General features: G+C 69.1%; 47 protein-coding genes and 3 pseudogenes (1 of these 50 only partly in view). 26 read left to right on the top strand and 24 right to left on the bottom strand.

Going from position 1 to position 56,610, the window contains the following annotated elements; all coding sequences use genetic code 11:
• Both ACRAS8_RS00250 and ACRAS8_RS00245 read right to left on the bottom strand, forming a co-directional pair.
• Positions 1-838 carry the 5' portion of an MFS transporter gene (locus tag ACRAS8_RS00250; RefSeq protein WP_438483632.1) on the bottom strand. It extends 305 nt beyond the left edge of the window, so the window shows 838 of its 1,143 coding nt (coding positions 1-838); its start codon is at positions 836-838; the stop codon falls past the left edge of the window.
• A gap of 325 nt (positions 839-1,163) precedes the next feature.
• Positions 1,164-2,273 (bottom strand): Gfo/Idh/MocA family protein, encoded by a 1,110-nt coding sequence (locus tag ACRAS8_RS00245; protein ID WP_438483630.1) that lies wholly within the window; start codon positions 2,271-2,273, stop codon positions 1,164-1,166.
• A 137-nt stretch (positions 2,274-2,410) separates the two neighbouring features.
• Between ACRAS8_RS00245 and ACRAS8_RS00240 the strand changes: the two genes are divergently transcribed.
• On the top strand, positions 2,411-2,758 hold the full coding sequence (locus ACRAS8_RS00240) for an ArsR/SmtB family transcription factor (protein ID WP_438483628.1): 348 nt from the start codon (positions 2,411-2,413) through the stop codon (positions 2,756-2,758).
• A gap of 66 nt (positions 2,759-2,824) precedes the next feature.
• On the opposite strand, the gene ACRAS8_RS00235 is transcribed toward ACRAS8_RS00240, so the two are convergent.
• The 3 genes from ACRAS8_RS00235 to ACRAS8_RS00225 all read right to left on the bottom strand — a co-directional run bounded on the left by ACRAS8_RS00235 (position 2,825) and on the right by ACRAS8_RS00225 (position 5,508).
• The gene (locus ACRAS8_RS00235) at positions 2,825-3,547 is read right to left on the bottom strand and encodes a leucine-rich repeat domain-containing protein (RefSeq protein WP_438483626.1); all 723 of its coding nucleotides are present in this window, start codon (positions 3,545-3,547) and stop codon (positions 2,825-2,827) included.
• A 98-nt stretch (positions 3,548-3,645) separates the two neighbouring features.
• Positions 3,646-5,031 (bottom strand): alpha/beta hydrolase family protein, encoded by a 1,386-nt coding sequence (locus ACRAS8_RS00230; RefSeq protein ID WP_438483624.1) that lies wholly within the window; start codon positions 5,029-5,031, stop codon positions 3,646-3,648.
• A 24-nt stretch (positions 5,032-5,055) separates the two neighbouring features.
• A complete protein-coding gene (locus ACRAS8_RS00225) occupies positions 5,056-5,508 on the bottom strand; it encodes a MarR family winged helix-turn-helix transcriptional regulator (RefSeq protein ID WP_438483622.1) in 453 nt (150 codons plus the stop codon).
• A gap of 136 nt (positions 5,509-5,644) precedes the next feature.
• Here ACRAS8_RS00225 and ACRAS8_RS00220 point away from each other — a divergent pair, with 136 nt between their 5' ends.
• The 3 genes from ACRAS8_RS00220 (at position 5,645) to ACRAS8_RS00210 (ending at position 11,247) form a co-directional block, all read left to right on the top strand.
• Entirely contained in the window at positions 5,645-7,825 is a 2,181-nt protein-coding gene (locus ACRAS8_RS00220; protein ID WP_438483620.1) for an MFS transporter, read from the top strand.
• A 182-nt stretch (positions 7,826-8,007) separates the two neighbouring features.
• The gene (locus ACRAS8_RS00215) at positions 8,008-9,147 is read left to right on the top strand and encodes an NADH:flavin oxidoreductase (RefSeq protein ID WP_438483618.1); all 1,140 of its coding nucleotides are present in this window, start codon (positions 8,008-8,010) and stop codon (positions 9,145-9,147) included.
• 246 nt (positions 9,148-9,393) lie between these two features.
• Entirely contained in the window at positions 9,394-11,247 is a 1,854-nt protein-coding gene (locus tag ACRAS8_RS00210) for a glycoside hydrolase family 35 protein (RefSeq protein WP_438483616.1), read from the top strand.
• 429 nt (positions 11,248-11,676) lie between these two features.
• On the opposite strand, the gene ACRAS8_RS00205 is transcribed toward ACRAS8_RS00210, so the two are convergent.
• Positions 11,677-11,811 carry a hypothetical protein gene (locus ACRAS8_RS00205; protein WP_438483614.1) on the bottom strand — a complete coding sequence of 45 codons (135 nt, stop codon included), beginning with the start codon at positions 11,809-11,811 and terminating at the stop codon, positions 11,677-11,679.
• 108 nt (positions 11,812-11,919) lie between these two features.
• On the opposite strand from ACRAS8_RS00205, the gene ACRAS8_RS00200 reads away from it, so the two are divergent.
• Together ACRAS8_RS00200 and ACRAS8_RS00195 are read left to right on the top strand one after the other, a co-directional pair.
• Complete coding sequence (locus ACRAS8_RS00200; RefSeq protein ID WP_438483612.1) at positions 11,920-12,369, top strand: DUF523 domain-containing protein; 450 nt, start codon at positions 11,920-11,922, stop codon at positions 12,367-12,369.
• Positions 12,370-12,626: 257 nt separating this feature from the next.
• Positions 12,627-13,868 (top strand): cytochrome P450 family protein, encoded by a 1,242-nt coding sequence (locus tag ACRAS8_RS00195; protein WP_438483610.1) that lies wholly within the window; start codon positions 12,627-12,629, stop codon positions 13,866-13,868.
• Positions 13,869-13,906: 38 nt separating this feature from the next.
• Here ACRAS8_RS00195 and ACRAS8_RS00190 read toward each other — a convergent pair whose 3' ends face one another.
• Both ACRAS8_RS00190 and ACRAS8_RS00185 read right to left on the bottom strand, forming a co-directional pair.
• A complete protein-coding gene (locus ACRAS8_RS00190) occupies positions 13,907-14,350 on the bottom strand; it encodes a hypothetical protein (RefSeq protein ID WP_438483608.1) in 444 nt (147 codons plus the stop codon).
• Between the two features lie 208 nt (positions 14,351-14,558).
• Complete coding sequence (locus tag ACRAS8_RS00185; protein ID WP_438483606.1) at positions 14,559-15,857, bottom strand: PLP-dependent cysteine synthase family protein; 1,299 nt, start codon at positions 15,855-15,857, stop codon at positions 14,559-14,561.
• A gap of 653 nt (positions 15,858-16,510) precedes the next feature.
• On the opposite strand from ACRAS8_RS00185, the gene ACRAS8_RS00180 reads away from it, so the two are divergent.
• Entirely contained in the window at positions 16,511-17,713 is a 1,203-nt protein-coding gene (locus tag ACRAS8_RS00180; protein ID WP_438483604.1) for an erythromycin esterase family protein, read from the top strand.
• A 357-nt stretch (positions 17,714-18,070) separates the two neighbouring features.
• Positions 18,071-18,382, top strand: a complete 312-nt coding sequence (locus tag ACRAS8_RS00175) for a cupin domain-containing protein (protein ID WP_438483602.1) — start codon at positions 18,071-18,073, stop codon at positions 18,380-18,382.
• A 109-nt stretch (positions 18,383-18,491) separates the two neighbouring features.
• Here ACRAS8_RS00175 and ACRAS8_RS00170 read toward each other — a convergent pair whose 3' ends face one another.
• A complete protein-coding gene (locus tag ACRAS8_RS00170; RefSeq protein WP_438483600.1) occupies positions 18,492-20,645 on the bottom strand; it encodes an alpha/beta hydrolase in 2,154 nt (717 codons plus the stop codon).
• A gap of 411 nt (positions 20,646-21,056) precedes the next feature.
• On the opposite strand from ACRAS8_RS00170, the gene ACRAS8_RS00165 reads away from it, so the two are divergent.
• A complete protein-coding gene (locus ACRAS8_RS00165) occupies positions 21,057-21,866 on the top strand; it encodes an alpha/beta fold hydrolase (RefSeq protein WP_438490298.1) in 810 nt (269 codons plus the stop codon).
• Between the two features lie 253 nt (positions 21,867-22,119).
• Here ACRAS8_RS00165 and ACRAS8_RS00160 read toward each other — a convergent pair whose 3' ends face one another.
• A complete protein-coding gene (locus ACRAS8_RS00160) occupies positions 22,120-22,938 on the bottom strand; it encodes a TSUP family transporter (RefSeq protein WP_438483598.1) in 819 nt (272 codons plus the stop codon).
• Positions 22,935-23,996 (bottom strand): threonine aldolase family protein, encoded by a 1,062-nt coding sequence (locus ACRAS8_RS00155; protein WP_438483596.1) that lies wholly within the window; start codon positions 23,994-23,996, stop codon positions 22,935-22,937. The genes ACRAS8_RS00160 and ACRAS8_RS00155 overlap by 4 nt, the downstream gene beginning before the upstream one ends.
• Positions 23,997-24,321: 325 nt before the next feature.
• On the opposite strand from ACRAS8_RS00155, the gene ACRAS8_RS00150 reads away from it, so the two are divergent.
• Positions 24,322-25,278 (top strand): alcohol dehydrogenase catalytic domain-containing protein, encoded by a 957-nt coding sequence (locus tag ACRAS8_RS00150; protein WP_438483594.1) that lies wholly within the window; start codon positions 24,322-24,324, stop codon positions 25,276-25,278.
• Between the two features lie 911 nt (positions 25,279-26,189).
• Here the strand turns inward: ACRAS8_RS00150 and ACRAS8_RS00145 are convergent.
• On the bottom strand, positions 26,190-27,068 hold the full coding sequence (locus ACRAS8_RS00145) for an aldo/keto reductase (protein WP_438490297.1): 879 nt from the start codon (positions 27,066-27,068) through the stop codon (positions 26,190-26,192).
• Positions 27,069-27,922: 854 nt separating this feature from the next.
• On the opposite strand from ACRAS8_RS00145, the gene ACRAS8_RS00140 reads away from it, so the two are divergent.
• Positions 27,923-28,192, top strand: a complete 270-nt coding sequence (locus tag ACRAS8_RS00140; protein ID WP_438483592.1) for a hypothetical protein — start codon at positions 27,923-27,925, stop codon at positions 28,190-28,192.
• Between the two features lie 214 nt (positions 28,193-28,406).
• Here the strand turns inward: ACRAS8_RS00140 and ACRAS8_RS00135 are convergent, their stop codons facing one another.
• On the bottom strand, positions 28,407-29,843 hold the full coding sequence (locus ACRAS8_RS00135; protein ID WP_438483590.1) for an MFS transporter: 1,437 nt from the start codon (positions 29,841-29,843) through the stop codon (positions 28,407-28,409).
• Between the two features lie 357 nt (positions 29,844-30,200).
• Complete coding sequence (locus ACRAS8_RS00130) at positions 30,201-31,046, bottom strand: oxidoreductase (protein WP_438483588.1); 846 nt, start codon at positions 31,044-31,046, stop codon at positions 30,201-30,203.
• A 116-nt stretch (positions 31,047-31,162) separates the two neighbouring features.
• Here ACRAS8_RS00130 and ACRAS8_RS00125 point away from each other — a divergent pair, with 116 nt between their 5' ends.
• Positions 31,163-32,077: a LysR family transcriptional regulator gene (locus tag ACRAS8_RS00125; RefSeq protein WP_438483586.1), complete on the top strand. Its 915-nt coding sequence runs from the start codon at positions 31,163-31,165 to the stop codon at positions 32,075-32,077.
• 177 nt (positions 32,078-32,254) lie between these two features.
• Here the strand turns inward: ACRAS8_RS00125 and ACRAS8_RS00120 are convergent, their stop codons facing one another.
• Together ACRAS8_RS00120 and ACRAS8_RS00115 are read right to left on the bottom strand one after the other, a co-directional pair.
• A complete protein-coding gene (locus tag ACRAS8_RS00120; RefSeq protein ID WP_438483584.1) occupies positions 32,255-32,653 on the bottom strand; it encodes a DUF6234 family protein in 399 nt (132 codons plus the stop codon).
• A gap of 765 nt (positions 32,654-33,418) precedes the next feature.
• Positions 33,419-33,763, bottom strand: a complete 345-nt coding sequence (locus tag ACRAS8_RS00115) for a hypothetical protein (protein ID WP_438483582.1) — start codon at positions 33,761-33,763, stop codon at positions 33,419-33,421.
• A gap of 73 nt (positions 33,764-33,836) precedes the next feature.
• Here ACRAS8_RS00115 and ACRAS8_RS00110 point away from each other — a divergent pair, with 73 nt between their 5' ends.
• The gene (locus tag ACRAS8_RS00110; protein ID WP_438483580.1) at positions 33,837-34,007 is read left to right on the top strand and encodes a hypothetical protein; all 171 of its coding nucleotides are present in this window, start codon (positions 33,837-33,839) and stop codon (positions 34,005-34,007) included.
• Positions 34,008-34,088: 81 nt separating this feature from the next.
• On the opposite strand, the gene ACRAS8_RS00105 is transcribed toward ACRAS8_RS00110, so the two are convergent.
• The gene (locus ACRAS8_RS00105; RefSeq protein WP_438483578.1) at positions 34,089-34,298 is read right to left on the bottom strand and encodes a hypothetical protein; all 210 of its coding nucleotides are present in this window, start codon (positions 34,296-34,298) and stop codon (positions 34,089-34,091) included.
• A gap of 26 nt (positions 34,299-34,324) precedes the next feature.
• Here ACRAS8_RS00105 and ACRAS8_RS00100 point away from each other — a divergent pair, with 26 nt between their 5' ends.
• The 4 genes from ACRAS8_RS00100 to ACRAS8_RS00085 all read left to right on the top strand — a co-directional run bounded on the left by ACRAS8_RS00100 (position 34,325) and on the right by ACRAS8_RS00085 (position 38,092).
• A complete protein-coding gene (locus ACRAS8_RS00100) occupies positions 34,325-34,708 on the top strand; it encodes a hypothetical protein (RefSeq protein WP_438483576.1) in 384 nt (127 codons plus the stop codon).
• Between the two features lie 410 nt (positions 34,709-35,118).
• The gene (locus tag ACRAS8_RS00095) at positions 35,119-36,132 is read left to right on the top strand and encodes a hypothetical protein (protein WP_438483574.1); all 1,014 of its coding nucleotides are present in this window, start codon (positions 35,119-35,121) and stop codon (positions 36,130-36,132) included.
• On the top strand, positions 36,129-37,439 hold the full coding sequence (locus ACRAS8_RS00090) for a sensor histidine kinase (protein ID WP_438490296.1): 1,311 nt from the start codon (positions 36,129-36,131) through the stop codon (positions 37,437-37,439). The genes ACRAS8_RS00095 and ACRAS8_RS00090 overlap by 4 nt, the downstream gene beginning before the upstream one ends.
• A complete protein-coding gene (locus ACRAS8_RS00085; RefSeq protein ID WP_438483572.1) occupies positions 37,436-38,092 on the top strand; it encodes a response regulator transcription factor in 657 nt (218 codons plus the stop codon). The genes ACRAS8_RS00090 and ACRAS8_RS00085 overlap by 4 nt, the downstream gene beginning before the upstream one ends.
• Positions 38,093-38,320: 228 nt before the next feature.
• Here the strand turns inward: ACRAS8_RS00085 and ACRAS8_RS00080 are convergent, their stop codons facing one another.
• The gene (locus ACRAS8_RS00080; protein WP_438483570.1) at positions 38,321-38,947 is read right to left on the bottom strand and encodes a LysE/ArgO family amino acid transporter; all 627 of its coding nucleotides are present in this window, start codon (positions 38,945-38,947) and stop codon (positions 38,321-38,323) included.
• 69 nt (positions 38,948-39,016) lie between these two features.
• On the opposite strand from ACRAS8_RS00080, the gene ACRAS8_RS00075 reads away from it, so the two are divergent.
• The 6 genes and pseudogenes from ACRAS8_RS00075 to ACRAS8_RS00050 all read left to right on the top strand — a co-directional run bounded on the left by ACRAS8_RS00075 (position 39,017) and on the right by ACRAS8_RS00050 (position 43,621).
• Positions 39,017-39,931 (top strand): LysR family transcriptional regulator ArgP, encoded by a 915-nt coding sequence (locus ACRAS8_RS00075; RefSeq protein ID WP_438490295.1) that lies wholly within the window; start codon positions 39,017-39,019, stop codon positions 39,929-39,931.
• Positions 39,932-40,175: 244 nt separating this feature from the next.
• Positions 40,176-40,397: a hypothetical protein gene (locus tag ACRAS8_RS00070; protein ID WP_438483568.1), complete on the top strand. Its 222-nt coding sequence runs from the start codon at positions 40,176-40,178 to the stop codon at positions 40,395-40,397.
• 812 nt (positions 40,398-41,209) lie between these two features.
• On the top strand, positions 41,210-41,509 hold the full coding sequence (locus tag ACRAS8_RS00065) for a hypothetical protein (protein WP_438483566.1): 300 nt from the start codon (positions 41,210-41,212) through the stop codon (positions 41,507-41,509).
• A gap of 123 nt (positions 41,510-41,632) precedes the next feature.
• A pseudogene (locus tag ACRAS8_RS00060) lies at positions 41,633-41,865 on the top strand (hypothetical protein).
• A pseudogene (locus tag ACRAS8_RS00055) lies at positions 41,865-42,168 on the top strand (hypothetical protein). Before ACRAS8_RS00060 ends, ACRAS8_RS00055 begins: the two co-directional pseudogenes overlap by 1 nt.
• A gap of 597 nt (positions 42,169-42,765) precedes the next feature.
• A protein-coding gene (locus tag ACRAS8_RS00050; RefSeq protein ID WP_438483564.1) for an IS5 family transposase occupies positions 42,766-43,621 on the top strand; the annotation gives its coding sequence in 2 pieces (ribosomal slippage) (positions 42,766-43,127 and positions 43,126-43,621; 858 coding nt in all).
• Between the two features lie 26 nt (positions 43,622-43,647).
• Here the strand turns inward: ACRAS8_RS00050 and ACRAS8_RS00045 are convergent.
• Positions 43,648-44,616, bottom strand: coding sequence for a hypothetical protein (locus ACRAS8_RS00045; protein WP_438483562.1), 969 nt, complete (start codon positions 44,614-44,616; stop codon positions 43,648-43,650).
• Between the two features lie 319 nt (positions 44,617-44,935).
• Positions 44,936-45,139: pseudogene (locus ACRAS8_RS00040) on the bottom strand (transposase); the annotation flags it as partial.
• Between the two features lie 122 nt (positions 45,140-45,261).
• On the opposite strand from ACRAS8_RS00040, the gene ACRAS8_RS00035 reads away from it, so the two are divergent.
• Entirely contained in the window at positions 45,262-46,515 is a 1,254-nt protein-coding gene (locus ACRAS8_RS00035; RefSeq protein WP_438483560.1) for a GNAT family N-acetyltransferase, read from the top strand.
• Between the two features lie 1,603 nt (positions 46,516-48,118).
• Here ACRAS8_RS00035 and ACRAS8_RS00030 read toward each other — a convergent pair.
• Both ACRAS8_RS00030 and ACRAS8_RS00025 read right to left on the bottom strand, forming a co-directional pair.
• Positions 48,119-48,907, bottom strand: coding sequence for an alpha/beta fold hydrolase (locus ACRAS8_RS00030; RefSeq protein ID WP_438483558.1), 789 nt, complete (start codon positions 48,905-48,907; stop codon positions 48,119-48,121).
• 68 nt (positions 48,908-48,975) lie between these two features.
• The gene (locus tag ACRAS8_RS00025; protein WP_438483556.1) at positions 48,976-49,680 is read right to left on the bottom strand and encodes a hypothetical protein; all 705 of its coding nucleotides are present in this window, start codon (positions 49,678-49,680) and stop codon (positions 48,976-48,978) included.
• Between the two features lie 450 nt (positions 49,681-50,130).
• Between ACRAS8_RS00025 and ACRAS8_RS00020 the strand changes: the two genes are divergently transcribed.
• On the top strand, positions 50,131-51,213 hold the full coding sequence (locus tag ACRAS8_RS00020) for a cytochrome P450 (RefSeq protein ID WP_438490294.1): 1,083 nt from the start codon (positions 50,131-50,133) through the stop codon (positions 51,211-51,213).
• A 130-nt stretch (positions 51,214-51,343) separates the two neighbouring features.
• Here ACRAS8_RS00020 and ACRAS8_RS00015 read toward each other — a convergent pair whose 3' ends face one another.
• Positions 51,344-51,775, bottom strand: a complete 432-nt coding sequence (locus tag ACRAS8_RS00015; RefSeq protein ID WP_438483554.1) for a hypothetical protein — start codon at positions 51,773-51,775, stop codon at positions 51,344-51,346.
• Positions 51,776-51,842: 67 nt separating this feature from the next.
• On the opposite strand from ACRAS8_RS00015, the gene ACRAS8_RS00010 reads away from it, so the two are divergent.
• Complete coding sequence (locus tag ACRAS8_RS00010) at positions 51,843-52,112, top strand: hypothetical protein (RefSeq protein ID WP_438483552.1); 270 nt, start codon at positions 51,843-51,845, stop codon at positions 52,110-52,112.
• A gap of 1,371 nt (positions 52,113-53,483) precedes the next feature.
• Here the strand turns inward: ACRAS8_RS00010 and ACRAS8_RS00005 are convergent.
• On the bottom strand, positions 53,484-56,093 hold the full coding sequence (locus tag ACRAS8_RS00005) for a DEAD/DEAH box helicase family protein (RefSeq protein WP_438483550.1): 2,610 nt from the start codon (positions 56,091-56,093) through the stop codon (positions 53,484-53,486).
• Between the last annotated feature and the right edge of the window lie 517 nt (positions 56,094-56,610).

Raw genomic sequence — 56,610 nt, 5'->3', positions numbered from 1 at the left:
GGACCCGCAGCGCGGCGACCAGCAACAGCCCGGCAACCACCGCACCACCCGCCAGCATCGCGGGCAGCACCACCGCCCGCCCCGGCCGTCCGGCCGCCCTCGACCAGCCCATCCGCCCGGCGATCCCCGCCAGTCCCAACACCGCCACCAGAACACCGGCCGAGGTCGGAGCCAACCCGAGCCGCTGCGCCCCGAACAGGGCCAGATACGTGTTCACCGAAGCTATCCCCGCCCCGAGCAGCAGCGAGAACACCAGCAACCACCCCACCTCGGACCCCACCGACGACACCCCGCCGCCCGACTTCCGCACCGCAGGCCGAGACGGACCGCCAGGCACCCCATCGGCGGGTAGCCCACGGACCGCCCACAGCGCCGCGACCACGGCCAGGGACGCGGCCACCCACACCGCACCCCGCCAACCGACCCCGCCCGCCAACGCGGCCAACGGCAGACCGGCGGCAAAGGCCCCCAACTGCACACCCGACTGCTTGGCACCGGTCACCGCACCACGCCGTGCCTCCGGCACGACAGCCCGTATCACCTTGTTCGTCGCCGGGTTGGCCAGCGCCTGCGGAACCCCGCCCACCGCGACCGCCGCCAGCAACACCCCGTACCCCGGGGCCGAAGCGATCAAGGCAAGAGCCACACCGACGAGCCACAACAGCACGATTAGACAGCGCCGCGGCCCCACCCGGTCCACCACCCGCCCCGCCACGGGCGACAGCACGGCGGCGGCCCCGAACCCGGCCGTCGTCGTCAGCCCCAACAAGGCCCGGCTCATCCGCAGTTCGTCCACCAACAGCGGACCGAGCGCCCCGAGCAGGAACAACTGCAGCATGGAAAACGCCATCGCCGACGTCAGCAACAGGGTCAGCCCCGCCCCTGTACGCCGCTCGGCGCCCGCGTCACCACCCCTCCGGGAGTCCGCTGGTATCGAGGACGGCGGGAACGACCGATCTGCGTGCACACGCACTCTCCCTCCATGCCCGGACCACGCACCGCACGTGGCCCACGGCAGAGAGTCGTACGCATCCACCCGCCGGTTCCCGGATGCTGCCGTGAAGCGGCGCCGCGCCGCATCGTTGGCATCCGCCGTCATGGCGTCGGACCCTCTCCGATGGCCCGCCGAGTCGCCGGGTGGATCGACCGAGTGGCCGGGTGGATCAACCGTGCGTTGCTGCGCGCTCGATGCGGTCCAGGAGGCGGTGGCGGCGTACCGCGTGGGCGAAGTCCGGTGCGTGGTGGGTGCCGTGCGTGAGGTCGGCGTGGATCTGCTCGTAGGAGTGGGCGACGGTGTACGCCATCTCGGTACGGCGGCCGGCGAGTTGGGGAAGCGTCTCGTAGGAGGTGGGGACCGGCAGTTCCTTGAGGGTTGTTTCCTTGCCCCGGGCGCCGTGCACGGTTACCTGGCCGAACTGGAGATGGCCGGAGGCGCCGGTGAGCAGCAGATCGCCTTCGGTTCCATTGATCTCCCAGTGGAAGTCGGTCGCGCGGGACAGGCCGCCGCGGAAGTGGACGGACGCCACCGCGCCGCCCTCCAACATGCCGTTGAGGGCGAGTTGGTCCGGCGCGTTCATCGGCAGGATCTCGCCGGTTGTCTCATCGCGCACGGAAGTGCGGCGGGTGGCGAGGGTTGCGCCGAGGTCGGTGAACTCTCCCAGGGCCATGGTGAGCGCGTCGATGGTGTGGCCGAACGGGATGGTCAGCATGGTGGCGCCGTTGGCCGGGTCGAGGGTGTAGGCGTTGCGGCCGGGGATGTCGCCGCCCCAGCCGCGTCCCGAGGCGATGATGCTGGTGGAGAGCACCTCCCCGACGTACCCCGACGCGATCAGATCGCGCACGTAGCGGACCGGGGGAGCGGAGCGGGCCTGCAGTCCGACGAAGGTGCGCAGTCCCCTGGATTCGGCGAGGGCCGCCAGCTCTTCGGCCTCGGCGAGCCCGTTGCCCAGCGGCCACTCGCTCAGCACCATCTTTCCGGCGTGCAGCGCGGCCAGTGCCAACTCCCGGTGCTGGGGTACCTTCACGGTGATGACGACCAGGTCGACCTCATCGCGCCGGACCAGCTCCTCGTGGGTGCCGAAGGCGAGCGGGATGCCGTATTTCTCGCCTGCCGCCTTGGCGGAGGCGGCGCTGGAGGCGGACAGCGCGCGGACCTCGAAGCCGTCCAACGCGCGCAGTGCGGGTAGATGGGCGGTGGCGGCCCAGCCGCCGGAGGCGCTGAGGCCGATGATGCCGACGCCGATGGGGGTGCGGGGCGAAGGGGTGCCAGGCATGACTGTCTCCTTGATGTTGCAGAGCAGAGCGGGACGGGACCGCCGGCGGACCGGGGCCTCCGGAGGTCGATGATCACGACCGTAGCTCATGTTCGCAATATTGTGAACATGTGGCGGTGGTCATGGATACTGGAGCCATGGCCAGCCGTACTTCTTCGCCCTTGGTCCACCCCGACGAACGGGACCTGGACCTCTTTGTGATCATGAGCGCCCTCGCCGACCCCATCCGGTTGAGCATCGTCGTCACGCTCGGCCGTCACGCCGAGGTCGCCTGCGGGACCTTCCAGTTGCCGGTCGCCAAGTCCGCGCTCAGCCGCCACTTCAAGATCCTTCGCGAGTCAGGACTGATCCGGCAGCGGGACGCGGGCACCCGACGCGTGAACACTCTGCGCCGCGAGGAGCTGGACCGCCGCTTCCCCGGGCTGCTCGACCTCGTACTGAAGGAGGGGGCCGGGCGAGAGGTGGCGGTCGGCGACACGAACTGAAGCGTTGTTGATTGAGTTGATGGAAGGGCCTTGACCGGTGTGTGTTCCGGGTGCTCCGTCGACGCTTCACATGAGGACAACGCAGCCGCGTTCCTCCAGGCTGCGCAGCAAGCGGTGGGGGAGCGTGCAGGCGTTCCACCGAAGATCGAGCTTTTCCAGGGAGGGCAGCTGCGTGACCCAGTCGGGAATTCGGGCCAGGCGGTTGCTGCGCAGGTCGATCTGCCGAAGCAGGGGGAGCCCCGCCAACGACTCGGGCAGTTCGGTGAGGGCGTTCTCACGCAGGTCCAGGTGCCGGAGTTCATGCAGGTCGGCCACGGTGGACGGCAGATCGGTGAGGGCGTTTCCGCGCAGCCAGAGCTCGCGCAACTTATGAAGGCGACCGATGCCGCCAGGCAATGCGGTCAGCCGGGTGTGCTGGGCCCGTAGCTCGGTCAGTTCCGCGATCCGGCCGATGGTTTCGGGCAGGGCGGTCAGCGGGTTCTCGCCGACGTTGAGGTAACGCAGCCGTGTCAGGTTTCCCAATGTGTCCGGAAGCCTGGTCACGTGGTTGTCGTGGAGGTAGAGGCAGCCACTGAGTTCGACCAGGTCGCCCAGGGTGTCGGGAAGCGACGTGAGCTTGTTGTGGCCGAGGTCCAACATGGTCAGGCGGCCCAGGCGTCCGATCTTCGGCGAGAGCGCCGTGAGGCCGGTCTCGGCCAGGATCAGTGCGCGTAGCTCGGTGCGCTGCCAGACCCACTCGGGCACTTCACCGAGTTGCCGGCGCCAGAGGTTGAGTGTGGTGGGCTGCACGGCCGGGCCCCTTCCGTTGACGGTCCTGAGGGAGATTCTGGCGGGTGGCCGCGGCGGCCCCGCCACTGGAGGTGGGGGCCGTGCAGCAACGGAGGGGATCAGCCGACTGTCGGTGTCGGGAAGCCACGGGCTATCGGGATCACCGCGTGCTGGAACGCCCCGGTGTGGTCGACGGATCCGTGATCGACGACCCGCGCCGTTCTTCCGTGCTCGGCCAACTGGCGAGCACAGCTGAGGGTGTTGTCGCGGGGTGCCTCCCGGTCGCCGGCCGACGTGTGGAGCGTCACGGGTACGCGGGGAGTCCATGCGCAGCTCGTACTGTTTCGCCGCAAGGCGTCGAGCAGCGGGCCGGTGGGATGGCGCAGGTAGTCGTACCACCGCTCGGTGACCAGTTCGTTCAGCGTGCCCGGCAGCTTCTTCACCACCTCCTCCTGGGAGTGCTCACCGTCGAAGAGGTCCTCCACGTAGGCCGCGTAGGGAGGGCGGAACACCGCGGCGGGATCGGTGCAGAGAGGGGGCGTGGAGAGGTGCCTTTGTGCCGTGAGGAAGTACGCCGCCGCGATCACGCCCGCCGTGGCGTTGATGCGCCCGTCGAACAGTGCCGGGATCTCGACGTGTTCGAGGTCGTACTCACCGCCGACCGCTGCCAGGCCGCGCAGGCGGAACGAGCGCACCGCGCCGCCGGAAAGGGCCTGCCCCACTCCCATCGCGGCCTGCCCTCCTTGGGAGAAGCCCGTGACGTACACGCCTCCGTCCGGTGCGATGCCGGGGCGGGAATCGTAGCCGGCGGCTATCTGCCGGAGAGCGATGGGGGAGGCGCACAGCAGGTCGAGGCTGGCCGAGACGGTCGAGGCGACGTCCATGAACGGGTGCCGTCCCGGTCCCAGACCCAGTCCGAGGTAGTCGGGTGCGAGCGCGATCCGTCCGCCGGCGGCGTACACCGTGGACGCGACGTGGTCCGGGCCCTCGGGATTGACCGACGGGGCGCGATCCCGGGCGGTCATGGAGCCGTGTGTGTGGATGACGGTCGGCAGCGGGGCGTTGTGCGTCACGGTCAGCCGGGGGAGAACGAGCAGGCCGGAGGCGGTGGTCGGCCGGTTGTCCGGCGTGCGGGTGCGGTATACGACGCGGTAGCGGGCGACGCCGTGACGCACGACCTTGTCCAGCTCGGCGTCGGTGCCGGTGAAACCCTGCGCGCGGGCGGCGGCGACGACCTGACTCCGGCTCTGCTCGCCGATCGGCGCGACGGATACCAGTCCGCCCAGCCGTGTGCCCCTGCCGCAGGTTGATTGCGAGGGCGCGGTGGTCGCTCCGGCCGCGGTAGCGCCGTGCCGTCCCGCAGCGACTGCGGCTGCCGCCGACCCGGGCGGGGTGGTGGCCACAGCGAGCAGCGCCAGCACCGCCGTGGCCGCACCGACATCGCCGGCGCGCGAACGCCACCAATTCCTGGGGCCGCTACTCTTCTCGGCTCTGTCTCTCCCCATGGGCCAACTCTAGGTAAAGCCATCCTAGTTGGGCGGTGGGGCTTCCTTCTTCCTCGCCGGTCGCAGCCGCTCCAGGAGGGCGTGGAGCGTCACGCTCTCGACTTCGGTGAGGGCATCGAGGGCGCCGTGTGTCTCCTGCATCTCCTCACGCACGCGACGGATGATCTCGCGGCCCGCGTCGGTCGCGACGACGTTCTTCACCCGGCGGTCCGCGGGGTCGGCTTCCCGGCGGACCAGCTCGCGGGCCTCCAGTCGGTCCACGATCCCCGTGACGTTCGACGCGTCGCACACCAGCAAGGTGGCCAGGCCGCGCATCGGCAGCGGGCCGTCGAGCTGGGCGAGGACCTTCGCCTGTGTGGCGGTGAGGCCATGGTGGGCGGCGGCGGCCGCGAAGTCGCGCCACTGGGCGGCGCCCACGGCGGCCAGCAGTTCCAGCAGCTGGAGCTTGGTGGGTGCCGGGGCGGGTGTGGTCCTCATGGCCGGAGCGTACCCAAAGTGCTTCACTTCATCAATTGTTTACTTGACGATCTGAAGTATTGAGGTCTACCGTCTAGAGAAATACTTGATGCCATGAAACATCTATGGCCTGAAGCACCGAAGGTCCCCGCCAGTCATGAGCCACGCCGCATCCGCATCCGCCCCCGCCGCAGGGCGACGGCACGAGACGCTCGTCATCCTCGCCCTGAGTCTTGCCGCGATGGTCGTGTCGATGATGCAGACCCTGCCCGTCCCGATCCTGGGCCTGATGCGGAACGACCTCGGCAGCTCGGCCGCCGACGTCAGCTGGGTGACCACCGCCACTCTGCTGTCCGCCGCGGTCTTCACCCCGCTGCTCGGCCGCTTCGGCGACCAGCACGGCAAGAAGCCCACCCTGGTGGCCGTGCTCGTCGTCATGGTCGCGGGCTCCGTCATAGCCGCGGTCGCCGGCTCGCTGCCACTGCTGATCCTGGGCCGGGTGCTCCAGGGGGCGGCCACCGCGATCTTCCCGCTGGCCCTCTCCGTCCTGCGTGAAGAGGTCCGGCCGCAGCGGCTGCCCGGCGCCATGGCCCTGGTCAGCGGCACGCTTGCGTTCGGCAGCGGGCTGGCGCTCGTCGCCACCGGCCTGCTCACCTCCGGTGCCGACGCCGACTACCGCAACGCCTTCTGGATGGCCACCGGCTTCGCGGTCCTCGCCCTGCTCGCGGTTGTCTTCCTCGTCCCGGCGACCCGGCACAAGACCGGCGGGCGCACCGACTTCCTCGGCGCCCTCACCCTCGGCATCACCCTGCTGCTGCTCCTGCTGCCGATCTCTCAGGGGCACGAGTGGGGCTGGACCTCCGGCCGTACGCTCGGCACGTTCGCCGGTGCGGCCGTCATGCTCGTGGTCTGGGTCCTGACGGAGCTCAAGGTTCGCGAGCCCCTCGTCGACATGCGGATGTTCGTCCACCGCCCGGTCCTCATGGCCAACCTCTCCGGCGTTCTGGTCGGCTTCGGCATGTTCGCCAACTTCCTCGGCGTCTCCTACCTCGTACAGATGCCCAAGGCGCTCACCGGCTACGGCTTCGACGCGTCCATCCTGCGGGCATCCGTCCAGTTCCTGCTGCCCGGCGCGCTCGTCTCCCTGCTCGCCTCGCCCCTCGGCGGCCAGCTCGTCCGCCACCGCGGCCCCCGGTACGCGCTGGGCGTGGCCGCGGCATGCGGAGCCGTCGGCTTCGGCTGGCTGGCCCTTGACCAAGGCCACACCGCCTCCGTGATCGGAGCCGGCCTCCTGACCGGCGCGGCCGTCAGTTTCGGCTACGCCGCCATGCCCGCCGTCATCATGGCGAGCGTCCCGCACCACCAGAGCGGCATAGCCAACGGCATCAACTCGATCTCCCGCTCCACCGGCAGCGCGATCGGCAGTGCCATCGTCACGACCATCCTGGCGTCCAAGACCATCGAGCACCTGCCGGCGGGCGTGGCGCCGCTGCCCGCCGAATCCGGGTTCACCCTCACCTTCGGCATCGGAGCCGTCGCCTTCGCGCTGGTCGCGGTGATCGGCTGGCTCGGCCTGCGCGAACAGCAGGGGCAGCAGCCACAGCACGGACCGAACGGCCCCCGGTCCGCCACGGCAGGCGCGGCAAGTGCTGATGTGTCGTCAACGCGCCTTACGGAAGCGGCCGTTGTCGAACCCGTTGCGAATCTCGCGTCCCAGGCTCACGCCGCTCCGACGGATGCTGCTCCGACAGACGCCGCCCCGGCCGGCGCCATCCCGGCCGATGCCGTCGTTGCCGGTGCCGTCCGGGCCGGGGCCGGGTTTCACGGCCTGGTGCGGAACGCCGACGGCGAGGCGCTGGGCGGTGCCGCCCTCACCCTCATATCGCCGGACGGACGGCAGGTCGCCCGCACGCTCTCCCACCCCGACGGCCGCTACGCGCTGCACGCCCCGGCCAGCGGTCCGTACGTGCTGATCACCGCCGCCGACGGCCATGAGCCACAGGCCGCCACGGTCATGGCAGCAGCGACCCCGGTCGCGTACGGCGTGCGGCTCCCGCGCGCCGCAGAAACGGCAGGTGCGCAGGTGCGAGGCACCGTACGCGCCGGGAAGGCCGGCCATCCGCTGCCCAACGCTCGGCTCACGCTGGTCGACGACGCCGGGAACGTAGTGCGCACCACCCTCTCGGACGCCGACGGCGTGTACGTCTTCACCGACCTGACCGCGGGCGAGTACTCGCTCATAGCCAGCGGCTACCCACCCGTGGCATCGGCGCTGGCCGTCGAGGGCCACGGCACGGACGACTTCCATCTGGAACTGGCACACCCCGCGCCCCAATAAGCCACGGAGTCCGGGAATGCCCAGGCAGCCCCCCGGATCGCCGGAATCCCGCGCCCCGAACGGTCCTCCTACGCCACTCCAACACGCCCACTCACTCCAACACGCACAGTGCTCACACCTACTGATCGCACAGCTACTGATCGCACAGGCTCATACCCACTGATACCGACAAGGAGCACCCCATGACCGTCTCTGCGTCCCCCTCCACGTCCCCCGCCTCCCGCGCGGCCGAGATCCTGTCCCGGCCCGTCGCGCTGAACGGCCTGACCGTCCCGAACCGCATCGTGATGGCGCCTATGACGCGCATGTTCTCCCCCGGGGGCGTCCCCGGTGAGGACGTGCGGTCGTACTACGCCCGTCGTGCCGCCGCGGGCGTCGGCCTGATCGTCACCGAGGGGACCTACGTCGGCCACGACTCGGCGGGGCAGAGCGACCGCGTTCCGCGCTTCCACGGCGAGGAGCAGCTGGCCGGCTGGGCGAAGGTCGCCGAGGACGTGCACGCGGCAGGGGGCACGATAGTGCCGCAGCTGTGGCACATCGGCATGGTCCGCAAGCAGGGCGAGCCGCCCTTCGCCGACGCCCCCGCCGTCGGCCCCTCCGGCATCCGCATCGACGGAACCGAGGGCACCGGCAGGGCGATGACCCGAGGCGACCTGGACGACGTCATCGGTGCCTTCGCCGAGGCCGCCGCGGCCGCCGAGCGGATCGGCTTCGACGGCGTCGAACTGCACGGCGCCCACGGCTACCTCCTCGACCAGTTCCTGTGGGAGGGCACCAACCGCCGTACCGACGCCTACGGCGGCGACCCGGTGGCCCGGACGAAGTTCGCGGCGGAGATCGTGGCCGCCGTCCGGGAAACCGTCTCGCCCGACTTCCCGGTGATCTTCCGCTACTCGCAGTGGAAGCAGGAGGCATACGACGCACGGCTCGCCCAGACCCCGCAGGAGCTGGAGGCGATCCTGGCTCCGCTCGCCGCGGCCGGCGTCGACGCTTTCCATGCTTCCACCCGCCGCTACTGGCTCCCGGAGTTCGAGGACTCGGACCTCAACCTGGCGGGCTGGACCAAGAAGCTCACCGGCCGGCCCACCATCACCGTCGGCTCGGTCGGCCTCGACGGCGACTTCCTCCGTGCGTTCGCGGGCGAGGGCGCTGCGGTCGGCAGCATCGACAACCTCCTCGAGCGCCTGGAGCGCGACGAGTTCGACCTCGTCGCTGTCGGCCGCGCCCTGCTCCAGGACCCGCAGTGGGCGGCCAAGGTCCTGGAGGGCCGGTTCGAGGAGCTCAAGCCGTACGACGCGGCGGCGCTGAAGTCCCTGAGCTAGCCGCACCGTAGTTGCCAGTAGTTGCCAGCCCCAGCTGTGCCGTCCTGCCTACCGGACGGCGCATGGCGGGAGGGCACCGATTCCCACCGGTGCTCTCCCGCCATCGTTTCAGATCAGATTCATCGTGTGCGGCTACGAGCTCTTGTGTTCATTGCCGTTCTGCATAACACTCTCGATGCACAGAAACGCTCACCATTGAACATGTCCGAGCTTGGGCGGCGACCGGTCGAGTCGAGGAGAGCACTCATGACGCACTTCAGCCGACGTAGATTCATGAGCGCGGCCATGGTGGGAGCCGCGTCCCTGGGCGTCCCCCTGGCCAACTGCCGTACGGCCCTCGCCCAGGCCGGCAACCCGCGGGGACTCACCCTCCGCGGTAATGAATTCCTGCTGGACGGCAAGCCGTTCCGCATCCTCTCGGGCGCTTTCCACTACTTCAGAACGCACCCCAAGGACTGGCGTGACCGGCTGATACGGATGCGGGCCATGGGCCTGAACACGGTGGAGACCTACGTCGCCTGGAATTTCCACCAACCGTACGAGAAGCAGGCGGACTTCACCGGCTGGCGCGATGTCGCCGCATTTGTACGGACCGCGGACGAGGTCGGACTGAAGGTGATCGTGCGACCGGGACCGTACATCTGCGCCGAATGGGACTTCGGTGGTCTGCCCGCCTGGCTCCTGAAGGACAAGGACGCGCCGCTGCGCCGTTCCGACCCCGCATACGAGCCAGCGGTCGACGCCTGGTTCGCTGAACTGCTGCCCCGACTCGTCGATCTGCAGGCCACGCGCGGCGGGCCCATCATCGCCATGCAGGTCGAGAACGAGTACGGCAGCTACGGCAACGACCACGCGTACCTGGAACACCTGAGGGACACCATGCGGGCGCAGGGCATAGACAGCCTGCTGTTCTGTTCCAACGGTGCCACTCCACAAGCGTTGAAGGACGGCAGTCTCCCCGACCTCCTGTCCACCGTCAACTTCGCCGGGGACCCCACCGACTCCTTCGCCGAGCTGCGCAAATTCCAGCCGGACAAGCCGCTGTTCTGCACCGAGTTCTGGGACGGCTGGTTCGACCACTGGGGAGAGCGCCACCACACCACCGACCCGGCGCAGACCGCCGCCGACGTGGAGAAGATCCTCGAAGCAGGCGCTTCGATCAACCTCTATATGGCGGTGGGCGGAACGAACTTCGGCTGGTCCGCCGGCGCCAATCTCAGTGGCAACGCTTATCAGCCCACCGTCACCAGCTACGACTACGACGCTCCGATCAGCGAATCCGGCGAACTCACCGAGAAGTTCCACAAGGTGCGCGAGGTGCTCGCCAAATACACCACACTGCCGAACATTCCACCGCCGGCCACGCCACGCCGAATGCCGCCCCAGAGGGTCGTTGTCCGTGAGTCGGTGCCGTTGATGGATGCCCTCGACGTGCTGAGCGACACCCCGGTGCGGCGCACCAGCCCCGTCCCCATGGAAGCCCTCGGGCAGCCGCACGGACTGATTCACTACCGCACTCGGATGCGCGGGCCGCACGGGACCAGGGACCTGCGGATCACCGGACTGGGCGACCGTGCGCTGGTGTTCGCCGACGGCAAGCGGATCGGTACCTTCGACCGCAACCAGCCAGACCACTCGGTCGCCCTCACCGTCGCCGGCGCGTCCAGCATCCTCGACCTCCTGGTGGATCCCGCCGGGCGGGTCAACTTCGGCCAGGGCCTCAACGACCCCAAGGGAATCAGCGGAACGGTACTCCTCGACAACGAAGAACTGCATGACTGGGAGATCCGCCGACTGCCCCTGGGCGATCTCTCGGCTCTGAAATTCACCAGCGGAGACACCCCGACCGGCCCCGCGTTCCACCGGGCCCGGCTTCACGTCGACGTCCCCGCAGACGGCTTCCTGGCCTTCCCGGGCTGGGACAAGGGAATGGTCTGGCTCAACGGATTCGCGCTCGGCCGCTACTGGTCCCTGGGGCCCCAGGTGACGCTGTACGCGCCGAGCCACCTGTGGCGCAAGGGACGGAACGAGCTCGTCGTACTGGAGATGGAGCGTGCGGGGGAGCAGATCGAAGTACGCTCCGCACCCGACGTCGGCTAGCAGACACCCCCACTCGCATACGGCCATGGAATCCCGACCGGGGGAAATGGCGGGGCGCTGGCGTGATGGGCCTACGGGGCGCACGTCGCGCACACTGCACCGGCGGGAACGGTCCGTCCCATTGCCGTCCGCCTACGTTACCGAACGTTAATCTCGTCGTTGATCAACACATGACGAAACCTCGCACTGTTCTTGCAGCTGTTGCCCTCGCCGTGTCCGCCACAGCACTTATCACGCCGATTGCCAACGCTGCCCCTGCGCCCGGGGCGGGTGCAGCAGCCGACGCAGAACCGCAGATGTGCCCCTCCTGGTCGCAGGCGGGATGCACCGTGGCGACAACTTTCGGCAATGCGCTGCACACCATCCGGGACCTCTACGATGGCTCAAGCTATTCCGAGACGGACGACTCGGCCTGAACGACTGGAAGCCTCAGAGCCCACATAGGGCGCCGTTCGTCATGCCGTAACAGTCGACGTCGAGGGTGCAATCCCCGGCGGCGGCGCCCTGGTCGTGGGTGCCGTAGCTGGTGTCGTCACCTGCGGCAACCTCATCGAGATCGTGCACAGCGAGTAGGACGTGGCCCGGACGTCCATGTCTGGCGGCTTGGCCGATGCACGCGCGACCAGGTCGACGCAGGCGCCACCAGCCTGCCATCGCGGCTAGCCTGGCGGTATGGAAGCAATCCTGGTCAGCGCGTGCCTGCGTGGGGTGCCGTGCCGGTTCGACGGGCGTCACAAGGCGTCGCCGGAGATGGCGGCGGCGGTGGCTGGTCGCGAAGTCGTCTCCTTCTGCCCGGAGGTCGCCGGCGGACTCACGACACCGCGACGGCCTGCTGAACTGGTGGGCGGCGACGGACACGACGTCCTCGACGGGACGGCGCAGGTCGTTGAGGACACCGGGCGTGACGTGACGGCACAGTTCGTGGACGGAGCGCAACGCGCACTGGCGGCGGCGCGGAACGCCGGCTGCACCGAGGCCCTGCTGATGCCACGCAGCCCCTCGTGCGGACGCGGCGCGGTCTACGACGGCTCGTTCGCCGGCGAGCTGGTGCCGGGAGACGGGGTGACCGCGGCGCTGCTCGAGCGGAACGGCATCGCCGTGCGGCCCGCACCCGGAGTATGAGGATGCGCTGCGGACGCCACTGCGGCATCCCGCGCCCGTGACCCGGTGACCGCCGAGTACGTGCGGAGTACGTGACGAGTACGACGTGCGGGCGAAGCGTCCCCGATGGTCGACGGCCCGCTGGAGCAGCGCCGGCCAGGCACGGGGGAGGGGCTGCGGCGAGCGGGCCGGGTGTTGTGGGGTTCGCACAGTTGCGCCTTGCCAGGTCTGACGGTGGCCTCACCGCCGTGGCCATGTGCCTGCGCAACCATGAGCGGGTGCGACTTGATCCTGCGGACCCCGCCTTCTCCTACGACCCCTATCCGTACTACGGGCGACTTCGCGGCCAGGGGCCGGCTGCTCGGGTCGAGTTGGCGAACGGCACGCACGCCTGGCTGGTCACCGGCTACGAGCACAGCCGCGCGGTGCTCGCCGACCCGCGCTTCTCGAACGTGCCGCCGCAACGCGCCGGCCGCCCCAAGCCAAGCTCCCCGGCACAACGCGCCCGAGCCTGCCTGGCGCAGCACATGCTCAACACCGACGCTCCCGACCACACCCGGCTGCGCCGCCTGACGGCCGCCGCCTTCGCACCACCTCGCGTCAACGCCCTGCGGCCGAGGATTGAGCAGCTGGCAGCCGGACTGGTGACGGAGCTGACCGGTCGGCTGGCTGCCGGCGAGACTGTCGACCTGGTCGACGGCTTCGCCTTTCCGCTGCCGATCCTGGTGATCAGCGAGGTGTTGGGGGTGCCGGAAGCCGACCGTGAGGGGCTTCGGGAGTGGACCTACCGCGTCGGCTCGCCCGCCGACGCGCTGCCGCAGGGCGCCGTGGAGGAGGCATGGATTCGGCTGCACACGTATGTCACCTCACTGATCGCCGAGAAGCGGCAGATGCCGGGCGACGACGTTTTCAGCGCGCTGGTCCACAACTCGGCCGAAGACGGTCTGGACGACGGCGAGTTGCTCGCCATGGCCTTCCTCCTGCTCTTCGCGGGCTACGAGACGACGATGAACCTTCTCGCCTCAGCCTCGCTGCGGCTGCTCACACACCCCGGCGAACTGATGGCCGCTCGACGTGATCCCGATGCCCGCTGGGCCGCGGTGGTGGAGGAGACGCTGCGGTACGACAGCCCGCTCGAGGGGGCAACCTGGCGGCGCGCCGCCGAGACGGTGGATCTCGGCGGCGGCGTCCAGGTGCCGGCCGGAGACTCCGTTCTGGTCGTACTGGCGGCAGCGAACAGGGACCCCGCACACTTCCCGGACCCCGACGAGTTCCGGCCGGCGCGCCATCTCGCCGCGGCCGACGGCAAACGAGCCGCTCCGCACGCCGCCTTCGGTCATGGACCGCACTTCTGCGTCGGGTCACGACTGGCCCGAATGGAGGCGGCGATCGCGCTCCCCCTGCTCTTCGACGCGCTTCCCGACCTCCGTCTCGCTGCCGACCCGCAGGACCTGCCGTACCGCCCGGGCCTGCTCGTCCGCGGGCCTCGTCGCCTTCCGGTCACCACCCAGGCAACGTGAGGGCCGGCCGATCCACCTGGCTCTTGTGCCAGGCTGCGTCAGAGTCGAAATGTCGTGGATAACCGCTCAGCGAGATCATCTTCCGTCATCGTGGTGTCGACCTGAATGGCAGGCAGTTGGAGACGCTCGGTTTCCTCCTTGAGGTGTGCAGTGAACATGCGATCACGTTCGGCGAGATTTCGACTGGATCGCGCCGGATTGCTGGTCTTCCATACGAAACCTTCCCCCGGTACCGACCGGCTCCGGATTGCTGCCTGGCGGAAGTCGGGTGTGGGAAGTAGCCAGACAGCGCGCTCAGGGGCGGCAAGCAGAGGCTTCACGAGGTGTGGGAGCAGCCGGAATCCCTCGACGACGACGCGGGGGTCCCCAGGCAGGCGAAGGAGATCTTCGACGATCAGACCGAAGCCCTCACCTCGAAACCAGTGAAAGGTCTCAAGCATGGTCCGCGGCGACCGGTCGACCCACCGCTGGTCCATGTCCATGGCGATGAACCGGTGTAGCAAGGGGGCCTGCTCGGGGGTGGTCCGCCCGGCATGATCCCGCATCATGTCGTCGGTCGCGTAGAGGTGCCAACCGTGGCGGGCGGCGAGCCGGCGGGCGACCGTCGACTTGCCGGCTCCGCTCCCACCCTTGGGTCATCGGCGGACGTTCGAAGATTGTGCTCTGTCGAACGGTAGGGGGCCTTTTCGGTTACATGTTCCACAGGATGGACGTGGGAACCGGAGGTGCTGTCCAGATCGTCGGTGGGTTCCAGGCGCCGGTGTCGAGGAACTGCTCGATGGTGGTCAGCCAGGGCTTGTAGTCAATTCCTCGCTTTTCCAGCCAGTCGTCGTTGTAGTACGTGTCGGCGTAGCGCTCGCCCGGGTCGCACAGCATAGTGACCACGGTTCCGGTCTCTCCGCGCTGGCGCATGCCGTGCAGGATTTTCATCGCGCCGTACAGGCCGGTTCCGGTGGAGGCGCCAGGGGGCGACATGAGTCGGTCGGCGGCGACTCGCATGGTGGCGATCGAGGCCGGGTCGGGGACCTGAATCATGCGGTTGACCAGGGGAAACAGGAAGGACGGTTCCACCTTGGGGCGACCGATGCCCTCGATGCGCGAGCCAATGGCGATGGCGTTTCGATCGTTGTCCCGCCAGCCGGGGAAGAAGGCGGAGTTTTCAGGGTCGGTGACGCAGATGCGGACCTTGTGGTTGGTGTACCGGGCATAGCGGGCCATGGATGTCACGGTCCCGCCGGTGCCGGCGCCCATGACGAACCAGTCCGGGTCCACCGCGTCGATCACCTCGGCTGCGATGCCGTGATGGCCGCGCCAGTCGTAGGCACGCTCGGCGTAGGTGAACTGGTCCATGAAATGGCCGTTCTGCTTCTGCGCGATCGCCCGGGCCTCGGCGGAGATCTTTGCTCCGGGTGCCTCGTGGAATTCGCCTCCCAGGGCGCTGATCGCCTGTTTCTTCTTCTCGGCCGTTCCCTTGGGTACGACCGCGATGAAGCGCATACGCAGTTCGCGGCAGAACCATGCCTCGGAGATTGCGGTGGATCCGCTCGACGCTTCCACGACGGGACCGTCGCTGCGCAGCCACCCATTGGCGAAGGCGTTGAGGAAGAGTGCCTCGGCGAGCCGGTGTTTGTGGCTCTGGGAAGGATGGTCGGTTTCGTTCTTGACATACAGCTTCAGGCCGACCATCTGGCGCGGAAGCTCAATCTCGATCAGCGGCGTAGGGGCGTGGGGCATCCGCCGGATCTTGTCGATCTGGCCGTTCACCCACGCCCGTTCGTCCCGATAGTGCGGGTTTTCCAGGTCATCCGAACCGAGGTCTGGGAATTCCGCGTCGGAAGCCATACGGGGCTGGTCCGGCGTGGCAGTGCCGATGGTGGCCTCGGTCTCGTAGGGGAGTACTTCCCGTTCTTGCACGCTTTCCTGCACGCTCAATCGAACCTCACATGACATCTCGTCAGGCGGCGACGGTGCACCTGCGGTGTGCAGCATCAACGTTGGGCGGCAGCAACCTGAGGGTGTGCCGCTCCGCTACATGAAGCCAGGTCGGCAAAGCAACACTGATGAGTGGTATTCAGGACGCAAAGAAATTAAACCCATCAGCCAGTAATCCGGTGCATTTGCCTCAGGGGCGGCCTTGGGAGCCGGCCTTGGGTGTCTTGGGTGTTCGTCGGCCTGTTAGGCCACCTGCGTGGTTTGTCCAATGAAGAGGGTGGTTGGAATCCGTTTCACGCACCGCCCCACCACCCGACCTCCTCGTCATGCACCCGACCTTCCAAGCATGGTTGGTCAACCGCACCGCGCACTCGAAGCGTGGTGCGAAGGCCGGCACCCGCCTCCTCCCGTCGACCAGCCTCCCGTAGGCATCTGCCGGCGCAGAGCATTCATTCGGAGTGAGGCGGTAGTCCGTTGACTTCAACTCAGGAGAGGTAGTGGAGCGAGGTGGAGCCGCGTGGTGGTGAACGGCTGGGCGCTAATGGTTGGGCCGAGTTCGGCCCGTTTTCCTGATCGGCTGCATGGACAGACCGTGCCCGCGTGCCAGACCAACCGGCCTGTGCCGGTCACTGCTTTGAAGGTTTCTCTTCAGAAAGCGGACAGTGTCACGGGAAAGTCTCCACCGAAGGTTCAACGATAGCGTTGAAGGCATGGCTACTGACATCAAGGAAACCGTCCATGCCGTCGATGCCGGCGCCATCATGAGCTTGTTCCCGGCGCGGCCGCGGTTGCTCGCCCTGGGCGAGCCGACGCACGGCGAGGACACACTGCTCGACCTCCGCAATGAGCTCTTCCGGCAGCTCGTCGAGGAGGAGGGCTACCGGACGATCGCGATCGAGAGCGACTGCATGAGGGGTCTGGTCGTGGACGACTACGTCACCTCGGGCACAGGCACGCTCGACGAGGTCATGGAGGAAGGATTCAGTCATGGTTGGGGCGCCTTCACCGGTAACCGCGAGCTCGTGCGCTGGATGCGCGCCTACAACGACGGCCGGCCCGCGCCCGAGCAGGTCCGCTTCGCCGGATTCGACGGCCCGCTGGAGATCACCGGCGCTGACAGCCCCCGACAGGCACTGACCGCACTCCACGGATACCTCGCAGCCTGGGTGGACGCGGACTTGCTCCCCTGCACCGCGGACACACTCGACCGCCTGCTCGGCTCCGACGACCGGTGGACCAATCCCGCCGCGATGATGGATCCGGCGGAGTCCGTGGGGCAGTCGACCGAAGCCAGGCGGCTGCGATTGCTCGCCGACGAACTGGTGGCGGTGCTCGATGCGCAGACGCCGTATCTGCTCGCGGCGACCTCGCAGGGCGATTTGGACCGGGCGCGCCTGTACGGGCGCACCGCCACCGGCCTGCTGCGCTACCACTACTCGATGGCTGACACCTCACCGGCCCGTATGACGCGGCTGTGCGCACTGCGGGATTTGATGATGGCCCACAATCTCCTTGCCCTCGCCGCCAGGGGCCCGGCGCTCCTCTACGCCCACAACTCCCACTTCCAACGGGAGAAGAGCACCATGCAGATGTGGCAGGGGTCGGTGCAGTGGTGGAGCGCCGGTGCGCTGGTGAGCACCCAGCTCGGCGAGGGGTACGGCTTTGTGGCCACGGGTCTGGGCACGCTCCGGCACCAGGGAGTGGACACGCCGGCGCCGGACACCGTCGAGGGACTTCTGTACGCGCAGCCGGAGGACCGTTGCGTAATCGACGCACCGCGGCTGGCCACCGCCCTTAGCGACACGCGGCCTGCGCGGCGCCTGTCTCCCTGGTTCGGCTACGCCCCGCTCGACCCGGCACACCTGTCTGGATACGACGGGATCGTGTTCGTCAAGGACGTCCCACAGAAGTAGGAAGTGTTGGAGATGCGGTCGTAGCGGCTGCGGTCAGGCCGCCGCGCGACCGCCCGAGACCGTAGTTGTGCGGATCGGCCGCAAGGGGCCCGGATCGCGAGCCCCGACCGTGCCCACTGTTCGCCCGTCAAGTCGCCACGAGCACAACGAGATCGTGCCACGGCGTCGCCCGGTGCTTCACACGGCCCTGCCTGGATCGCGCAGGAGAAGCGGGACCACGACGAGGAGATTTTACCGATCGGTCGACCAGTAGTGAGCGATCGCGTCGTAACGTCATGGTGTCCCTTGATCACGATTGCGGGTGTCTCGGGCGGCTCATTCAGCTCTCCGGTCAGGCAGCCCGTCAGGAGGCATGCCATGAATGTTGTCGACATAGCGAGTACGGCCGCGGAACTGCCCGATGCCTGGACCTCGGTCCTGCTCGGTCAGATCGGGCGCACCGGAGTGAAGGTACTGCGGATGGACGGACGCGCCTTGGAACCTGAATCCCATGACACAGCGGAAGCATTGCTGGTCATCGACGGGACACTGCAGTTGGTGGTCGACGATATCGACGTCGCCGTGCGCGCGGGGGAGATATACATCGTCGAGGCGGGAGTAGAGCATGCCGTGCGGCCCGGCAGCAGAGGCACGCTGGTCATCATCGAACGCATTTCTAACGCGTCCTAGCGCTACGGACTTTGGCCGTCAGAGAGACTGTGCTCGAAGTCCCTGTTGGGCGTGGGGAGTTGGTCGTACCTCGTGGTACGCCGGGCGGACGATAAGGGATCGCCTCTGGTCATGGTGCGGGCAGGGTTGCGTGAAGTGGGGTGTCGCCGGCCGTTCCGGATATGGATGCGGGGGTGTTGGGGGTGAGGGTGTTCCATGTGAGGTCGATGGTGATGTCGGAGGCAGCGCTGGTGCCTGGGCCGGTGCCTGGGACGGCGGCGTAGCCTGGGCCGAGGTCGGTGTCGGGGGTGATGTTCAGGTGTGCGGTGACGGTGCCGTTGGTCTGGTCCCATGTGGCGGTGCCGTTGACGGTGGCGTCGGTCACCCAGCGTACGTCGGTGAGGGTGAGGTGTGCTTGGGGAGCGCCGGTGACGGTCCAGGCGCCGCCGCGCAGTCCGGTGTCGTGGCCGTGGGTCAGATAGCCGCTGCGGGCGAGTGCGTCGCTGAGTGCCGATGCGCCGACGGCGGCCGCGCGTAGTGCTGTAGGACGTGCCTGGTTGCCGGGTGCGGGGGTGGCGGGGGCGGTGTCGGTGAGGTGGGTGGGGTAGTCGGCGAGGGTGGGGATGGCGGGGGTGTGCCGGGTGCAGGAGGTGTCCAGGTGATGCAGAGCGGTGGCGGGGGCGCGCAGGAACTGGCGGTACAGGGACTGTCCGCACGCTTCCGGGCCAGGCCGGGTAGCGTCGGGCATGGCGGTGATGTGGGTGAGGTTGGGGACGGTGATGAAGCGGGCGGAGGGCCCGAGTTGGGCCGCGACGCGTCGTCCGCCGATGGCGGGGGTGAGCGAGTCGAGGTCGCCACCGAGGACGAGAGCAGGCAGGGTGGCCGGCACCAGGGGAGGGCGGGTCGCGATGGGGGTGTGTGAGCGTTGTGGAGCGGGCCAGTCGAGGCAGCCGTCGTAGGTGTTGGTGTAAGCGTTGACGGTCGTCCATTCGACGGCGGTGAAGGGGGCGAAGGTGGCGGCGGGCTGGGCAGCGATCCGGCCCCGGAGCCTGCGGGCGCGTTCGGCGCTCGGGCTGGTCATGGCGAACAGCTGCGGGTAGTCGGTGCAGGCCACGGCGAAGTACAAGGCACTGGAGAAGTCGGGGGGCGGGAGGTTGGTGCCGTCGTGGGCGGTGGTCTGTTCGGCCAGGCGGAGCAGTGGGACGCTGTCGCCCCTGGTGAGCAGTGCCTGGGCGGCGGCTTGCAGGCTCCGGTAGATCCCGGGGTCAACTCCCGCGTCGTTGACAAGGTCTACCAGGGTGGTCACGGTGACCGTCACGGCGATGGGCTCGCCGTCCGGGCCGGTGGTGGTGCCGGCCAGTGGTGCGGTACGCAGGCGGGATGCCAGTGCGGAGATGAGGGTCCACGCGTCGGTGGAGGGGTGGGCGGCGGCGCACTGCGGTGAGCGTCGGCAGACGAGGGCGAACGCGGCGCGGGCGGTGGTGGCGCTGCTGGTGTACCAGGGGTCCAGGCCAAGGACTTCGTAGGTGGCGTCCAGCGTGAGTGACCGGAGTAGGGAGGGGTGGCGTGCGGCGAAGACCTGGGCGAACCAGCCGCCGTAGGAGTCGCCGTACAGGTCGACGCCGGAAAGGCCGAGCTGTGTGAGGACATCGGCGAGGTCCTGGGCGGCGTCGACGGTTCCGAAAAGCTCGGAGGCGTGGATCCAGCTGCCGTCGGTGCGGTGCCAGGTGTGATCGAGTCGGTTGCCGCAGGCACCGACGGTCCGGGCGAAGTCGGGCCCTGAGGGGTGGCCCGCGTAGTGTTCCAGGTCAGGGCAGGTGAGGGCCTGTGAGCGGCCCGTGCCGCGCAGGTCGAACAGCAGCAGGTTCCGGCTGGCGCGGAGTGGTCCGAGCATCTTCAGGTAGGCATCACGGGAGTGGTGCGTCGCCCAGCCGGGTCCGCCGTCGACGACGACCACGGTGCCCTGGGGCCGTCCGGTGGCCGGTACCCATGCGAAGCCGATGCCGAGGGTCGGGCTGTCGGGATCCCTGCGGTCCAATGGGAGTGCGGTGGTTCCGCACCAGCCGGTCGGGCGCTGCATGCACGGGCTGAGCTGGAGGGAACCGAGCCGGAGCGCGGGTCTGGCCCCAATGGCGGCGGTACGAGTGGCCGGAGTGAACATCGCCGTGAGGATCAGGGCCGCCAGGATCGCGACGGCAAAGAGACCGCGGTGGGTGGCTGCCCGGTGGACGGCGGTGGAGCGCGGGCAGGGACGGGGGTCGGGAGCATCGGGAGCACCGGTCATGTCGATCCTCTGCGGCGGCGGCCTCGGTGCGGCACGAGTCGATGCTGCGCGCGCTGCCGGCTCGTGGAGCACGTTTTCTGCTCATCTATGCCCGAGGAGGCACCAACAACTCGCATTCGCTGGGGGGTTCATCCGGAGTGGGTGGGGCTGCGGCGGCATGTCCGGCCGCCTGAGTTGCCCTGGCGTGATGGTGGTGGTGCTCGCCCAGCGGTGCTCGCCAGTGGTGATTGCCAGTGGTGCGCGAAAGACCCGACGAGATGCCGTTCCCCAATTTCGCTCGGGTACAGTCGGTTTGGAGGGGGGGTCTTCCCTAGGACGCTTCCGGTACGACTTCCGGTATTTCCGGCACGGTGGGCATTCCCTTCTTCAACGTTACGCCGAGAGCCGGGAGTTGATGGAGAGGGTGTGCCGTTGACGGCGATACATGTGACGACGTGGGACGAGACCGGGGGCGAAGGCGTACCTGCGATCTTCGTCCACAACATCTTTACCTGGGGCACCGATGACACCTACGGATTCGGGGCACAGCGGCCGCTGGCTGACCGTTACCGCATGCTCCTGATGGACCGCCGCGGCTACGGTCGGAGCCCCGACACTGAGCGGAGCGACTTCGAGACGGATGCCGAAGACGTTCTCGGTCTGCTCGGCGAACTGCGTGACGCCTCCGGCGATCACAGTGGTGGTGCGCATCTGGTCGGGCACGGGTACGGCGGGGTCGCCGTGATGCTCGCCGCCGCACAACGGCCGGATATGGTCAGGTCACTGACGTTGATTCAGCCATCGGTCTACGATGCGGCTGCCGAGGACCCCGCTGTCGCGGCGTTGCTGCGCCGTGTGCGGGACGTGGCGCCCGGTGTGCCCCTGTCCATGACAGCGGCGGAGTTCCTGCGTGCCTCAACCGAGGGGATCGGGCTGCCTGTGCCGGAGGCATCCCCGCAGCGGTTGCGGGCGGTCGCTGCGTCGATGCGTGAACGGCCTGTCTGGGAGGCTCGGGTGCCCCTGGAGCCCCTGCGGGCGGCGCCTTGGCCGACGTTGGTGATCTGCGGCACCTGGGAGGACGCCCCCGAGCTGTACCGCACGTATGTTGGGGAAGCGCAAATCGCTTGCGCGGAGGCCGTCGCAGACGCGGTCGGGGCTCGCATGCTGCGCGTTCCGGGCTTCTATCCGCACACTCAGCAGCCCGTGGCAGTCAACGCGGCCCTGCGGGAGTTGTGGGGGTAGGGGAGCTACAGTGCTTGCCACCTCAAGGGCGACGGTGATGCGTTGAGCGAGTGGGTTCCGGTGGGGGTGGTGGGCGCGGGTTTCGTCATGCCTGGGAAGGTCAGTGGCTGTCAGTGACTTCTCGAACGTCAAGGCGCGCGGTGCTGCGTGGTTCTCGGTCCGATCAAAGGTGCCTTGGATTGCTTTGGATTGGACCTAAGGTCTCGCAGGCGATGGCGGCGCAGAGGGGGCTGACCCCTCTGCACCGCCGTTCCTACGCCAGTGACAACTTCCACGTCACGCTGATCACCAGTCCCGAGACGACCACCAGGAAGACCTTGCGGACGAAGGTGGAGCCACGCTTCATGGCCAGGGAGGCGCCGAGGATGCCGCCCACGAGGTTGCACACGGCCATGGCCGTACCGAGTCCCCACAGCACCTTGCCGGCGGGGATGAAGAAGACCAGCGCCCCGAGGTTGGCGGCGATGTTGACCACCTTGGCGACGGCGGAGGCGCGCAGGAAGGCGTAGCCGATGACTCCGACGAGGAGGAACACCAGGAAGGAGCCGGTGCCGGGCGGGCCGAGGCCGTCCCAGAAACCGATGGCCGCGCCGCCCACCGCCATGGCGACCAGCTCGCCGCGGCGGCCGAAGCGGCGGTCCTCATCCACGCCGAACTCCGGTTTGCGCCAGGTGTACAGACCCACGATCACCAGGGCGCACAGCACCACGGTGTTCAGGACCGACTTGGGCAGGGCGGAGGCGACCGCCGCCCCGGCGACGGAGGCCGGAAAGGTCGTGGCGGCCATCTGCCCCACGGCCTTCCAGTCGAGGGGCGTCTTGCGGGCGAAGGTGACTGCTGCTGCGGAGGTGCCCACCAGACCCACCATTTTGCTCGTGGCCAGCGAATGGACCACCGCGCCACCGGGGTTGACGAGGAGCATCGCAGGCAACTGCAGCAGTCCGCCGCCCCCGACTATGGCGTCGACCGCGCCCGCGAGAACGGCCGTCACACAGAGGAACACCAGGGCTGCGAGGGCGACGCCACCGAATCCCGGCCAGTCGAGCGGCGTCCACAGGTCCACGTGAGTCATCGTTCCCCGGCCAGGGAGGGCTGGCGGTCGGCTGCCTGGTGCAGGCGCCGTACCGCGTCGCGGACGACCGCTTCGTCCACGCCGAGACGGGTGACGATCCGGACCTGGGTGTCTGTCCAGCGGGCAACCCTGACGCCGGCTTCCGCGGCGGCGGAGACGAATGCGGTGGAGGTGAGGCCGGCGCCGGAGACATCCGCGATGACCATGTTGGTCTCGGGCTCCGGAGCGGTGAACGCCGGGTGCTCGGTGAGGAGCTCGCGCAGCAGCCGGGCGTTGGCGTGGTCCTCGGCGAGTCGGTCGATGTTGTGCTCCAGGGCATACAGCGCGGCGGCCGCCATGAACCCTGACTGGTGCAGGCCGCCGCCGTACCACAGGCGGTAGACGGAGGCCCGCTCGATCAGTTCGGCCGGACCGGCGAGGACGCTGCCGAAGGGCGCGCCGAGGGCCTTGGCGAACGAGACCGCGACGGTGTCGACGGTGGCGGCGTACTCGGCGAATGAGGCGCCCGTGGCGACGCTCGCGTTGGGCAGCCGGGCGCCGTCCATGTGCGTCGGCAGGCCCTTGGCGAGCGAGGCCACGCGCAGGTCGGCCAGGTCCGCGACCGAAATCGCCCTGCCGCCAAAGTAGTTGACGGTGTTCTCGACCCACACCAGGGACGGGGCGGAGGTGAGTCGGGCACGCCGCTTGCGGTCCACGGCCGCGTCCAGGAGACGGGGCGTGAGGATGCCGTCCGGGCTGTCCACCGGGTTGAGTACCACGCCGCACAGGTCGGCGGTGGCGGCGCTCTCGAAGAAGTTGATGTGGTACTTCGCGTCGGTGATGACTTCGCTGCCGCGGTCCGTGTGCACCCGGATCGCCAGCTGGTTGCTCAGGGTGCCACTGGCCGTGAAGAGTGCCGCCTCCTTGCCGAGGAGCTCGGCACACCGGCGTTCGAGGCGTTGGGTGGTGGGGTCTCCGCCGTACAGGTCGTCCCCCACCTCGGCGTCGGCCATGAAGCGGCGCATCTGCGGAGTGATGGCGCTTAGCGTGTCGCTGCGCAGGTCGATCGGTGCCAGCACGGTGTCCCCTCGTTGCTCGGTCCATACGCGGGCAGAAGCGCTCGCGTCATTGCGGAGGACGCTAGCGATCAACTCCGAGAATGGAAAGAGTATTTCGTATGATGGACTCTCTGGGGTGCGCCGCACCGCATCGCCTCAACGCAGCCTCACCAACGTGGCTCCACACCACAGCTCCACCCAACGCCCAACGCAGCACCCCTCGACGCCGCGCCGCCGACCTCGCCCTCACCCTCGCCGAAATGGGTGGGAGAGTGCCGTGCTGGTCCTTCGGGCGGTGTGCGGGGTGCCCGGGTTGTCGCGCCGGTGGGGGAGTAGGTTCGTGGCCATGCGAGCAGTTGTGATCGACGGTAGGGGCGCGTTCGGCCTTGAGCGGCGTGCTGATCCGGTGGTTGGGCCTGGCATGGTGGCGGTGCGGGTTCGCGCCGCGGGCCTCAATGCGGCCGATCTGCAACAGGCCAGGGGTGAGTATCCGGCGCCGCCGGGCTGGCCGGCTGACATTCCCGGGTTGGAGATCGCCGGTGAGGCCGAGCAGGTCGGTGCGGGGGTGGCGGGAGTGGGCATCGGTGACCGGGTGATGGCGCTCGTCGGGGGTGGTGGCCATGCCGAGCGGATCGTGGTGCCTGCTGACTTGCTGCTGGCGGTGCCTGAGGGGTTGTCCTGGGAAGAGGCGGCTGGTTTCCCGGAGGCGTTCAGTACCGCTTGGGACGCACTGGTGGTCCAAGCCGGGGTGCGTGCGGGAGAACGGGTCTTGGTGACTGGGGCTGCGGGTGGGGTGGGCACGGCCATGGTGCAGGTGGCCGCTGCCTGCGGCGCTCATGTCGTGGCGAGTGTGCGCCGGAGCGAGCTGCATGACCGAGTGCGGGAACTTGCTCCTCTCGGCAGCAGGGTGGAGGTGGTGGTCCCGGATGAGGAGGGCGGAGGGGCGCCGTATGACGTCGTTGCCGAGTTGGTCGGAGGGGAGGACTGCCTGCGGCGGGTTGAACTGTTGCGTGCTCGGGGGAGGATCCTCGTTGTGGGGGTCCAGGGCGGGGCGGTGGCGCCGTTGCGGATGTTCGACTTGATGCTTGCGCGCGCCCAGTTGATCGGTACCACCATTCGGGGCCGCTCGCATGCGGAGAAGTCGCTCCTCGCGGCGACGGTGCGCACATGCGTCGTGCCGCTGCTGACTGAGGGGCGGCTGCGGGTACCGGTCGACGCGGCCTTCGAGCTGGAGCGCTACTCCGATGCCTACGCGCGGCTGGCCGGACGGGGGAAGTTCGGCAAGGTCGTCATGCTGCTGTGACGGCGCTGCGCCAGGCGGTTGGCGGGCTCGGCTCTACGGTGAGCCGAGCCCAGCCGAACTTCTGCGCGGCGCGGGCGGAGGTGGATGAGGCGGTGGGAGCGACGTTCAACCGCCTTGGCTGGTGGTCTGGCGGCGGTCAAACGCGAGATGGTGAGAACGAGAAGTCGGTTTTGGCCGCTGCCAGTTCGAAACCGGCGCTCAGGCGAGTCCGGAATCCGCGAAAGGCAGCAGCCGACCGTTGGTCAGGACATTGGCGAAGTGAGCGTCGAAGTGGACCAGTCCGTGCGAGCTCATAGACTCGGTCCCTCGCGTCAGCGTCAGGGCTTCCTCCACCCACACGTACGGTCGGCCCTCCGTGCCCCTGGGTGCAGCGGTCAGGTGGTTGTGCAGCCAGTCGCCGAGCGTCTGTGGGACGTGGCCAAGAAGAGCACCAGCTGGAGGAGGACCGGCTCAGGGCTTGCAGGCGCTCGCGCACGGTCGATGAGCCTGTTCAGCGTGCGATCGTGCCGTCGACGCCCCAAACTCGTCGGCGAGCCCTCGGGAGGGGAGGGTAGTTGGGCAGGACACGCCAGTGATACATCAGCGGAAAGCCCTCGTATGCGTTCCCGAGGAGTAAGTTGGCGGTCATGATGTGCACGGCCAGCCCTCGCCACGCACCGAACCCGGTTGAGCCCACCTCGTACAGGTAGAACGTCGGCAATCCGAAGAGATGCGCCGTCGACCGCACGTTCTCTGGCGGGCAACTCGGTGTCCGTCAGGGGACCCGCTTGACGCATACCCGCGTGCTGTCGAGGTCCAGCTCCGCCGACCTGCCGCCGATTCCGGACCCCAGCGGGGCTGCGGTGGTCGCGACCTCGCCGAGTCGACGGTCGCTGAGTGTCGTCCGGGCCGGTGGTCCGGGCCGGCGTTGGTCACAGGCGGGCCAGGTCTTCTGGGGTGAGTGTGATGTCGGCGGCGGCCGCGGAGGCGCGGATGGTCTCCGGTCGGCTGGAGCCGGGGATCACGATAGTCGTCGGGGACTGGTGCAAGTGCCAGGCCAGGCAGATCTGTTGCGGGCTCACGCCCTTTTCTGCGGCGAGTTCATGGAAGCCCGCGAACTCGGGCGGTGTGCCGACGCCGAGGTCCGAGGGGCCGTCCAAGGAGCTGCGGGAGATGCCGCCGAGCGGGCTCCAGGGCAGGAAGGCCATGCCGAGTTCCGCGCAAAGAAGCAGCTCCGGCTCGCTGTCGCGGACCGCGGGCGAGAACTCGTTCTGCACCGAGACCAGGTCGTCGCCCAGGATCGCGTGGGCCTGGCGGATCTGGTCCACAGTCACGTTGGAGAGGCCGGCCTTGCAGATCTTGCCCTCGCTGACCAACTCGGCCAGCGCGCCGACGGAGTCGGTGAACGGCACCGCGGGGTCGGGCTTGTGCAGCTGGTAGAGGCCGATGGCGTCGGTGCCCAGGCGCTTGAGCGAGTCCTCGCAGGCCCGCTTGAGGTGCTCGGGGGTACCGGTGACGGTCCAGGAGCCGTCGCCGGGGCGACCGCGACCGCCCTTGGTGGCAACCAGGATGCCGGAGGTGTCCTGGCCGTAGGCGGCCAGGGCGCGGGCTATGAGGAGCTCGTTGTGGCCCCTCTCATTGGCGTGCCAGTGGTAGGAGTCCGCGGTGTCGATGAGGGTGATGCCCGCATCCAGGGCTGCGTGGATGGTGGCGATGGCGCGGGCCTCGTCGGGTCGGTTTTCGATCGACAGTGGCATGGCGCCCAGGCCGACGGCGCTGACTTGGATGTCGCCGAGGTTGCGGTAGTGCATGTGCGTACTCCGAAGGCTCATACGAGGCAGCGGCGACCGCAATCGGCCGCGGCCGCCGGTGTGCGAGAAACGGAACCGTATCCCGGGAAACGCACAGTTCACGCATAGTGAGACGCAGGTCACCGCCGCAGGCGAGCTCAGGTGCCAGCCTCTTGCCGCGGAGGTGATGCCGCGTTGGATTTCCGTGGACGGCGCGGGCGCCAGGCTCGCGGTCCCGGGCTGCTCTCCCGTTTCTGCATCGCCGGAGTTCCGGCGCAGCGTTGCGGTGGCGATGTCCAGGAAGTCCGCTACGGGGCCTGGGCGGTTGGTCTCCGGTACCGCCAGGCAGGTCTCGACGGGCAGGGTGTCGGTGACGGTCAGGTAGACGAGGTCAGGGCGGGAGTACGACTCCGCGACGCTGACGGGTGCGAGCGCGATGCCCTGGCCGGAGGCGATGAGCTCGAACTTCTCCTCTGGCCGATGGGACGGTGCGCAGGCCCGAGTCGTCGAAGGGGTGCCGGAGGTATCCCACGTGCGCGCAGCCATCGCGGAGCGGTGCATCCCGCTCCCACCAGCGCAGCGGAAGGACATCGATCGCGACCTTTGGGTGGCTCGCGGTGAGCGTCCGGATCGCGTTCGGCACGTGCAGGCCGGGCGAGAAGGCGACGGCGAGTCGTTGCTCGCCTCGCTGGGCGTCGTGGACGCGACGCGGCGCCTCGTTCGCGACCGAGAGATCTTTGACCTCTCGCCATAAATCCGCCCTACAAAGGGAGATAGCTCGAAAACGCTGTGCGTGGTCCGCGCGAACAGCGTGGGATCACATAGACGACACCCGCGAGACCGCCATCATCGTCGGGGTTTCACGGGTCCTGGGGTTGGGGCTTGCCGCCGAGTACCTCCGTCGTGGCTGGGACGTCATCGGCACGGTCCGTGGCAGTCGGCGCACCGGCCTGCACGACCTGGCCGACGTATCCGGAGTGCGGCTGACCATCGAATCGTTCGAGATGACGGAGCCGGAGCAGATCTCGGCACTGCGCGATCGACTGGCGCGGCGCACTCTCGACCTGCTCTTCGTCAACGCCGCCATCACACGCGGCGATATCCCGATCGGGAAGTTCCGACCGACATGTTCGCCGAAGTCGTGATCACCAACGTCCTCAGCCCGATGCGCGTCGTGGAGACCCTCCGCCTGCTGGTCGCGCCGGCCGGGACCATCGGCGTCATGTCTTCCGACCAGGGAAGCGTCGCCTTGAATACTGATGTCGGGCATGACCTTTACCGGGCCAGCAAGTCCGTTTCCTTGACTACCAGGGCAGGTCGTGCCCTGGTAGTAGACCCAGGGCCCGCTGCGGGCGCATCTCACGCCGCTGCGTTCTGGTGCCCGTCCCGCGGCAGTGTGAGCGTGGTGGCTGCCGTCAGTACGAGTCCGGCGGCTGCGATCAGCATGCTCCAGCGCATGCCGGTCAGGAAGGTGTCCGCTCCGGCCAGGAGTGCTCCGAAGACGGCCACTGCGATGGCTCCGCCGACTTGGCGGCCGGTGTTGAGGAGGGCGGATGCGGTGCCTGCCCGATCGGCGGGGACGGTGTCGAGGAGCATGGCGGTCAGTGCGGGTACGGTCAGTGCTCCGCCGAGGCCGACCGGCACCATCAGTGCCGCCACTGTCCATACGTCGGTGCGCGGGCCGACGGTCAGCAGCGCCAACAGACCTGCCGCGCCGACGAGTTGCCCGGCGACCATGGGTACGCGTGGGCCGAACAGTGCGGCCAGTTTCGCCGAGACCAGGTTCACCACGGCCACCAGTGCGGTCATCGGGATGAACAGCACGCCCGCGTGGAGGGCGGACTGGCCGCGTTCCTGTTGCAGATAGAGGCTGAAGACGAACACTCCGCCGTAGTAGGCGGCGTTGAGCATGAAGCCGATTATCAGGGACACCGCCACCACGCGTGAGCGGAACAGCTGCAGTGGGAGCATCGGGTGCGCGCCCTTGGCCTGTGCGGTCAGGAAGGCGGCTGCCGCGGCGAGGGCCACCAGCAGGGAGGCGATCACCAGCGGTTGGTCGAAGCCCTTGTCGCCGCCCTCGATCACGCCGTAGGTCAGTGCGCCCATGGTGATCATTGCCGTCACCTGCCCGGTCACGTCCAGGCGCGCCGGCAGGCGTGGCGAGGCCGGTATCCGGGTCAGCAGGGCGAGTGCCAGGACGCCGGCGGGGAGGTTGACGAAGAAGATCCACTGCCAGCCCACGGTCGCGGTGAGTGCGCCGCCGAGGACGGGTCCGGCGGCCACTGCGACGGCTCCGCCGACGGTCCAGACGGCGATGGCCCGGGCTCGTTTGGCCTGGTCGGGGAAGCCTTGGCGGACCAGTGCCAGGGACGCCGGCATCATCACGGCCGCCGCGGCCCCTTGGACCAGCCGTGCGGCTACCAGGATGCCGAGGTTGGGGGCGAGTCCGCATGCGGCTGAGGCCAGTGCGAAGAGGACGAGGCCGCCGCCGTATGCCTGGCGGGCTCCGATGCGGTCGGAGAGGGCGCCGGCGGAGAGCATCAGGGCGGCGAAGAGCAGGGTGTATCCGTCCACGACCCACTGCAGGCCCGACATGCCGCCACCGAGGCTGCGGCCGATGTCGGGCAGTGCGACGGTGACGATCAACGCGTCCAGCGAGATGAGGAAGAAGCCCAGCAGGGCGGCACCGAGCACGATGGGGGAACCACGCCGGGTGGCTGCCTCCGGCGCATGGGCCCCGGCGCTGGAGCCAGGGGAGGAGTTGGAGGACTGGGAGGACTTGAGTGGGGGTTTCATGAGGGCACTCCTGGGGGCGTCTTGAAGGTGTGCAATCGAATCGTGTGCGATCGACGGGGAGGCCAGGGGCTCCGTGCCGCCGGGCCAGTTGGTAGCGGGAGCGCCCTGGCGTGGTGAAGCGGGCGGCTGCCGGGCGACGAAGGCTCCGCCGCCTGGCCTGGCGGGGTATGTGTCTGTCAGCCGGCTGCCTGGGCGGGCAGGTCCTTGTTCCCCGCGCCCCAGGCAGCCGTCACCACTACCGAGGTGACGAGGCTACCGAGGTGAGGTGACGAGGTGATCAGCCGAACGGCCCGGGGCGCACGGGAACGGGTTCTGTCTGTGCTGCCAGATCCCGCGCCGCCCTGGACCGCTGGTCCGTCACTGCGTGTCGAAGTCCGTTCCGCGGGAGACCTTCTCCCACACGGCGAGTTCGGCCCGTACCGAGTCCAGGTGCCCGACGAGGAAGTCCACCGCGTCGCCGCCCAGGGCGAGCCGCAGCGGGGTGTTCTCGGCGTCCAGGGCCAGTCGGATCGCCGCCGCGGCCTTCACCGGGTCCCCGGGCTGAGTTCCGGCGCCGTCCTGCACCAGCTTCCGGGTGGCGCCGACCTTCTCCGCGTACGCCGGGTGCTCCTGGGAGAAGTGGGCCGCGCCCTTGCCGAACAGGTTGGTGCGGAACGCGCCGGGCTCCACGATCAGCACCTTGATGCCGAACGGCGCCACTTCGTCGGCCAGCCCCTCCGACAGCTGCTCCAGGGCTGCTTTGGTCGCGCTGTATGCGGAGAACCCGGCGAAGGACAGCTGTCCGCCGAAACTGCTGATGTTCACGATCGATCCGCTGCCCCGTTCCCGCATCTGCGGCAGCAGCGCCCGGGTCAGCCGCGCCGGGCCGAACACGTGCAACTCGAACAGGTCGCGCAGCTCCTGGTCGGTGGTCTCCTCGAACGCCCCGACCTGCGTGCGCCCGGCGTTGTTCACCAGCACGTCCACCCGGCCGTAGCGAGCCAGGACGTCGGCGGCCACCGCGTCGATCCGCTCGCCGTCGGTGACGTCCAGGCCGATCGCCTCCACCCGGTCGGGGTGCGCGGCGACCAGGTCGGCCAGTGCCTCGGTCCGTCGGGCCGTGCCGATCACCGTGTCACCGGCGGCGATCGCGGCCTCGGCGATGGCCCGCCCGAAGCCGCTGCTCGCGCCGGTGACCAGCCAGACCTTGCCGTTCTCGGTCATCTCTTCTTCTCCTCGTCAACTTCTTCAACTTCTGTTCGGGACTTGCCCGCTGGCAGGTGCCATCTTTCGCCGGGATCCGGGACCACGTCCAAGACTTGTTGTGATAGCCATGAGTTATGGATGTCCATGGGCGCGATCTGCGCTACTTCGCCGCAGTCGCCGAGGAGTTGAACTTCACACGGGCCGCCGAGCGGCTGTTCGTCTCTCAACCCGCGCTCAGCAAGCAGATACGGATGCTGGAGAAGCAGGTCGGCGCGGGTCTGTTCCATCGGGACCGGCGGGCGGTGCGGCTGACCGCGGTCGGGGAGGCCCTGCTGCCGCACGCCCGTGGGATGCTGGCCGCATGGGCGGCTGCCGAGGCGGCGGTGGAGGAGGCGAGGGCCGCCGAGCTGCACACCCTGGTGATCGGCATGTCCACCAGCCCGGGCCGCGGGCTGCTGCCCGCCTTGCGAACCCGGCTGGTCTCCGGGTACCCGCATGCGCGGCCCGTCCTGCGGCAGGTCAACTGGGCTGATGCCAGTGCCGGGTTGGCGGACGGGACCAGCGATGTCGCCTTCGTCTGGCTGCCGCTGCCGGACGGCGACCGCTACCAGTATGCGGTGGTGGCCCAGGAGCCGCGCCTTGTGGCACTGCCGCAGGGACACCCCTTGGCGGCGCGGGCCGCAGCCGACAGCGAGGGGGCGGTGGACTTCGTCGATCTCCTGGACGAGCCGTTTCTCGCCCTCCCCTCCGCGGCCGGCCCGCTGCGGGACTACTGGCTGGCCCTCGACGCCCGGGACGGTCGTGCGCCGCGGATAGGCGGGGTGGTGGGCAGCGCCGAGGAGACGCACGAGGCGGTCGCCAACGGCCAGGGCGTTGCACTACTGGCCACCGGCAACGCCCCGTTGGTCGTCCGGGACGAGGTGATCGCCGTGCCGGTCCGGGGCATCTCTCCGTCCCGTCTGGCGGTAGCCGCCCGCCGGGACGACGAACGGCCCCTGGTACTGGCCTACTTGGCCGCGGCGGCGAAGGTGGGCGCAGGCGCTTACTGAACCGAGCCGAGCCGTGACTCTTCGCGCGGTCGTTCCGTGACACTCGCGCGCACGTTCCGTGTCTGGTGCGCGGCTCGGACTGTCGAGTACCCGTTGTCGCCCGTCGTCCCTTGCCGGCCGCTGTGGTGCCGCCCGACCGCCGGTGGGTTGCCGCGGGCGGGTGTTGGCCCGGTTGTCTCAGCAGTTCGCGCTGTAGCGGATGCACCCGGGTGGTGGGGCATGGCGGTGGTCCCACTGGTGCTGAGCGACCATGAGGACCCCGCCGGCCAGGAGAGCCACCAGCAGCTGCGCGATCGCCGTCCAGCGGGCACGGAATATTGCTGCGAGAGCTGCCAGGGCGAGTACGGCGATCAGCAGCACCCACACCCGCTCGACGTGCGCGAGGTCGGCGGCGTCGATCCGCTCTTCGTCGCCCTGCGCTGCCCATACGTCCAGGCCGAGGCCGAACATCCAGTCCAGTACGAGCCACGCGGTCTCCAGGAGGAACGAGGGGATCGCGAAGGCGAGGTCCACGCCCCGGCGGGTTCGGCGCGACCAGGGGCGCCAGTGCTTCGGCGCTGGAAGGGCGTTCGTCATGACTGCAGGGTGGCGAGCCTGGTGGTGGTGCGCATGAGTACGTGTACTCAACTCTGGGCCCTGTTGCCGGCCGGCCACTGCCCTGGCCGCGCCGCGGGCCGGTCGGCTCGGCTAGGCGGCGCGCCGGTGCCTGGACTGCCGTCTGCCGCCTGTCGGCGGGCTGCGGGTTGTGGCCGGTGCCGCCAGCGCGGTGCTGTGTCGCGACTGGCTTCGGGGCCCGGCCTCTTTGCTTCGTGACCGCGGGCTTCGTCCGCCAAGACGCCGGACGCCGGCCGCCGTGCAGGCGTCGTCCCTTCCCGTCCGCGCAGCACTGTCCTGTCGGGTAGGTGGATCTCGCATGTGAGGCGCCACCGCTTCTTGCGGGGCAGCAGGCGCAGTTCGGCCAACTCCTCGTGATCCGGCGTGAGTACGGCGAGGCGGCGCCGTCTTTTCGGACGACCACGGCCAGCGGTGACGCGGAGGCAGGGTCGGCTGCGAGGTTGAAGCGCGGCTTGTGCCCGTGGCGGAGGGCATGGCCGTCGGGGACGCCGCCTACGCCGCGGAGTACGGGTCATGGTTGTCGTGGAGGGTTCGTTCGTTTGCTCCGCTGGGCGGCGGATGGTGAGCGACTCACCGATCTGCCGCAGGATGCCGGTGTACCGCGGCAGATCCCAGGTCGCCGGGCGCCGGATTGAAGCCGAGGGCGGGGAAGTCCCGCGTGGTCATGAAGTCCCCTGTCGAAGGTCAAAGGTACGAACGGTCCGGGTGAATGTGGGTTGTGCGGCGCTACTTGGCGTTCTTCGCGAAGGCGTCGTGCAGCGCGTGCTCCACCGATGCGTAGTTCTGCCTGACCTGTTTGAGCTTGTCCTCGATGGCTTGCGTGCCGTCGGCGATCTTCTTGATCGCGTTGTCCCAGCTGTCGTGGAACTCGTCGCAGGCGTTGTCCAGGGCCTCCGCCCCCATCGACGTCGGGCCGGTGTCCTTCAGCGCGTCCAGTGCCTTGCGCATGTTGTCCTGGCTGTCGTGCAGATCCTTCAGCAGGCGTCCGAGACCTTCCGCGGCGGCGGCCGCAGGGCGCCGGCGTCGAGCGATTCGTGCATGCGCGGTATCCGGTGCCCCGAGGCGCGCCACCGAGGGCCGCTCCTGGCGCCTGTCGGTCGACGGTGACGGCGCACGGATCACCCGTCTCCCCACGCCCGGTACGGTGCCCGCCACCGCTGCCGGCGACGTCCCGGACGCGGCCGGCGCCTCCCTCCAGGACGCGGCCGGTGAGCTGGTCCTGGCCCTGTACGGCCGTATTCCGGTGGACTCTCTGAAGCTCGACGGCGACCCAGGTCCCTTCGCTCTGCTGCAGGCATGGGAGCCGGGGGAGTAGGACGCCGGGTTTCCGGGAGCGGCCGGCGCCCCGCCTGTGCCCTCCGAGCTGTCGCTGGGGTGCTGCGGGCCGCCCGCCTGGTCATGATGAGGAACGGGACGTCCCGTCAGGGGCAGGGGGATGGGCACAGGCCCTCGACAGTCGATCGGTGATTGCGCCGTGGGCGTCGATGTCCTCGCTGAGCACCAGTCCCAGCAGCCCGAACATCCGCCGCTGGGCGGCGTCGAGCTGACGCAGCGGCACCTCGAAGAGGTCCGAGACGGCCAACGCGCCCTCGCGCAGCCGTTCCACCAGGGTGTCGAGGGTCCTGAGGGCCGGTGCCGCAGCCGCGCGGCGGCCACCCGGCTGGCCGGCGGAAGGTTTCCGCAGCGGCGCAGTACCTCGCCGATGTCGCCGGGCCGGGTTCCGCTCGCGGAGGCGACGAACAGCCGTGCCGCCTCCTGGGGCGCAAGGATGTCGAGGGTCAGTGGTCGGGCGTCGTCCAGGTGCAGCGTCCTGTGGTGGTTGGTGATCAGGGTGAAGCTCCGGCCGGCGTCGGGGAGCAGGCCGCCTACGTGGTCGGCGTCGGCGGCGTTGTCCAGCACGATGATCGCGCGCCGTGTGGTGAGCTCGGACCGCCACAGCGCGGCGCGTTCGGCGACGTGCTCGGGGATCCTGTCGGGTGGGAGCTCGAGTGCGGTCAGCAGGTGCGCTGCGTGTAGGGCCAGCGCGGACTTGCCCACCCCGCCCCACGACTACGGGCACGGCCGCCGTGATGCACGCACGCGCCGGCCCTTCAGGTCCATGGCACGGGCCGTTCCGGTGCCCGGGAAGGGACGGCGCGCCGTCCTGGTGCCTGCCGTCGCCGAGCCGTGCGGTGTCGCAGACGTGTGGTGGCCTGCGCTCCACTGGACGGGCCCGCACGTCCGCCGCGTCGCCTCGTTGCGGTGGCGGGCGTGTTTCCCCCGTGCGGCGGAGGGGGATCGCCCGCCGGACGGAGGCGGTGCGGGAGCGCCGGGGGGAGTCTGGCGGTATGAAGACGACACCGCCTACCTCCCCAACTCCCCGTATTTCTCCGGCTATTGTGCCTATTGTGCGGGCCGTGGCTCTTGCTGCCTGTGTCCCCTACCTCATGCTGAAGGTCGTCTGGTTCGCCGGCGGTCGCCTCGGCATTCCCGTGCACAGCCCGCTGCGTCGGGACGGCGATTCCCTGATGGCGCTCAACGGGCTGACTGTGGTGATGGATGCGGCAGTGGTTGTGCTGGCGTTTTTGCTGACCCGGCCGTGGGGCCGGGGGGTGCCGGGGTGGCTGCTCGCGGTGCCGATGTGGTGCGCGACGGGCCTGCTGACGCCGATCGTGGTGGTTTTTCCGGCGCAGACGGTGGCCGGGGCGCTCGCCGGCCGTACCGGGGCGGGCCCCGGTGGCGGGCCGGACGCGTTGCTGGAGCCGTGGGTGTGGACCGTGGTCTACACCGGGTTCATCGTGCAGGCCCTGGCACTGGGCACGCTCTTCGTGCGCTACGCCCGCCATCGCTGGGGCCACCTGTGGCGTGGATCGCTGGCAGGACTGTCGGACAGTCCCCTGCGGCCGGCGCGGCGGTTGACCGCGGGTGTGGTGGGCGTGCTGTCGTTGCTGCCGGTGGTCATGCACTTGCTGTGGGCGGCGGGCGGTTCGGCCGGCCTCACCCCGGCGCGTGTGGCGCAGCGGGACCTTGATGGGCGGTTGAACGACGCCGGGTTCGTGGTGTTCGCGGTCGTCACGGTGGTCGGGGTGCTGCTGCTCGTGCTGGGCGGTGGCCCGCGGGGCCGGGGCGGGCGGCTGCCGCTGCTGGTGCCGTTGACCGCTGTTTGGCTCGGTTCGGGTGCGCTGGCTTGCTGGGGTGGCTGGCTGGCTCTGACGGGATTGCCGGTTTCGGCGGGGGATCTGCGGCAGCCGGCGCCGTTGATGAGCCTGACTTACGCTGTGCAAATGATCGTGGGGATAGTCGTGGCTGTTGCCGGCGCCCATTTCTTCGCCGAACGTGGGGCAGAACAGGGGGCACAGCGCGCGACAGCACACGGGACACAGTGTGCGGCAGGGTGCGCGGCGGGGCGTGCGGTGGCCGGACAGGCCGGGGACAGTGACGGAGGCGTCCGGTGCGACTGAGCGTCGGCCGGGTGGCCCGGCGCTGGGCTCATCTGATCCTGGGTGGCGCGCTGTTGATGCCGTTCTTCCTGCTGGCGTCGGTGGCGCTGCCGCTCCTGGTGGACGGCGCGGATCCGCTGCGTGACCTCGGCGTGCAATTGGCCGCGTTCGGTTGCGCGTTGCCGCTGGCGGCGCTGGCCGGTCTGCTCTTTCCGGTGCTGCGGCCGTTGGAGGCGGCCGCCGTGCGGGCGCTGTGCGCGGTGCCGGTGCAGCGGCTGGCGGAGGGGCCGGCTGTGTCCCTGGCCGCCCGGTGGCGCAGTGCGCTGTGGTTCACGGCGCATCTTCTGGCCGGCGGGATCGTCAGCGCGATGACGCTGGCCGTGCCGCCGGCTGCGGTGCTGCTGCTTCTCACGCCGTTCGGCGGCGACGCACTGGGGCTTGAGTGGCCGCAGGCGTTCGATGGCTGGAGCGGGCCGGTGGCCACTGTGGCTCTGCTGGCCCTGCTGTGGGGCACCGGTTGCGGTGCGGGGGCGCTGCTGTCCCGTTGTGCGCCGGTGCTGCTGGGCCCCACCCCCGCCGACCGCCTGGCCGCCGCCGAGTGCCGCGCGGCCGAACTGGCGGCCCGTAACCGGCTGGCGCGCGAACTGCACGACGCGGTGGGCCACGCACTGAGCGCGGTCACCCTCCAGGCGGGGGCGGCTCGCCGGGTGCTGGAGAGCGACCCGGAGTTCGCCCGCCAGGCGCTGGCCGCCATCGAGGAGACCACCCGCTCGGCGGTCGCCGAACTCGACACCGTCCTGGGCCTGCTGCGCACCGACGACGAGGCAGGGACGGGCATGCCGGCAAAGCCGGCACAGGCAGCCTCCGCGCCCGTGGCGGCCGCCTCCGCGCCTACTTTGGACGGTTTGGAGGCGCTGTTGCACCGGACTCGTGCGGCCGGCGTGCGCGTCACGGCGGAGCTGTGCGGCGACCGCGCGGGGGTGCCGCCGGTTCTCTCGCGAGCGGCCTACCGGATCGTCCAGGAAGGTCTGAGCAACGCCCTGCGGCACGCCGGCCCGGTCCCGGTGGTGAACCTCCAACTGCACGTAAAGGACGGCGAGTTGAGGCTGACGATGGAGAATCCGCTGACCGCGGCGGCGGACGGAGGCGGTGCGGGGCGCGCCGGCGGCGGGCGCGGTCTGCGCGGGATCGCCGAACGGGCACGGTTGCTGGGCGGGGCCGCCTCGGCCGAGGCGGCGGACGGTGTCTGGCGGCTGACCGCCCGCCTGCCCGTGGCCGGACCGGCCGGCGAACGAGCGGCCGACGGTGGGGACGGGGGATCGGCGTGATCAGGATCGTGCTCGCCGACGACGAGCGGATGGTGCGCACCGCGCTGCGGGTCATCCTGGGCGTGGAGGCCGATATGGAGGTGGCCGGCGAGGCGGCGGACGGCGCGGAGGTGGTGCCGCTGGTCCGCGAGGTGCGCCCGGACGTGGTGCTGATGGACGTCCGGATGCCCGGCATCGATGGGATCCGGGCCACCGAGCTGATCCTCGAAGGGGTGGCGGACCCACCGCGGATCATCGTCGTCACCACCTTCGAGAACGACGCCTACGTCTACGACGCGCTGCGAGCCGGCGCCAGCGGCTTCCTGCTCAAGCGGGCCCACGCCGACGAACTGGTCCAGGCGGTGCGACTGGTGGCGCGCACTGACTCACTGCTCTTCCCGGCCGCGGTGCGGGCGCTGGCCGCCCGGCACGCCGGCGAGCGGGCCGCGGACGAGGCGGCGCGGGCGCTGCGGGAGCGGCTCTCGCAGCGGGAGGGCGCGGTGCTGCGGCTGATGACCGCCGGGCTGACCAACGCCGAGATCGCAGCCCGGCTGGGCGTCGGCCCGGCGACCGTGAAGACGCACGTCGCCGGGGTGCTGGCCAAGCTCAGGGTACGGGACCGGACCCAGGCGGTGATCGCCGCCTACGAGTGCGGATTCGTCCGGCCGAGGTGACCGGGGACCGGCCAGGGCCGGTTTCGCCCGTACCCGTAACCGGAGGGCGTCGGCCGCTGTCGGGGTGCGGTGGCAGCCGTACGGCAGCCGTACGGCAGCCGTACGGCAGCCGTACGGCAGCCGTGGCAGCTGTCCGTTGCCTCGGCCGTGGCCGGGTCAGAAGGCGCGGGTTGGAAGGAGCGCGTCAGAAGGTGCAGGTCAAAAGGTGCGGGTTAGGAGGTGGGCGGGTCAGAAGGTGCGGGCCAGCAGGAGTGTGCCGGTGGTGAGCATGGTGGCTGCGATCAGGGTGTCCAGCACCCGCCAGGCGGTGGGGCGGGCCAGTATGCCTGCGAGGAGGCGTGCGCCGTAGCCGAGGGCGGCGAACCACACCAGGCTGGCGAGCATCGCCCCGAGGCCGAAGACCCAGCGCAGTGGGCCGCGGTCGGCGGCGATGGAGCCGAGCAGCAGCACGGTGTCGAGGTAGACATGAGGGTTGAGCCAGGTCATGGCCAGGCAGGTGAGCACCGCCGTACGGACGGAGCCTGTCGAGGCGCCCTGCGACGTCAGTGCCTGCCCGGCAGCGGGTCGCAGGGCACGGCGGGCAGCCAGGGCGCCGTAGCAGATCAGGAATCCGCCGCCGGCCAGGCCGACAGCGCTCAGCAGCACGGGCCACGCGGTGACCACGGCTCCGAGCCCGGCCACGCCCAGGCAGATGAGGATCGCGTCGGAGAGGGCGCAGATGCCGACTACCGCGAGGACGGCCTGCCGGCGCACCCCCTGGCGCAGGACGAACGCGTTCTGCGCGCCGATGGCCACGATGAAGGACAGGCCCGTGCCGAATCCGGCGATGAGCGCCGGGGAGATGCCGCTGTACATGACGACGACGCTATGGACCCACCGGGCATGAGTACAGCTAAAGTTTTTTAGGTAGCATTAGCTATCGTGATGTCTGAGCTGCCTGAGTTGCCCCTGGACCAGTTGCGTACGCTGCTCGCCGTCGTCGACGAGGGCACCTTCGATGCCGCCGCGGCAGCGCTGCACGTGACGCCGTCCGCGGTCAGTCAGCGGGTCAAGGCGCTGGAGCAGCGCACGGGCCGGGTGCTGCTGATGCGTACCAAACCGGTCTGCCCGACGGAGTCCGGTCAGGTGGTGGTGCGGCTCGCGCGCCAGTTGGCCGCGTTGGAGCGGGAGGCGCGTGAGGAGTTGGGTATCGCGGGTGAGTCGGGTCCGGCTCGTCTGCCCATCGCGGTGAACGCCGATTCCCTGGCCACCTGGTTCCTGGAGGCGGTGACGCGAGTGCCGCAGGACCCGCCGATCTGCTTCGAGCTGCACCGTGAAGACGAGGCGCACACAGCGCAGCTCCTGCGTGAGGGGCGGGTCATGGCCGCGGTGACCTCATCGGCGCAACCGGTGACGGGTTGTACGGCCCGTCTGCTGGGGCTGGCCCGGTATGTGCCGGTGGCGAGCCCGCAGTTCACCGCGCGCCATCTGGCGGCCGGGCCACTGCAACGCGGCCTGCCCGATGCGCCGGTGATCGTCTTCGATGGGCGTGACGAACTGCAGGACCGGTTTGTGCGGTCCCTGGCACCCGACAGGCCGGGTGCGGGCCGTGTCCGCCACTATGTGCCCGCCTCGGACGGCTTTTGCGACGCCGTGGCCGCCGGCCTCGGCTGGGGCCTGGTGCCGGAGCCGCAAGCGACACCACTGCTGCGCCGTGGAGTCCTGACGGAGCTGGTGCCGGGCCGGCGGGTGGATGTGCCGCTGTACTGGCAGCAGTGGAAGCTGGATGTACCGACGCTGGCGGTCGTGGCTGAGGCCGTCATCGCCGCAGCAGCCGAGTCTCTCCATACCCAGGACTGACAGGGAGGGTGGCGCGCAAGGGGCGAGCGCGGTGGGCCCGGGCACGAGGCGGCCGGGCCGTTGAGCCCGCGAGCAGGGTGCCGACGACGTCGCGGCCCCACTGCGCGGTTGGGACGCGGAAGACCAGGCGATCCGATCAGTGGTCAGGCGTCAATGATCGGGCGGCGGCCTCGGCCGGGTTCTGGGTGCTGCCGAAGGAGTCCGCGGTGCGGGCGAGGTACGCCTGGGCTAGGCAGGGTGGGGTATGCCCAAGCCTCGGCCCCGCATCGTGGTGCATCCGCTGGCTCCGTCCGGCGGCCGACGTGTGTATGTCGACGCCGAGAGCCTGGGCGTCGCCTTCGACGTCCGCGATCTGTTGGAGTTCCTGCGCCGAGCCGGCCTGGACCCGGAGGATGTCCGGTTCGATGACCCTGTGATCGAATGGCGCGGCGGCGGGCCCGACGTGCGGAGCATCGCGACGGACTGAGGGCCCAGCATCGAGCGCAGCCGGCGGCGCCCGCACACCAGCCACCGGCAGCAGTGACCGAGACCCAGGAACTCTCCCCAAAAGCGCAGTTGGGTTCCTCCCTGGTGTGTTGATGGTTGGTTGAGAAGGTGAGGGGAGCGGTTTGTGTTGGGTGGTGAGGGATGTGAGCTGGGACTGTGTGTGGTGTGTTGAGGGAAGGAGGGTTCGTCGAAGGTGGCGTGGCGTTTGGGTCTAAAGGCTCGGGCATCTTTTGCTGGTCAGGGGGGTTGCTTGCTGGGGTGGGTTATCGGGTGTGGGGGCGGTGGTGGGTTTCGGCGAGGTGGTCGAGGCGGATGGCTTCGGCTGTCACCACGACGGGATCAGTGTGGCTCAGGGCAGCGAGTTCCCCCTCCACTGCTCGGGCGGCCGCCGCGGAATCGGCGGCAGTCACACACAGCAGTGTCCCGAGCTCGTTCTGAGCTGGATGCCGTCCTCAAGCCACTCCCGCAGCTCGGCAACAGTGCCGGGAGTCGTCCCGGCCTGGAAGATTCCATTCGTCATCGCTGTCTCACTCTTGACAAGTGCGCCCGTGCCGTGGCCAGTTCAGCACCTGGCAGGCTGCGAACGATGGCAAAGGGCTGATTGCCCGGTATCAGCTATTGACGTGTGGCAGGGAAGGGCTGGTCCCGAGGCGTAGTCCAGGGCCATCGCCGCGACGCCGCTACTCCAACGCCAGCTCCGATAAGCGGCTCCGCGTGGCGGGCAGTTCACCAACGAGTGGTGGACGTGACGATCCGCCCGTGGCGTGCGGTTCCGGCTGTAAGCATGACGTCATGGACGATGCGCAAGACCAGGGCAAGGTCAGCAAGCGGCGCGAAGAAGTCGATGGGGAGATCTCCGGCCTCATGGGTGCCATGCATGGGATCGCTGACTGCTACCGGGAGCTCGGGCTCTGGTACAGGGCGAGGCTTCAACGTCCACGCCCCTTACGGGGAGAACAACATCAACACCGGCAAGCCGCTGAGGGAGCTGGCGATAGAGCTGGCCACCTGGGCAGCCGAGATCGTAGCGAAGGCGGAAAAACCGTGGATGCCAAACGGGCCTTGCTCAAGCAGCTCGAAGAAGACGCATGAGCGACTCCGATTGCTGAGTCCTGGGCTCGCCGCTGTGCAGCCGGGTTGGCTCGGAGGGATCCCGGCCTCCGGGTTGGGCGATACCGTTGCAGGACACGACAGTTCTGCCTTACGGAGCCTGTGGTGAGCGAACAGTCGGCCCCCGCCGACACCGCCCGGCAGCAGCTGGAGCTCGCAACCGCCGACGTGGTCCGCGCGTACGCGGCCAAGACCCGTGCGAACGCTGATCAGTTCGCCGACATCATGGAGGACATCGGCACCAACGGACTGCCCGCGGTGGAGGACTGCGCCCCTGGGAAGAAGTGCGCGAGGCCCACTTCGCCCGCCTCGCCGCCCAGTGCCCGGCCGTCGCCTGATGGCTCCGCAGTCCCGCCCCGCCGCGCCCGCATCGCTTTCTCCGACACCGCCGCCAAGCAGCTGGAGAGCATCACCAGCGAGGCGGAGATCCACGCCCTGGACCGCGCCTTGGTCGTCATCTCCGTCGCCCCGGATGCCGGCGAGCCGATCCCCGGCGACACCACCGGCCCCAGCTGCGCCAGTACACCGGAGAAGTCGAGTCCGTGAGGGTCTTGTACTTCGTCACCGTGCTGCCCTCCGTGGTGGTCGTGGCGTATATCGAGGTCTGGCCTGCGACGGAGCCGAGGTGCCGTCCGACATGAAGCAGTTCACCGCCGACCGACCAGTCACCGCCCTGCGCCGGGTGCTGGACTGCGCCGGGTGCTGGACTGCCGCTCACGGCGACCGCGCTCCGCAAGGGACCTGCCGCAGAGTCGGGGCGGCACCGGCCTGGTCCTCGAAGTCATGCGGCTAGCCTGGGCAGTTGACGCAACAGGCTGCCGCCTGCCCCGTTGACGAGCACACTCTGCCCTGCGCGCCGCTCGGTGTACAGGGGCTATTTGGTGGTCGGTGGTCCGAGGACGCCGCGGTCGTGGAAGTGGGTGAGGTCGTTGTCCAAGCCGGCGGCGAGTCGCATCGGGGTCAGTCAACGTCGATGTCGGCCGCGCGCACGCGAGGCTGGGTCTCCCGGGCGTGTTCGTGGCGGAGGTGTCGTGTCGCTGGGGCGGCTCTGTTCACGTAAGCGGGCAGCAGTTGTTCGCTGTTTTGGGAGGCGGATGGAGCCGAGGGACGAAGCGAACGGTTCATGAGTTCCGACGGCACCGGTAGCAGCGAACTCTGATTCGGTACGTTCACCAAGGGAGCCCAGCTCCCGCCACGGCTACGGCGTGTCTCTTTGATGGGTGAGCAGTTGATGGGATGTGTCTGTCCGGTTGGTGATCAGTGATGCGATGTGGGACCGGATCGAGCCGTTGATGCCGGCCGATCCGGTCCGTGGCCGACGGTGGGCCGATCACCGCCGCACGATCGAGGCCATCGCGGGGAAGTACCGCACAGGCTCGCCCCGGCGCGACCTGCCCGTGGAACTCGGTTCCTCCAAGGCCGCGCACAAGCGGCTGCTGCGGTGGGCGGTCGACGGGACGTGGGAGAAGATCTTCGCCGTTGTCCTGGCCACGGCGGACGCCGACGCCGATATCGGCTGGACCGTCTCGGTGGATTCCACCGTCTGCCGGTCCCACCGGCATGCTGTCGGAGTCCGGAAAGGGGGAACCGGTCAGGGGACAGCCCGTCGACCACACCCCGGGCTGCTCCCGTGGCGTTCTGAGTCTCAAGGTCCTGGCCGGCGACAGCGACGGTCAGCCTCTGGCGATCACGGTCACCGCCGGACAAGCAGGAGACGCCCCAGCGTTCGCCGCCGTGATGGCCGCACTCCGAGTGCCCCGCACCGGATGCGGACGCCCTCGCACCAGGCCGGACCTTGTGATCGCGGATCGTGCTTGCTCCTCACGCGCGATCCGGTCCCCTTTGCGTGAACGGCACATCCGGGCGGTCATACCGCAGCCGGTGAACCAGATCCGCAACCGGCTACGACGCGGCCCGCCCGGCGGCCGGCCACCGGGCTTCGACGTCGACACCTACGAACTGCGGAACGCAGTCGAACGATGCATCAACCGCCCCGAACAATGGCGTGGCCTGGCGATGCGCACCGACAAACTCGCCATCGTCTATCAGGGCGCACTCCAACTCGCTGCCATCCTCATCTGGGCCCGCAGATGATCGCAGTGACAAAACCAGAACACCCGTCAGACCTCCGCTGTCTTCGCCGCCTCCGCGCTCTCCGCCCCCGCGCAGATGTAGCGGGTGCGAGCCGCGTAGGAGCGGACCGCGACGATGAGGGCGAAGCCCAGGCCCCCGAAGGCCAGGCCGCCGAACCACACCATCCAGGTGAGGTCCGCGCTGGTGGTGAACGGCGGCTTCGGCTCGAAGGCGGGTATCACACCGGTAGCGCTGAGCAGAGCCATGACGTTGAGGACCACCCCGTACACTGACAGGGCACCGCCGGTCAGCCAGGCCGGGACCAGCGGCAGCAGGCGCGGGACCCGGCGCCCGGACAGCAAAAGCGTCCAACGGGGGAAGACCATCCCCCACCGGTACATCAGCCCTGTCAGCAGGAAGACCCCGAGCAGCGCGGCCATCACCGATGCGTCGAGCCCGACCGAGGCGAGCGATGTGGCGGCCCCCGCGTCCTCGTTCAGCTTCCGCCAGCCCTCCGCCGTGACGCCCAGCGCGTCGCCGCCCAGTGTCCAGACGGTCTTCAGGCCCGCCCAGGGCAACAGGCCGCACATGAGGACGTACGCCGCCACCTGGGTCCGCGCCGAGGCCATGGAGGCATCCGGGTGGACCAGCGCGCCGTCGCTTGCCCCGGTGTGCGGATGCCCGCACCGCGGGCACCCGCCCCGACGCCTGCGGCGGAACGCCACCACGGCCATCAGCAGGAAGCCGGCGCCGGCCGCGTTCAGCAGGGCGTGGACCGCTCCGGTGGCGCTCTCGATCCCGGAGAGTGTCACCAACGTCACGACGATCTCCGTCACGCCCAGCGCGCCCGCTCCGAAGACGAGGATGGCAGCGGCGAGTGCAGCCGACACCACCGCCCGACCGGGCCCGGCGAGCGGTCGGGCGGTGGCCCAGGCGGCGGCGTCACCGAGCACGGCGAGGGCGGCAAGGGCGAACTGGGCCGCCGGTGCGTAGGTCTCGTGCGGCTTCAGGGGCACGCTGGTCCCCGTCACCGCCCAGGCGGTCTGGACAACCGCATACACCGCGCCCCACGCGAGGGCGGCGCGGGGCGCCCACGCGGGCCATCGCCGCCACCACGTCGTCCAGGCCATGGCCTCGGGCGGTGGCCCTGCATCAACGCGTGTCTGCGAATTGGTGGAAACAGCCACCGCAACCTCCGTATGTCCGCCGTTCTTTCAGACACAAGGCTTCGCGGCAGACGGACCGGGCACATCCTCCGCCTGGACCCCACCGCTCCGCCGCACGACGGACCGGGCCTCACCCGGCGGGATGAGGCTGCCGGATAAGGCTTCGGCACCGCAGCAGCCGCTTGTGCGCGGTCTTGAAGGAGTCGAGCTGCGCGGGCAGGTCGCGCCGGCGTGAGCCGGTGCGGTGCTTCCCCGCGATGGCCTCGATCGTGCGGTGGTGATCGGCCCGCCGTCGGTCACGGACCGGATCGGCCGGCATCAACGGCTCGATCCGGTCCCACATCGCATCACTGATCACCAACCGGACAGGCACATTGGGTCAACTGCTCAGTCCATCAAAGAGACATGCCGTAGGGGATGAAGGCAGCGGGCCCTGTCAGATCCCGGGTAGGCCCGGGCTTTCCAGCCCGGCCGGATGTGAGGTACGCATGTCCGATGACCATGCCTCCGATACCGCTTCGCAGCATCGACGAGCAGGAGTTTGTGCCCTGGGCGCGCATGATTGCCGACACCTACGGTATGGATCGCTGTGAAGAGGAACTGGCCGACCAGCGAGCTGCGACGGATCTCGGGCGTACCCTGGCGGTCTTCGATGAGGGTGTGCCGGTTGCCGGAGCCTCTGTCTACAGCCGGCTGCTGACCGTGCCCGGGGGTGTCCTTCCCGTGGCGGGGATCGCCTCCGTGGGAGTCGCCCCGACGCATCGCCGCCGTGGAATCCTCACCTCGATGATGCGCGCCCAGCTGACCGACCTGCACGAGCACCGGCGCGAGCCGATCGCAGTGCTCCGCCCCTCCGAGGCCGGGATCTACGGCCGCTACGGCTACGGCCCCGCGACGCTGGGGAACCAGATGCGCTGCGACCGGCGTGCCCTGTGTTTCCGCCCCGACACGGACTTCGGGGAGGGCACCGTACGACTGCAGCACGCCGACCAGGCCCGCCCTCTCGTCGAGAAGGTCTACGACCAAGCCCGCACCACGGCGGTCGGCTGGCCCGATCGACAGGCGGTCCACTGGGCGGTGCGCCTCGCCGATTATCCGCACCGGCGCGGCGCGTCGACCTCGCTGCGCTTCGCCGTGCATCAAGACAACGACGGCCGCGCCACCGGCTACGCGCTCTACCGGCACAGCTCTGTGCCGGACGGACTCGGCGGCAGTGCCGGTGTGGTGCAGGTGGTGGAGCTGGCGGCGCTCTCGCGCCCGGCGTACGCAGCGCTGTGGCGCTTCCTAGCCGGGATCGATCTGGTGACCTGGATCGATTACGAGGGCGCCGTGGATGAGCCGTTGTTGCACCTGCTGGCCGAGCCGCGAGCGGTCCATGCCTCACAGGTCGACCGCCTGTGGGTGCGGCTCGTCGACGTCGACCGGGCCTTGGCAGGCCGGAGTTACGCCCTCCCGTTCGACCTTGTCCTGGATGTGCGGGACGACTTCTGCCCGTGGAACACCGGACGCCACCGGCTGCAAGCGGAGGGGAAGAGCGCGGTCTGCGAGCCCACGACCGCCCCGGCCGACCTGCGTTTGACCACAGCGGAACTCGGCGCCGCCTTCCTCGGAGGCACCACGCTGTCCGCCCGCTCGGCCGCGGGGCTCGTCGAAGAGCTGCGACCCGGCGCGCTTTCCCGCGCCTCGGCGGCCTTCCGTGGTGAACGCGAGCCCTGGTACCCCGGCGGCTGGGCCTTCCCGCTCTACTGAACAGCCACTTGACAGATCAGCAACACCGCTGTCGCGTTGCGGGACATGAGGGGAGCAGGCACTGCAGGTCGACCCGCTGATCAAAGCGTGCGCCACCACTGCGCGGGCGCTGATGATCCAGGCTGGAGGCCCGCCTCAACCTCAAGGTCGAGCACAAGAAACGTCTGACCACGGTGCTGGCGGAGGCCGAGGAGATGCTCACCAGCGCACGGTCCAACACCGCACGCCTGCCCCACTGGTTGCGCCGGCCCGGCAACCTGAACTGTGACCACCAACGCCCTGGGCCGGCCCGCCATATGCCAGCCCGTTGCTTTGCGGTGGGAGGTTCGTCGACGTTCTCAACACCCTTGTCCGGACCATAACTAAGGACGTCTTCCCCCGGGCCGCTGCTGACCCCGGTGCCGCAACGGCGTACGAGAAGCTTCGGCGCGCCATCATCGCGAAGACCACTGCGATCCGAAGCAAGGCGCTGCAGACACCTCCGGAGTGAGGGCGCAACGCTGCCTGAGCCACCATCCGGGGGATCGCCGCGGTAAGCCCAAAGGGGCCACGGGATGATCTTGAAGCCCTGAGCGCCCGGGTTCACCTTCGGCGGCGGGCTGCAAGGTCGCGCTCGGCGACGTGCTGGGCGACGGCGTCGATGCCGGGCCGCCGTACCTCTCCAAGGGCCGTACGGAGGATTGGCGGGAGCGGGTCAACGACATTGGCGTTGAGGTGCCGTCTTCGGCATCGTGCGTCAATGCACTGTGGGGGAGCTGGTGGAGTGTCCATCCCTGCAGCTCGTCGAGGTCGTCAGGGTGGTGAGGGGGTGGCCGGCAGCGGGGTGTTCTCCTGGAAGATCTCTTCCGCCTGGCGGCAGGACAGCTGCGCATGGTCGGTCGCCAGGCAGGTGTCCAGGGTTGGCGTGTGGGCCGGGGCTCTGCGGTCGGTGAGGAACGGTGGGCCTTGGGTGCGGCCGGCGATGAGCCGGGGCAGGAGCTGGGTGGTGCCGGACTGTCGGCTCCACTGGATGGCGCCGTCTTTGGAGACGGCTCAGCCGCGTTTGTCGGGGGGGGATCAGTTTCTCTGGATTCGTGTGGAGGGCTTCGCGGTGCCTGTGCCGGTGGGGTACCGCTCGACCGCGGCTTTGTACGCCGGTGGTGGTGCGGGCAGTGGCACGACCTGGGCGCGCGGAATCTGCAACGCGTCCTCGCTCTCCGGAGTGGCCGCCCGTTCGATTCTCGCCCGTCGGCTTCCTCCGGTCCTGCCGCAGTAAATGCGTGCACTTCGCCCTGCCGTCCGTGGTCACGCTCGGTCGTACATGCGAGGCGTTGAACGGGGCGCCGGGGAGACTGTATCGACACTGCCGCAGTAAATCCGGTATTGCTGCGGTATCACCCAGGCGGGCCGTCGGTTGCTGCAAGCCCGGTGAGCGGATCTCGAGGCGGAACCGTCGCTATCGGCAATCGCTGTACCGTCGGCCTTCGCACCCGGCCCGGCCCTGGGCGTCACTCAGCGCCATGTGTCCGTTGGCCGTGGCTGTACGGGAACAGGGCCGAGTGCGAGAACAGGGTCGAGGAGGTGTGGTTGCGTTCGGGCTCGTACTGCCCGTGGGCAAACTGCTTCAAGGTGAGGTGAAGTGGTTCATGATCTGGGTGGCGAAGGTGGCGGTGTCTTCGAGCAGTGGGGTGTGGCCGGTGTCGAGTACGACGGTTCGTGCTCCGCGGCGGCCTGCGGCCAGGCCCATCCCTGACTGTGTGGGAGTGAACGTGTCGTGTTCGCCGCAGATCAACAGTAGGGGAACCTCGTTTCCCCGGCCGCACTTCATCACGGCGTCGTGCGCGTTGAGGGCGCGCCGAAAGTTTACAGTCGTATGCGGGAGTCGAAAGGCGTCTTGGTAGGCGGGCGCGAGTGCCTCGCGCAGTGTTTGCCGGTTGTGCGGGGCCAAGGTGTGGTCGCAGGCCAGGAGGGATACTTCCAGGATCCGCCCCTGTCCTGTCATGTCGACCGCTTGTGCCAGCAGTTCTCGCGTCTCCTGCGTCAGTTTCTCGCTCGCGTTGGTCAGCACCACCCGGGCGACCCGGTCGACGTGGTGCTCCAGCAGAAGGCAGGCCAGGCCGGCGCCGTAGCAGTACCCCAGTAGGTCAACCTGCCGCACTTCCAGGTGCTCCAGGGCCATGTTGACGGCCGCAGCCTGGATCTCGTAACCGGCGATGGTCTCGTCGTCCAGTTCCGAGGCGCTACCGAAGCCGGGTGGGTCGAACGTGATGACGGTGACGTCGTCGGGTAGATGCGCTTCGAGCGAATCCCAGTCGTGCATGTCCATCGTGGCCCCGCCGAGCAGGGCGATCGGCCGGCGCGTCGATGGTTGCGATGCGGCACGCACCCGGCAGGCGAAGTCGTACCCGGCCATCCTCAGCCGGTGCACGCGCTCTCGCGTCGGGGGAGATCCAGGGGTGCTGGTCGCATTCCGTCGCATGGTCATGCCGCCTCCACCTGAGCCGTGTTCACCTTTCGGCGCGCCCCGCACCTCTCGGCCGTGGCCGCCCGTTCATCGCCGCTAGGAGAGCCGTCGCCGACAGCGTCGTCTTGCCGACGGACGCCGGCGCGTGAATTGAGGTCCGGGTCAGAGGTCGTAGCACGCCGAGGCATTCTCGACCCCGTCGCATGGCGAGTGCGTCCCGAGCGCGGTGGCGCTGTGTACGCGGACTGTCCGGGGTTCTTCGAGGCGAAGTGACGGAGAAGGGGACCACTGATGCCCTCGCGGTGGTGTTCGCGCCGCACGGCAAGAAACTGCCCGTACCGGTGAGGAGTTCCTTTCGGATGGTTCCTCCGGTCGGCGTCGTGGGCGGCGAGCACGTTTTCGGCAGCCGGGCCGCAGATGTCCCGAAGCTGTTGCTCCACGGCCGGCCACTCCTTGTCGGTATCGGGCGCAGGGGAGTGCCGGCCCGGGAAGACGCCTTTGCCCTCCACAAGGAACACCTCGCCCACCTCAAGGTTCCCCTCGGCCACCTCGAGGTTCTCCTCGGCCACCCACCGGAGAGAGCCGGGTGCCGGACGCCTGTAGAGCTCCCGCGTGGTGAACATCCACTGGTAGAGGCGGTCCTCGGCGAAGGCGTCGGTCAGGATCTCCGTGATCTCGTCGATGCCTTCTCGCATCCCGCTACGCACCTCGGCGGATGTCATTGGATCTGTCTTCCTGATTCACGCCGGAACACCTTAGCCATGTGAATGCACAGAGTAACAGAATATACACTTAAAGTTATATCGGTGTGCGCAGTGGGTGGCTGGACTCCAGGGAATTGAGCAGTACCCACTTTTGAGAAGAGGCTGGAATGAGCATTCGAACGTCCCCGGTACTGGCCACCCTCCCGCCCGGCCCGCCGCTGCCGGGGCCCGTCCTGACCGGATTGTGGATCGCGTCTCGCAAGCGGCTTCTTGCTGGTCTTCAAAAGCGCTACGGGTCGACCTTCGCGATGACGCTGTCCCCGTTCGGCCCTAGCGTGTTCCTGTGCAGTGCCGCTCTGATCAGGCAGATGCTGACGACCAGTCCGGCGATCGCTGGACTGGGAGAGCCGAACCTGGGCAACGTCCTGGGGCCGGGCTCAACGTTCGCGCTGCTGACGTCCCGAACACCTGCACCGACGCAAACTGCTGGCCCCCTCCTTCCACGGGCGCCACCTGCACGCCTACGAGGAGTTCATGGTCGAGGAGACCGTCCGCGAGGCCAAGACGTGGCCGCAGGGCGTCGAGTTCGCGACGGCGCCGGGGTTCATGCGGCTGACGTTGAACATCATCCTGCGCACGGTTCTGGGGGCCGATGGCGAGCACCTGGACCGGCTGCGCGAGCTGATGCCTCCGATGGCCGACCTCGGTGTCAGGCTGACGCTGTCGCCGTTCACCGACCGTGGGCGTTCGTGGGGGGCGTGGGCTCGTTTCCGTAGGATGCGCCGGGAGTACGACACGGTTGCACTCGACCTCATCGACAGCGTCCGGGCAGACCCGAAGCTACAGGAGCGCGAAGATGTCCTCGCCATGCTCGTGCAGAGCCGGTACGAGGACGGCGAGGCCCTGGCGAACCAAGAGATCGCCGACGAACTGCTGACCATCCTCGGCGCCGCTCACGAGACCACGGCGAACACGCTCACCTGGGCCGTCGAACGACTGACCCGACACCCGGAGCTCCTCGACCGCCTCGTGGCAGAGGTCGACGACGGCGGCTCCGACCTGCTGGCCGCTACCGTCCTCGAGGTCCAGCGCACACGTCCCGTCATCACGGACATCACCCGCAGCGTCGTCGCACCGACGATGCCACTGGGGGAATGGACCCTCCCCAAAGGACACCAAGTCGTCTTCGCCATCGACTTCGTGCACATGGACGAGACCGTCTTTCCCCACCCCGAGAAGTTCGATCCGGACCGGTTCGTGAATGCCCGGCCCGACATGTACTCCTGGATCCCCTTCGGGGGCGGCACACGCCGGTGCATCGGTGCCGCCTTCGCCAACCTCGAGATGAACGTCGTTCTGCGGACACTGCTCCAGAACTACGAGTTCCGCACAACACGCGCACCGGACGAGAAGTGGAAGTCCCGCGGTGTCACTTGGACGCCCGCCCGCGGCGGGCGCGCCGTGGTCCACCGTCGCAACACCGCTCATATCCTCCCCCACACGGCCCCAGCTTCAATGACAATCCGCCGAACGAGTGACGACGTGGGCTGATAACCCACGGTAGAAATGCACAACGGCTTCTCAGCTCCGGCCACCGCGCTCTGCGCCGCGTCTTCGCGGATTGACACGTGACCAGGCCCCACCCCGCCGACCACCTGGCCGCCGAGCAGGCGGGCTCACTTCATCGACGCCGCCCCTGGCTTGCCCAAAGCTCATGACGCGAGTACGGCCTTCGGCCGGCTCTGCGTGGCGAAGGAGATGCCGATGCGCTCGCCGTCTTCGCCGATGGCGCTGATGTACTCGCCGCGGCCGGCCTCGTTACGCTGCGCGTGCGCGTCCAGCACCCGCCCGTCCTGCGAGGTGCGGTGAACTGAAGCCTCTCGGCCAGGCCGAACATCAGCGCCCGGTCCCGGCCGATCTGCCCGTACAGCAGCACCTCCCAGAAGTTGCCGTGGTGGGCGGAGACCTTCTCGATCTGCTCGTACTGCTTGGCGAACCCGCCGAAGCTCTCCACGATCTTCGTGACCGTGCCGAGCCCGCCGGCCTGCACCAGCAGGGCCTTCATCAAGGCGAGGACCGCCGGGCAGACCTCGCCGTCCAGGCGCCGGGCCACCTCCTCGACCGGCGCCTGTTTTGAGCATTCCTGTGTTCTTGATCAGGGCTGGGTGTGAGCTGGTGGCATGACTGCAGATCCGTCGTCTGCATCACCGCCGCTGCCGCCGCTGCCGCTGCTGCCGCTGCTGCCGGTGGTGCCGGTGGTGCCGCTTTCGGTGGGGGCCGAGAGACTGGTGGTGGTTTCCCGGGCGCGGGACCGGGCCTTGACGCGGTCTATGGTGGTGCGTCGTCTTCTCGCGCTGGAGGAGGCCGGGACGCTTCAGACGGTGCATGTCCGTATCGCCGCATCGACGGCGGGGCCACTGTGCGGACGCTGTGGCGTTGGCTGGCTGTGACGAAGGAATCGGGCCGGATCGAACCCGCCCGGCGGCGTGGGGCGTTCACGCTGACGGACGCGTTGTGGGACCGGCTGGGGGAGCTGGGCGGGAACGTGAAGGCATTATGCAGCGACCCGGGAACGCTGCGTGGGGCGTGTCCTTGGCTTTGTCCGCCCCGCCTGTGCCTCGGGGGGATCCTGGTGCCTGTGACTGGGCGTTGGCCGGGTTGGCATTGCCGGGCACCTTCGGTGAGGCTGGCGAGGCAACCACCGGCCCCGCTCCGAAGGGCGGTGCAGAGAGCGCTGATCTGGCCAGCCCGTCACCGGTCACCGACGGTGTGCGTCTGTACGTGCTGGGCGCGCACGTCGTCTCCACGCAGCGGCTCGGCGCCGTCACCGAGGCGCTCGCCACACCATCGCCGCCCGCGGGATCGTGTGTGTGCGGCGACCCCGGGCACGGCAAGACGGTCGTGGTGCATCGGGCTCTGCGCCTGCTGCCGCGCTGCACGCGGGTGCATCGTGCGCTGGTGGCGGTGAAACCGGCCTTGCCGCAGCTGCGGGCTGCGCTGCTCACCGTGTTCGGCCTGCCCGCCACGGTGTTGACGAACCGCACGGACGCCGCCGACCGCGCCCCGGATTCCACGGCGCTGCGGCGCACCCGGTCGCTCGGCACAGCCGCGTTTCGTCGACCTCGTCGCTGGACACCAATCCGTCCGGATCCAGTCAGGCAGTGTTGCCGCAACCCGCCCGAATGGCGTGGCTCTGCTCCCTTGTCACGGCACGATGCAGAGTGCCGCCGGGACGATTCAACGCCGGCCCATGCACCGGGCCTACGCCATCGATCAGGCACGCAGCGGACATGTCCCAGAGCCTATCGGCTCGTTGGCGGTGGCCGGCGTGGCCGGCGTGGCCGGCGTGGCCGAGTGCGAGGTGCTGGGGCAGATGGCGAGCGTGGCGGGACCTGGTCCCACCTCGCTCCCTCCGATTGGCGATGAGGAGGATGCTCAGGATTACGCCTGTACACCTGCTGGAACACATCAGGTCGAGTCCGCGACGCGCGCGTCGCCGGTCAAAGCCGCGTCGGTGAGGCGGGCGGGGCAGGTCCGCGCAGGGCAGGTCGAAGAAGGAGTCGGCCGCAGAACAACCGGTCCGGAGAACAGAACACGATGCGTCCGACCACAGCCACGGCGAGACGCCCACCGCCAGCACCAGCCGCCCGTCCGGGAACCGGGGCAGCGACAGGCCGACCAGCAGCGACTGGAGCATGTCGGAAGCGAAGCGCAGCGGCAGACCATAACGGTCGGTGATGGCGGTCACCGCTTCCTATACCGCTTGTGCAGCGACGTCACAACCGTACTCATTACGGACGGTCGCATCAGGGGCAACAGCCTTACAAATCCGCACAGTTCGCCCCAGCAAGGTTGTCCACCCCACCCCCGAAGCCGGGGCCCTTGACCCACGGCAAGCCGAGCCCCAAGAACAGGGCTTGCAATTCCGGTGGGTAGCTGTCGTACCGGGAACGCACGGCATACAGCCGCTTCTTCAGCTGCACCTCGCGCCCCTCGACCTCGGTCCGGTAGTCGGCCGCCACCCGCAACTGCCCTGCCTCGTCGACCAAGGGACCGGCCTCCTCAAGATGCCGCTGGGCGGCGATCACGACCTCCATCAGCCGCTCCTTACGCCCCCGCCGTGCCTGCGGCACCGCCGACGTCACCCGCGCATCCCCTGCCGCCGGCCCCATCCGCAGCTCTTCCAACACAGTCCGCTGCTGCTTGTGCAGCTCCTTCCACCGCACGTGCTGCTCGCACAGCCACCTGCCGAGGTCCTCGCCGAGGTACATTCGCGTCCCGTGCAGCAGCTCGGCCCGCCTGCCGCCCTCCTCCCTGAACCGCCGCAGGCGGACGAGCTGACGGTGAAAGGCAGCGGTCCACGGCACGCCCTCGGGAACCCGCCATACTCCGATCTCGTCCAGGTCGGGGTCGGTGATCCCGGGCCGGCGCCGCTCCGCCAGCAACGCGCCCAAGGCCACCTCCTCCCCATCGACGTCGACGTTCTCGTCCAGCCGGGGCAGCAGGTGCCCGTGCCTTTCGACATAGGCCCGGGCGGCGGCCAGCAGCAGGGCCCGCCCATTCGCCCGCGGCTCCCACTCAAACCCCAGATCTGCCAGGTACTGCACCAGATCGGGGTGGACACGCGGCCCGTGCTCCATCCACTCCTGGCGTGCCGCCGCCTCGTCGCCCAACTCCTCGATCAGGCGCTCCAGATCGTCCTTGTCCGCGCGGGCCTTGCGCCGCAGCTTGTCCAGCTCCACCCCGAGCCGGACACCGTCCTCCTCCCAGTCCGCCGGCACCTTCAAATTCCCGTGCAGGGACTGGTAGGCGGTCGCGGCCTGCATCACCTTCTCCAGGTCCCAGCTGGAGGGATCACCGACCACGGTGATCCGCAGCCAGTCCACCACCGCCCGCTGCGAACGCTCCCGCATCAGCTTCAGCATCTGCGTCAGCTCCCGCACCCGCTCCTGCTGCCGACGCCGCTCCTCAGCATCAGTGAGAACCGAATGCGGCGTACGGCTGGTGGACTGCGTCGCCTCCGCCCCACCGTCGGGCTCGTAGGACTCCACCGCCCGCAACACATTCGTCACCGGATCCCAGTCCGCCGACGCCATCTCCTCATCCGCCGGCCCCTCCAAATGCAGCACCGGCACAATGATCGACGCCGTCTTCTCCGGATTCCCCCGGTCGAACCGCAGCGCTCGCCCGGCGATCTGCAACAGCTCATGCAGCGCCCGGCGCGGCTCGATCAACGCGACCGCTTCCACCGCCGGCACATCGATGCCTTCACTGAGCACCCGCACCGAGCAGACCACGACAAGGTCCACCTCGTTGCCGTCCAGATCGGTGCCCGCGGCCAAGGCATCAAGGACCCGCACCCGCTCCGTGCCGGGGACGGCCTCGTGCAACGCCACCGCGAACACACGCCGCGGCGCCGTCGTGCCCTGGGCATGCAACAACCACGACTGCTCCGCCATCGCCTCCGCCGCCGCGACCGCCCCGGCCACCGTCCGGTGATACGTCAGCAACCGACGACACCCAAACTTCCCCGCCGCCCGCAGCGTCGCCCCCACCGCCGAAGCCTGCAGCTCCGCCTGTACCACCTCATCGCCACGCCCCCGCTCGGCCACCAGATCCCGCAGCCGCGCCTCATCCACCTCCGCGACGACCACCTGACTCCGCGCCAACTTGCCCAACCGCTGCGCCTGGCTCAGCCCCATCCGGTAGGCCACCGGCCCATGCAGTTTCTCCGACATCCGCACCACCGCCGCAACGACCCGTCGACCGCGCGCATCCCGGCTCACCGCCCCCATCAGCCGCGGCGTCGCGGTCATCGCCAGTCGATGCACCGCCGGCACCAACCGATGCGAGTTGATCCGCCCCCACGTCTTCGACGTCTCCGTATGGTGCGCCTCGTCCGCCACCAACAGATCCCACCGCGGCAGCGCCGCGACCCCGTCCCGATCCGCGCGCAACTTGTGCGCCGCGATGATCGTCTCCACGCTCGCGTACGTGGTCAGCACCGTGTACGGCTGTCCCACCGCCCGAAAGAAGTGCACGAGCTGAGCCAGCTGCCGGGGATCGGTGGTTACCTGGACCCCCCGCTCCTCCATCCCGGCCAGCCCCGCCCCACGGCGGCTGTACACGGCCACCACCGGCCCACCCCGGCCCGCAGTCCGCGCCGCCCTATACGTCTGCTCCAGCAGATCCCGGCTGGGCACTGCGAACAGCATCCCGCCCTGCTGCGCGACCGCGTCACCGACCATGAACGCGATCCGGGTCTTACCCAGCCCAGGCGCCAGATGGATCTGCGCGGCATACCGCTTGCGACGCGACCCAGGCTTGGGCGTGTACATCTTCAGGATCGCCTCAAGGACGTCAGGTTGGTGGTCGTACAACCACCCCCAGTCGTCGCTTCGTACAGCCAGTCCAGGCAGTACCGCACTCATCGCAAATACCTCACGTCGGCCCGACGCGACGGGGCCTGCTCGTCGTGCATCGCCGCTTCCTCCCCGACTCTTGGGACCGATCCCAGTCAGATGACCAAGATCAAGCCCCGAGGACTTGACTGGGACTGTGTGGGGTAGGAGGTCAATTTCTCCATTACCCGTTTTTCCAATTCTGTGACCAATGCTAGTAACTCACCAGACACCGGCGCCACCCCCGTCACCCGAAAGAGACCACGCAACCATCCCTTGATGCCCCAACCCAACAACCTGACAGAGCGCCAGACACGAAACTCCGCTCAAAACAACCAACCCTCACCAGCACCCAGAGCAACCCAAGTCACCCCCATAACCTCATTCCAACTAGCAATTCCTGAACAGACATCACATGACTGCCAGTCATTGCCAGACAAGAAGAACCCCCACTATGCCTGGCGAGTGAATTCCGGAGGAATTCACTGGCAGTTCCGGAGGAGCTGCCCAGGCACCGGAGGTGCCTGCCGCTCCCGGAGGGAGCGGC

This window comes from Streptomyces sp. S186 (genome assembly GCF_051603415.1).
In the GTDB taxonomy this organism is placed as follows: Bacteria; Actinomycetota; Actinomycetes; order Streptomycetales; family Streptomycetaceae; genus Streptomyces.
This window is presented reverse-complemented; position numbering and strand designations above follow the sequence as displayed.

What these genes read in the sequence shown, in the direction of transcription:
- ACRAS8_RS00215 (WP_438483618.1), top strand. Translation starts at nt 8,008, where the DNA reads ATGACCGTCTCTGCGTCCCCCTCCACGTCCCCCGCCTCCCGCGCGGCC.
- ACRAS8_RS00025 (WP_438483556.1), bottom strand. Translation starts at nt 49,680, where the DNA reads ATGACATCCGCCGAGGTGCGTAGCGGGATGCGAGAAGGCATCGACGAG.
- ACRAS8_RS00065 (WP_438483566.1), top strand. Translation starts at nt 41,210, where the DNA reads ATGGACGATGCGCAAGACCAGGGCAAGGTCAGCAAGCGGCGCGAAGAA.
- ACRAS8_RS00160 (WP_438483598.1), bottom strand. Translation starts at nt 22,938, where the DNA reads ATGACTCACGTGGACCTGTGGACGCCGCTCGACTGGCCGGGATTCGGT.
- ACRAS8_RS00095 (WP_438483574.1), top strand. Translation starts at nt 35,119, where the DNA reads ATGCTGAAGGTCGTCTGGTTCGCCGGCGGTCGCCTCGGCATTCCCGTG.
- ACRAS8_RS00125 (WP_438483586.1), top strand. Translation starts at nt 31,163, where the DNA reads ATGGATGTCCATGGGCGCGATCTGCGCTACTTCGCCGCAGTCGCCGAG.
- ACRAS8_RS00200 (WP_438483612.1), top strand. Translation starts at nt 11,920, where the DNA reads ATGGAAGCAATCCTGGTCAGCGCGTGCCTGCGTGGGGTGCCGTGCCGG.
- ACRAS8_RS00225 (WP_438483622.1), bottom strand. Translation starts at nt 5,508, where the DNA reads ATGAGGACCACACCCGCCCCGGCACCCACCAAGCTCCAGCTGCTGGAA.
- ACRAS8_RS00005 (WP_438483550.1), bottom strand. Translation starts at nt 56,093, where the DNA reads ATGAGTGCGGTACTGCCTGGACTGGCTGTACGAAGCGACGACTGGGGG.
- ACRAS8_RS00075 (WP_438490295.1), top strand. Translation starts at nt 39,017, where the DNA reads ATGTCTGAGCTGCCTGAGTTGCCCCTGGACCAGTTGCGTACGCTGCTC.
- ACRAS8_RS00070 (WP_438483568.1), top strand. Translation starts at nt 40,176, where the DNA reads ATGCCCAAGCCTCGGCCCCGCATCGTGGTGCATCCGCTGGCTCCGTCC.
- ACRAS8_RS00230 (WP_438483624.1), bottom strand. Translation starts at nt 5,031, where the DNA reads ATGGGGAGAGACAGAGCCGAGAAGAGTAGCGGCCCCAGGAATTGGTGG.
- ACRAS8_RS00245 (WP_438483630.1), bottom strand. Translation starts at nt 2,273, where the DNA reads ATGCCTGGCACCCCTTCGCCCCGCACCCCCATCGGCGTCGGCATCATC.
- ACRAS8_RS00170 (WP_438483600.1), bottom strand. Translation starts at nt 20,645, where the DNA reads ATGACCGGTGCTCCCGATGCTCCCGACCCCCGTCCCTGCCCGCGCTCC.
- ACRAS8_RS00120 (WP_438483584.1), bottom strand. Translation starts at nt 32,653, where the DNA reads ATGACGAACGCCCTTCCAGCGCCGAAGCACTGGCGCCCCTGGTCGCGC.
- ACRAS8_RS00145 (WP_438490297.1), bottom strand. Translation starts at nt 27,068, where the DNA reads ATGCACTACCGCAACCTCGGCGACATCCAAGTCAGCGCCGTCGGCCTG.
- ACRAS8_RS00010 (WP_438483552.1), top strand. Translation starts at nt 51,843, where the DNA reads ATGACTGCAGATCCGTCGTCTGCATCACCGCCGCTGCCGCCGCTGCCG.
- ACRAS8_RS00185 (WP_438483606.1), bottom strand. Translation starts at nt 15,857, where the DNA reads ATGCTGCACACCGCAGGTGCACCGTCGCCGCCTGACGAGATGTCATGT.
- ACRAS8_RS00135 (WP_438483590.1), bottom strand. Translation starts at nt 29,843, where the DNA reads ATGAAACCCCCACTCAAGTCCTCCCAGTCCTCCAACTCCTCCCCTGGC.
- ACRAS8_RS00130 (WP_438483588.1), bottom strand. Translation starts at nt 31,046, where the DNA reads ATGACCGAGAACGGCAAGGTCTGGCTGGTCACCGGCGCGAGCAGCGGC.
- ACRAS8_RS00240 (WP_438483628.1), top strand. Translation starts at nt 2,411, where the DNA reads ATGGCCAGCCGTACTTCTTCGCCCTTGGTCCACCCCGACGAACGGGAC.
- ACRAS8_RS00180 (WP_438483604.1), top strand. Translation starts at nt 16,511, where the DNA reads ATGGCTACTGACATCAAGGAAACCGTCCATGCCGTCGATGCCGGCGCC.
- ACRAS8_RS00210 (WP_438483616.1), top strand. Translation starts at nt 9,394, where the DNA reads ATGACGCACTTCAGCCGACGTAGATTCATGAGCGCGGCCATGGTGGGA.
- ACRAS8_RS00030 (WP_438483558.1), bottom strand. Translation starts at nt 48,907, where the DNA reads ATGGCCGGGTACGACTTCGCCTGCCGGGTGCGTGCCGCATCGCAACCA.
- ACRAS8_RS00220 (WP_438483620.1), top strand. Translation starts at nt 5,645, where the DNA reads ATGAGCCACGCCGCATCCGCATCCGCCCCCGCCGCAGGGCGACGGCAC.
- ACRAS8_RS00080 (WP_438483570.1), bottom strand. Translation starts at nt 38,947, where the DNA reads ATGTACAGCGGCATCTCCCCGGCGCTCATCGCCGGATTCGGCACGGGC.
- ACRAS8_RS00035 (WP_438483560.1), top strand. Translation starts at nt 45,262, where the DNA reads ATGACCATGCCTCCGATACCGCTTCGCAGCATCGACGAGCAGGAGTTT.
- ACRAS8_RS00150 (WP_438483594.1), top strand. Translation starts at nt 24,322, where the DNA reads ATGCGAGCAGTTGTGATCGACGGTAGGGGCGCGTTCGGCCTTGAGCGG.
- ACRAS8_RS00190 (WP_438483608.1), bottom strand. Translation starts at nt 14,350, where the DNA reads ATGGACATGGACCAGCGGTGGGTCGACCGGTCGCCGCGGACCATGCTT.
- ACRAS8_RS00175 (WP_438483602.1), top strand. Translation starts at nt 18,071, where the DNA reads ATGAATGTTGTCGACATAGCGAGTACGGCCGCGGAACTGCCCGATGCC.